The organism is Acetivibrio cellulolyticus CD2 (assembly GCF_000179595.2).
In the GTDB taxonomy this organism is placed as follows: domain Bacteria; phylum Bacillota; class Clostridia; order Acetivibrionales; family Acetivibrionaceae; genus Acetivibrio; species Acetivibrio cellulolyticus.
This window is the reverse complement of the sequence record NZ_JH556658.1, coordinates 795,615-853,285: the sequence shown is the minus strand read 5'-3', so window position 1 is coordinate 853,285 and position 57,671 is coordinate 795,615. Positions and strand designations below refer to the sequence as shown.

The 57,671-nt window shown below is 34.9% G+C and carries 49 protein-coding genes, 2 tRNA genes, 1 pseudogene and 1 other annotated feature (1 of these 53 only partly in view); of the genes and pseudogenes, 10 read left to right on the top strand and 42 right to left on the bottom strand.

Annotation, left to right across the window (positions count from 1 at the left end):
• A protein-coding gene (locus ACECE_RS0219180; protein ID WP_010250180.1) for an LCP family protein crosses the window boundary here: on the top strand, positions 1 to 41 show its 3' end. It extends 901 nt beyond the left edge of the window; only the last 41 of its 942 coding nucleotides appear in the window; the start codon falls outside the window, past its left edge; its stop codon occupies positions 39 to 41.
• A gap of 108 nt (positions 42 to 149) precedes the next feature.
• Here the strand turns inward: ACECE_RS0219180 and ACECE_RS0219175 are convergent, their stop codons facing one another.
• Both ACECE_RS0219175 and ACECE_RS0219170 read right to left on the bottom strand, forming a co-directional pair.
• On the bottom strand, positions 150 to 1,580 hold the full coding sequence (locus ACECE_RS0219175; RefSeq protein WP_010250178.1) for an aminopeptidase: 1,431 nt from the start codon (positions 1,578 to 1,580) through the stop codon (positions 150 to 152).
• A 299-nt stretch (positions 1,581 to 1,879) separates the two neighbouring features.
• On the bottom strand, positions 1,880 to 3,382 hold the full coding sequence (locus ACECE_RS0219170) for an HD domain-containing phosphohydrolase (protein ID WP_010250176.1): 1,503 nt from the start codon (positions 3,380 to 3,382) through the stop codon (positions 1,880 to 1,882).
• A 564-nt stretch (positions 3,383 to 3,946) separates the two neighbouring features.
• Here ACECE_RS0219170 and ACECE_RS0219165 point away from each other — a divergent pair.
• Complete coding sequence (locus tag ACECE_RS0219165) at positions 3,947 to 4,747, top strand: histidinol-phosphatase HisJ family protein (RefSeq protein ID WP_010250174.1); 801 nt, start codon at positions 3,947 to 3,949, stop codon at positions 4,745 to 4,747.
• A 127-nt stretch (positions 4,748 to 4,874) separates the two neighbouring features.
• Here ACECE_RS0219165 and tyrS read toward each other — a convergent pair whose 3' ends face one another.
• From tyrS to ACECE_RS32415, 20 genes and pseudogenes are all read right to left on the bottom strand, one after another.
• Entirely contained in the window at positions 4,875 to 6,104 is a 1,230-nt protein-coding gene (gene tyrS / locus ACECE_RS0219160) for a tyrosine--tRNA ligase (protein WP_010250172.1), read from the bottom strand.
• An 84-nt stretch (positions 6,105 to 6,188) separates the two neighbouring features.
• Positions 6,189 to 6,433, bottom strand: a binding site (T-box leader).
• A gap of 71 nt (positions 6,434 to 6,504) precedes the next feature.
• Positions 6,505 to 7,587: a tRNA 2-thiouridine(34) synthase MnmA gene (mnmA, locus tag ACECE_RS0219155; protein ID WP_010250170.1), complete on the bottom strand. Its 1,083-nt coding sequence runs from the start codon at positions 7,585 to 7,587 to the stop codon at positions 6,505 to 6,507.
• Complete coding sequence (gene nifU, locus ACECE_RS0219150; protein WP_010250168.1) at positions 7,580 to 8,032, bottom strand: Fe-S cluster assembly scaffold protein NifU; 453 nt, start codon at positions 8,030 to 8,032, stop codon at positions 7,580 to 7,582. Before nifU ends, mnmA begins: the two co-directional genes overlap by 8 nt.
• Before the next feature lies 1 nt (position 8,033).
• Positions 8,034 to 9,215 (bottom strand): cysteine desulfurase NifS, encoded by a 1,182-nt coding sequence (gene nifS / locus ACECE_RS0219145; RefSeq protein ID WP_010250166.1) that lies wholly within the window; start codon positions 9,213 to 9,215, stop codon positions 8,034 to 8,036.
• 137 nt (positions 9,216 to 9,352) lie between these two features.
• Complete coding sequence (locus tag ACECE_RS0219140) at positions 9,353 to 9,802, bottom strand: RrF2 family transcriptional regulator (RefSeq protein ID WP_010250165.1); 450 nt, start codon at positions 9,800 to 9,802, stop codon at positions 9,353 to 9,355.
• A 215-nt stretch (positions 9,803 to 10,017) separates the two neighbouring features.
• Entirely contained in the window at positions 10,018 to 10,305 is a 288-nt protein-coding gene (locus ACECE_RS0219135; RefSeq protein WP_010250163.1) for a YkuS family protein, read from the bottom strand.
• A 361-nt stretch (positions 10,306 to 10,666) separates the two neighbouring features.
• The gene (locus tag ACECE_RS0219125) at positions 10,667 to 11,452 is read right to left on the bottom strand and encodes a CheR family methyltransferase (protein ID WP_010250161.1); all 786 of its coding nucleotides are present in this window, start codon (positions 11,450 to 11,452) and stop codon (positions 10,667 to 10,669) included.
• Positions 11,453 to 11,518: 66 nt separating this feature from the next.
• Entirely contained in the window at positions 11,519 to 11,926 is a 408-nt protein-coding gene (gene ndk, locus ACECE_RS0219120; protein ID WP_010250159.1) for a nucleoside-diphosphate kinase, read from the bottom strand.
• A 293-nt stretch (positions 11,927 to 12,219) separates the two neighbouring features.
• Positions 12,220 to 15,102 carry a glycoside hydrolase family 9 protein gene (locus ACECE_RS0219115; RefSeq protein ID WP_010250157.1) on the bottom strand — a complete coding sequence of 961 codons (2,883 nt, stop codon included), beginning with the start codon at positions 15,100 to 15,102 and terminating at the stop codon, positions 12,220 to 12,222.
• 26 nt (positions 15,103 to 15,128) lie between these two features.
• Positions 15,129 to 17,282 carry a glycoside hydrolase family 9 protein gene (locus ACECE_RS0219110; protein WP_010250156.1) on the bottom strand — a complete coding sequence of 718 codons (2,154 nt, stop codon included), beginning with the start codon at positions 17,280 to 17,282 and terminating at the stop codon, positions 15,129 to 15,131.
• A 381-nt stretch (positions 17,283 to 17,663) separates the two neighbouring features.
• A complete protein-coding gene (locus ACECE_RS0219105; RefSeq protein WP_010250154.1) occupies positions 17,664 to 19,721 on the bottom strand; it encodes a bifunctional 4-hydroxy-3-methylbut-2-enyl diphosphate reductase/30S ribosomal protein S1 in 2,058 nt (685 codons plus the stop codon).
• Positions 19,722 to 20,285 (bottom strand): lysophospholipid acyltransferase family protein, encoded by a 564-nt coding sequence (locus tag ACECE_RS0219100; RefSeq protein WP_456049033.1) that lies wholly within the window; start codon positions 20,283 to 20,285, stop codon positions 19,722 to 19,724. It lies immediately after the preceding gene.
• Positions 20,286 to 20,305: 20 nt separating this feature from the next.
• Entirely contained in the window at positions 20,306 to 20,986 is a 681-nt protein-coding gene (gene cmk / locus ACECE_RS0219095) for a (d)CMP kinase (protein WP_010250149.1), read from the bottom strand.
• 78 nt (positions 20,987 to 21,064) lie between these two features.
• The gene (aroH, locus tag ACECE_RS0219090; protein ID WP_010250147.1) at positions 21,065 to 21,427 is read right to left on the bottom strand and encodes a chorismate mutase; all 363 of its coding nucleotides are present in this window, start codon (positions 21,425 to 21,427) and stop codon (positions 21,065 to 21,067) included.
• Positions 21,428 to 21,478: 51 nt separating this feature from the next.
• Positions 21,479 to 21,913: a HutP family protein gene (locus ACECE_RS0219085; RefSeq protein ID WP_010250146.1), complete on the bottom strand. Its 435-nt coding sequence runs from the start codon at positions 21,911 to 21,913 to the stop codon at positions 21,479 to 21,481.
• Positions 21,914 to 21,985: 72 nt separating this feature from the next.
• A complete protein-coding gene (locus ACECE_RS0219080) occupies positions 21,986 to 22,492 on the bottom strand; it encodes a hypothetical protein (protein WP_010250144.1) in 507 nt (168 codons plus the stop codon).
• Between the two features lie 134 nt (positions 22,493 to 22,626).
• A complete protein-coding gene (locus ACECE_RS0219075) occupies positions 22,627 to 23,871 on the bottom strand; it encodes a BaiN/RdsA family NAD(P)/FAD-dependent oxidoreductase (protein WP_328285610.1) in 1,245 nt (414 codons plus the stop codon).
• Positions 23,872 to 23,885: 14 nt separating this feature from the next.
• The gene (locus ACECE_RS0219070; protein WP_010250140.1) at positions 23,886 to 24,518 is read right to left on the bottom strand and encodes a histidine phosphatase family protein; all 633 of its coding nucleotides are present in this window, start codon (positions 24,516 to 24,518) and stop codon (positions 23,886 to 23,888) included.
• A 2-nt stretch (positions 24,519 to 24,520) separates the two neighbouring features.
• On the bottom strand, positions 24,521 to 25,429 hold the full coding sequence (locus ACECE_RS0219065; RefSeq protein WP_010250138.1) for a MurR/RpiR family transcriptional regulator: 909 nt from the start codon (positions 25,427 to 25,429) through the stop codon (positions 24,521 to 24,523).
• A gap of 73 nt (positions 25,430 to 25,502) precedes the next feature.
• A pseudogene (locus ACECE_RS32415) lies at positions 25,503 to 25,669 on the bottom strand (DUF4264 family protein).
• Between the two features lie 460 nt (positions 25,670 to 26,129).
• On the opposite strand from ACECE_RS32415, the gene ACECE_RS0219055 reads away from it, so the two are divergent.
• Positions 26,130 to 27,869: a sialate O-acetylesterase gene (locus tag ACECE_RS0219055; protein WP_010250137.1), complete on the top strand. Its 1,740-nt coding sequence runs from the start codon at positions 26,130 to 26,132 to the stop codon at positions 27,867 to 27,869.
• A 423-nt stretch (positions 27,870 to 28,292) separates the two neighbouring features.
• On the opposite strand, the gene ACECE_RS0219050 is transcribed toward ACECE_RS0219055, so the two are convergent.
• On the bottom strand, positions 28,293 to 29,270 hold the full coding sequence (locus ACECE_RS0219050; RefSeq protein ID WP_026073918.1) for a hypothetical protein: 978 nt from the start codon (positions 29,268 to 29,270) through the stop codon (positions 28,293 to 28,295).
• A gap of 194 nt (positions 29,271 to 29,464) precedes the next feature.
• Here ACECE_RS0219050 and ACECE_RS0219045 point away from each other — a divergent pair, with 194 nt between their 5' ends.
• A complete protein-coding gene (locus tag ACECE_RS0219045) occupies positions 29,465 to 30,958 on the top strand; it encodes a DUF1538 domain-containing protein (protein WP_026073917.1) in 1,494 nt (497 codons plus the stop codon).
• Positions 30,948 to 31,613 (top strand): P-II family nitrogen regulator, encoded by a 666-nt coding sequence (locus ACECE_RS0219040; protein WP_010250131.1) that lies wholly within the window; start codon positions 30,948 to 30,950, stop codon positions 31,611 to 31,613. The genes ACECE_RS0219045 and ACECE_RS0219040 overlap by 11 nt, the downstream gene beginning before the upstream one ends.
• A gap of 13 nt (positions 31,614 to 31,626) precedes the next feature.
• Here ACECE_RS0219040 and ACECE_RS0219035 read toward each other — a convergent pair whose 3' ends face one another.
• From ACECE_RS0219035 to ACECE_RS0219015, 5 genes are all read right to left on the bottom strand, one after another.
• Positions 31,627 to 31,953 carry a hypothetical protein gene (locus tag ACECE_RS0219035; RefSeq protein ID WP_010250130.1) on the bottom strand — a complete coding sequence of 109 codons (327 nt, stop codon included), beginning with the start codon at positions 31,951 to 31,953 and terminating at the stop codon, positions 31,627 to 31,629.
• Between the two features lie 134 nt (positions 31,954 to 32,087).
• Entirely contained in the window at positions 32,088 to 32,942 is an 855-nt protein-coding gene (locus ACECE_RS0219030; protein ID WP_010250128.1) for a hypothetical protein, read from the bottom strand.
• A gap of 84 nt (positions 32,943 to 33,026) precedes the next feature.
• Positions 33,027 to 33,359 carry a hypothetical protein gene (locus ACECE_RS0219025; RefSeq protein WP_010250126.1) on the bottom strand — a complete coding sequence of 111 codons (333 nt, stop codon included), beginning with the start codon at positions 33,357 to 33,359 and terminating at the stop codon, positions 33,027 to 33,029.
• Positions 33,360 to 33,399: 40 nt separating this feature from the next.
• A complete protein-coding gene (locus ACECE_RS0219020) occupies positions 33,400 to 35,940 on the bottom strand; it encodes a J domain-containing protein (protein ID WP_010250125.1) in 2,541 nt (846 codons plus the stop codon).
• Between the two features lies 1 nt (position 35,941).
• On the bottom strand, positions 35,942 to 37,642 hold the full coding sequence (locus ACECE_RS0219015; protein WP_010250123.1) for a molecular chaperone HscC: 1,701 nt from the start codon (positions 37,640 to 37,642) through the stop codon (positions 35,942 to 35,944).
• Between the two features lie 125 nt (positions 37,643 to 37,767).
• Between ACECE_RS0219015 and ACECE_RS0219010 the strand changes: the two genes are divergently transcribed.
• The 3 genes from ACECE_RS0219010 to ACECE_RS29645 all read left to right on the top strand — a co-directional run bounded on the left by ACECE_RS0219010 (position 37,768) and on the right by ACECE_RS29645 (position 41,176).
• Positions 37,768 to 38,496, top strand: a complete 729-nt coding sequence (locus ACECE_RS0219010; protein ID WP_456049032.1) for a DUF7852 domain-containing protein — start codon at positions 37,768 to 37,770, stop codon at positions 38,494 to 38,496.
• A gap of 138 nt (positions 38,497 to 38,634) precedes the next feature.
• Positions 38,635 to 39,393: a CsxC family protein gene (locus ACECE_RS0219005; protein WP_010250119.1), complete on the top strand. Its 759-nt coding sequence runs from the start codon at positions 38,635 to 38,637 to the stop codon at positions 39,391 to 39,393.
• A 295-nt stretch (positions 39,394 to 39,688) separates the two neighbouring features.
• Positions 39,689 to 41,176, top strand: a complete 1,488-nt coding sequence (locus ACECE_RS29645) for a peptidylprolyl isomerase (protein WP_010250117.1) — start codon at positions 39,689 to 39,691, stop codon at positions 41,174 to 41,176.
• A 165-nt stretch (positions 41,177 to 41,341) separates the two neighbouring features.
• Here ACECE_RS29645 and ACECE_RS0218995 read toward each other — a convergent pair whose 3' ends face one another.
• The 3 genes from ACECE_RS0218995 to ACECE_RS0218985 all read right to left on the bottom strand — a co-directional run bounded on the left by ACECE_RS0218995 (position 41,342) and on the right by ACECE_RS0218985 (position 43,097).
• Positions 41,342 to 41,839 (bottom strand): flavodoxin family protein, encoded by a 498-nt coding sequence (locus tag ACECE_RS0218995; RefSeq protein WP_010250115.1) that lies wholly within the window; start codon positions 41,837 to 41,839, stop codon positions 41,342 to 41,344.
• Between the two features lie 196 nt (positions 41,840 to 42,035).
• The gene (locus ACECE_RS0218990) at positions 42,036 to 42,413 is read right to left on the bottom strand and encodes an RDD family protein (protein WP_010250113.1); all 378 of its coding nucleotides are present in this window, start codon (positions 42,411 to 42,413) and stop codon (positions 42,036 to 42,038) included.
• A 99-nt stretch (positions 42,414 to 42,512) separates the two neighbouring features.
• A complete protein-coding gene (locus ACECE_RS0218985) occupies positions 42,513 to 43,097 on the bottom strand; it encodes a dockerin type I repeat-containing protein (RefSeq protein WP_010250110.1) in 585 nt (194 codons plus the stop codon).
• 417 nt (positions 43,098 to 43,514) lie between these two features.
• On the opposite strand from ACECE_RS0218985, the gene ACECE_RS0218980 reads away from it, so the two are divergent.
• Together ACECE_RS0218980 and ACECE_RS0218975 are read left to right on the top strand one after the other, a co-directional pair.
• Positions 43,515 to 45,644 carry a substrate-binding domain-containing protein gene (locus tag ACECE_RS0218980; RefSeq protein ID WP_010250108.1) on the top strand — a complete coding sequence of 710 codons (2,130 nt, stop codon included), beginning with the start codon at positions 43,515 to 43,517 and terminating at the stop codon, positions 45,642 to 45,644.
• 215 nt (positions 45,645 to 45,859) lie between these two features.
• Positions 45,860 to 47,554: a glycosyltransferase family 39 protein gene (locus ACECE_RS0218975; protein WP_010250106.1), complete on the top strand. Its 1,695-nt coding sequence runs from the start codon at positions 45,860 to 45,862 to the stop codon at positions 47,552 to 47,554.
• A 340-nt stretch (positions 47,555 to 47,894) separates the two neighbouring features.
• Here ACECE_RS0218975 and ACECE_RS0218965 read toward each other — a convergent pair whose 3' ends face one another.
• From ACECE_RS0218965 to ACECE_RS31895, 11 genes are all read right to left on the bottom strand, one after another.
• Entirely contained in the window at positions 47,895 to 49,220 is a 1,326-nt protein-coding gene (locus ACECE_RS0218965; protein ID WP_010250102.1) for a lysophospholipid acyltransferase family protein, read from the bottom strand.
• A 27-nt stretch (positions 49,221 to 49,247) separates the two neighbouring features.
• Positions 49,248 to 50,675 carry a cytosine permease gene (locus tag ACECE_RS0218960; protein ID WP_010250101.1) on the bottom strand — a complete coding sequence of 476 codons (1,428 nt, stop codon included), beginning with the start codon at positions 50,673 to 50,675 and terminating at the stop codon, positions 49,248 to 49,250.
• Positions 50,676 to 50,795: 120 nt separating this feature from the next.
• Positions 50,796 to 50,978, bottom strand: coding sequence for a hypothetical protein (locus ACECE_RS0218955; RefSeq protein ID WP_010250100.1), 183 nt, complete (start codon positions 50,976 to 50,978; stop codon positions 50,796 to 50,798).
• A 416-nt stretch (positions 50,979 to 51,394) separates the two neighbouring features.
• Entirely contained in the window at positions 51,395 to 52,543 is a 1,149-nt protein-coding gene (locus ACECE_RS0218950; protein WP_010250099.1) for an AAA family ATPase, read from the bottom strand.
• Between the two features lie 20 nt (positions 52,544 to 52,563).
• Positions 52,564 to 53,352, bottom strand: a complete 789-nt coding sequence (locus ACECE_RS0218945; RefSeq protein ID WP_010250098.1) for an RNA ligase family protein — start codon at positions 53,350 to 53,352, stop codon at positions 52,564 to 52,566.
• Between the two features lie 90 nt (positions 53,353 to 53,442).
• Positions 53,443 to 54,123, bottom strand: coding sequence for an RNA ligase family protein (locus ACECE_RS0218940; protein WP_162862589.1), 681 nt, complete (start codon positions 54,121 to 54,123; stop codon positions 53,443 to 53,445).
• 67 nt (positions 54,124 to 54,190) lie between these two features.
• A complete protein-coding gene (locus ACECE_RS28185; protein ID WP_051033579.1) occupies positions 54,191 to 55,762 on the bottom strand; it encodes a hypothetical protein in 1,572 nt (523 codons plus the stop codon).
• 422 nt (positions 55,763 to 56,184) lie between these two features.
• Positions 56,185 to 56,264: transfer RNA gene (locus tag ACECE_RS31270), tRNA-Asn, on the bottom strand.
• A gap of 35 nt (positions 56,265 to 56,299) precedes the next feature.
• A tRNA-Lys gene (locus ACECE_RS0218930) sits at positions 56,300 to 56,375 on the bottom strand.
• A 125-nt stretch (positions 56,376 to 56,500) separates the two neighbouring features.
• Positions 56,501 to 56,629 (bottom strand): hypothetical protein, encoded by a 129-nt coding sequence (locus ACECE_RS32115; RefSeq protein ID WP_268871024.1) that lies wholly within the window; start codon positions 56,627 to 56,629, stop codon positions 56,501 to 56,503.
• Positions 56,630 to 57,224: 595 nt separating this feature from the next.
• On the bottom strand, positions 57,225 to 57,671 hold a 447-nt coding region (locus tag ACECE_RS31895; RefSeq protein WP_010250095.1), incomplete at its 5' end, for an IS30 family transposase.

Here is a 57,671-nt window from a genome sequence, read left to right as displayed (position 1 = left end):
TTGATCAATATTTTACTGATAATAAAAATGAAGATAAATAAAAAAAATCGGGAGTTTATTTAAGCTCCCGATTTTTTTTTGAAAATTTTGCAAAGTGAAACAATAGAAGAATCACTTAGGACTAGTTTTATTAGTTGTAAAAGGAAAAATTAAGCAATGAAAAAAATCTTGTATGCCTTATATGACATATATATATCTACCTTACTTGTAATCTCAAACGGCGAATGCATTGATAGAATAGCTACACCGCAATCTATTACGTCTACATTCAAATTTGCGATGTATTGGGCTATTGTGCCTCCTCCGCCCTGGTCAACTTTTCCTAATTCTGCAGATTGCCATACTATATTGTTGTCATTGAAAAGCTTTCTTACCTCACCTACAAATTCTGCGTTTGCATCGCTTGCTCCAGCTTTACCTCTTGAACCAGTATACTTTTGAAGTACTATTCCCCTTCCTAAAAAAGAAGAATTTCTTTTATCATATACACCTTCAAAATTTGGATCAATTGCAGCATTAACGTCTGCGGAAAGCATTTTGGAATTTGAAAGACATTTTCTAAGTATAATATCGTTGTAATTTTCCATACTCAAGTTGCATAAATCTGCTAAAAAGTTTACAAAAAAGCTGGATTGTGCTCCTGTATTCCCCATGCTGCCTACTTCTTCTTTATCGGATAAAATACAAACAGCAGTCATTTTTACATTCTCTGTATCAAGTATTGCTTCTAGGGCCGCATATGCGCATACTCTATCGTCCTGTCCATACGAACCCACCATACTTTTATCAAATCCTACATCAACAGCGTTAAACTTTGGAACCATTTCGAGTTCGGCTGAAAGAAAATCTTCTTCGATAATGCCATACTTTTCGTTTAAAAGGTTTAATACGTTTAGCTTAACCTTATCCTTAACTTTATCATCTTTATAGGGAATTGAGCCGGATAGGATGTTTAGTCCCTCACCTGTTATAGCTTCACTCATCTTTTTTTGCATCTGTTCTGCTGCAAGGTGCGGAAGAAGGTCTGTAATAGTAAAGACGGGATCATTGTCGTCCTCACCTATACTCACGTTTACAATACTGCCATCCCTTTTTACTATTACACCGTGAATTGACAAAGGAATAGTCACCCACTGATACTTCTTTATTCCGCCATAATAATGGGTCTTTAAAAAGACCATATCATTTGCCTCGTACATTGGATTAGGCTTTAAGTCAATTCTTGGGGCATCAATATGTGCTCCAATAATGTTCACACCATTCTCCATTGCACTGTCTCCAATCACTGCGAGTGCTACAGTTTTATTTCTACCAACAGTATATACCTTCATTCCAGGCTGCAATTTTTTATTGGATTTTATCACTTCATCGATAGATATATAACCTTTGCTTCTTGCAAGCTTTTCTGTTTCAGTGGTAAAATCCCTCTCTGTCTTTGCTCTATTTAAAAAGCTTTTATATCTATCACATAGATCAAATGTGATTTTAAATTCCTCTTCACTTAGTTTCTCCCATGCACTTTTTTGGTCATAAGACAACTTTTCTGATAAAATTTGTCCTTGAGTTTTGTTTTCAGACATAAGTTTCCTCCTTAAATTGAGTGAGCTTTATTTTTTAACAATATAATTATAGCATTTTTTTCTAATAAGTTTAATTTTATATGTAATAATTATTCTATTATGCCCAAAAAGCCTTCTACTAATAAATCCAAATTTCTTAAATTAAAACATCGGTGGCATTTAGGCCCGGATCATTTTAGGATATTTACTTCACTTTTTCGTATCACGTAAAAAATAAGAAGAGGATAATCTCTTCTTATTCATAAGTTCAATAAAAAACCTGATTTAGATTGAAAATATAAACTTTATAATCATTAATCCTAACACTCTGCAAAGGTTGCAGCAATGTCTTTCTGCATTAGCTCAAAATTTACAAGAAGACCTAGCAACTTTTCTACAATAATAGGATCAAACTGTGTGCCTGAATTCAATTTGAATTGATTTATTGCTTCTTCAAGGTGAAGTCTTGATCTATATTTTCTGTCTGATGTCATTGCATCAAAGGCATCAGCGACGGTAAGAATTCTTGCAAGAAATGGGATATTATCACCTTTCAAACCTTCAGGGTAACCTTTTCCGTCTAGCCTTTCATGATGATATTTAACTAATGGTACAACATCCTTAAACATGGAAATTGCAGACAGTATATACGCACCCTTAAGCGGATGTTTCTTAATCTCCTCATATTCGGAAAAATCAAGTTTGTCAGTTTTAAACAATATGTCATCGGCTGTTCCAATTTTCCCTATATCATGGAATATACCGCCAACTTTCAATAATTCTATCTCTTCCGGGCTTAAATTAAACTCCTCACCTAACTTTCCAGTATAGTATGATACCCTGTCAGAATGGCCGCGAGTATAAATATCCTTGGCATCAACTGTTAGGCGTAAAGCCTCAATCGTATCAATATACCTGTTTCTCAATTCCTGATAAGTTCTATCGAGTTCTTCCTTTTTCATATTTATAAGTGAATGTAAGAAGGCATTGTTGATAGATGATGCAGCTTGAGTTGAGTATATTTCAAGCAATTTTAGCCCTTCATCAAAGTTGTTGCTCTCTATGTAAATTACTCCAATAGAACTCTTATTGTCACCTATTAGAGGAAGAATAATTCCATGATCTAGGTTAACTGTAACTCTATTCGCTCTGGAAAAACCGATATGTTCCATTAGATCAGGGCTAAGCATAGTGACTAATGATTCTACAGGAATTTTGTATTCGCCGACCCCTTTATAAATAATTTCTCCTTGACTGCTATTGCAATCATCGACAAGAATAAAGGCATCTTTACTGTTCACTAAAGGCATAAGACCTTCAAGAATTTCTTCAAGAATTGTATCAATCGGTTGCAACTGATATATTTTAGGTACCGCATAAAGTATTCTGTTTAGACCATCCTTGAATTGTTTGATAGTGCGCATCTGAGATATGGATTTTATACCTGACTCGATTAACAATAAAAGTTGATCAAATCGGTCTCCTTTTTCACAATAGCCTTGAATATCAAGGGCTTTAATTGTTTCCAGAGGCGGCGCAAGATCCTTGTGTCCCGTCAATAGGAGTATGTAAATATCCTTATTAAACTCTCTTATTTTAGCAACAACCTCATCTCCATGGATGGGAGACATTATATAATCTAATATAAGCATATCAAAAGGTTCAGTCTCGAGGTGTTTTATGGCCTCAATAGGGTTAGAAATACCTACACAAAAATACCCGCTTCGTGTAAGCATTACTTTAAGAGAATTAATTATACCTTCTTCATCGTCTACTATAAGAATCTTATAGTCGGTTGATACTTCAGTAATCTTTTTTCGCACACTAAACCCCTCCTAAACCTAATTGCATTATCTAAAGCTGCATTTTAAGCTGATTAAAAGCCTATCCATTGCATGAAAATAAACCAAAGGTACCAAGTAAGTTGCTGTAAGATTTCCCTAAATATTATTTTCAATACACCGGACTTATTAGAATTTCTTTGAAAGCTTGCTATTTTCAGGATGAGCTAAAAGAAAACTTTTGACTATTTTTACAAAATCAAAAACAAGTGCAATTAATGCCTTATTTATATTTTATATAATTTCTATAAATTATGCAAGTCTTTTTATATAGGCTATTAGTAGCATTTTTATAGGACCAAACTAAAACCCTTCTTTTCCATATCCCTTAATAATATACTTTTCTGCAAACTTGTGTTAAGGCTTCGTATATATTTGCTCTTATTTCTTGACTTATTTTTTTTCTTGATTTATAAATAATACTATAGGAATTGGTGAACTGCAACTTCCACTTTTTACTTAACCTATATTAATTAAAAGCCTTTTGTACATAGTGGAAGTTATATTTTAACTATTCGATATTATACAATTTGGAGGAATTGATATATGTTTGATTGCCATGTACACAGTAATTTTTCAGGTGATAGTGATATGAATTGCATAGATGCTTTGAATACAGCCATTAATATTGGTATACAAGGGGTTTCGTTTACTGATCATCTCGATTATGACTATCCTGATTATGATGATGTGTTTATGATCGACTTTGACAAATACTCAGAAACTATGGACCTTATAAAAAGTGATTTTAATGGCCGAATAAAAGTATTTAAAGGTATTGAAGTTGGTATACAGCCCCAGGTAATAGATAGTACTTTAGAGGTATTAAACAGTTACAATTTCGATATTGTTATTGCCTCTGTCCATATTGTTGACAAACTGGACTTACACAATGGGGATTTTTGCAAATCAAAAAGCAAAACTGAATCCTATACAAGATACCTTCAAGAAGTACTTCAAACCTTAAAATCCTTTGACAATTTCGACATCTTTGGGCATCTTGATCTCATAAGGAGGTATGGATGTTATGACAACAGGATATTAGAATATTCTGACTACAGTGATTTGATCGATTCAATTCTAAAGCAAATCATTGCAAAGGGTAAAGGTATTGAAGTAAACACTTCAGGCTTCAGATATAATTTGGCTTCACCTATGCCGGATTTTGAAATAGTTAAACGTTATAGGGAGCTTGGCGGTGAAATTATAAGTACAAGTTCGGATGCACATACGCCTGAACATATTGGCTATAAGTTTGATTATATTAAGGAAATGATATCAAAAGCTGGATTTGCTTATACATCACACTTTGAGCAAAGGAAACCGGTCTTCACAAAAATAGATTAAATACCGTTTATATCAAATCTGTATTTTGGTATAAAAATGTAAATATTGGACTGACTGTTGTGCCTTATAATATCGAGTGCCAGCAAATTGTAACTTTGCTGGCACTCGATATCTTAATGCAATTGTTTTATCTGATTATTTTTACCTTATGGTAAACCTTCTTTCCCTTTTTGATGATTATTTCATCATCCTTAAAGTCTTCTTCCTTTACCATGAAATCAATTTTATCAACTTTTTCTTCGTTGACACTTACTCCACCCTGTTCAATAAGACGTCTTCCCTCACCTTTAGATGGTGCTAACTTTGTCTTTACTAAAAGATCAAGTATATTAATTCCATTGGCTAATTCTTCAGTACCTATTTCTGTAGTTGGCATATTCTCAGAGCTTGCACCTTTAACAAAAAGAGCTTCAGCTGCACTTTGTGCTTTTCCAGCCTCTTCTTCACCATGAATAAGCTTTGTTACTTCATATGCAAGAATCTTCTTTGCCTCATTTATTTGCTGATCCTTGAGCTTTGCAAGTTCGTCAATTTCGCTCAATGGAAGGAAAGTAAGCAGTTTCAAACATTTAATAACATCACTGTCATTTATGTTTCTCCAGTACTGGTAGAAATCGTATGGAGGTGTCTTATTTGGGTCAAGCCACAAAGCTCCCTTTTCGGTTTTGCCCATTTTTTTCCCTTCACTGGTTGTAAGAAGTGTAAAAGTCATACCATAGGCATCCTTTCCTTCTACCCTTCTAATAAGTTCAATACCGTAAAGAATATTTGACCATTGGTCATCTCCTCCAAGTTCGAGCAAACACCCATGATCCTGGTATAATTTCAAGAAATCGTAGCTCTGCATGAGCATGTAATTAAATTCTATAAAGGATAAACCTTTCTCAAGTCTTGATTTAAAGCATTCTGCAGTGAGCATCCTGTTCACTGAAAAATGAACTCCTACCTCCCTTAAGAATTTTACATAATTCAAATCCAGAAGCCAGTCAGCATTATCCACCATTATCGCTTTATTATCACTAAAGTCAATAAAATTGGACAATTGCTTTTTAAAATTGTTAGCATTACTTTGTATTTCTTCGCGTGTCATCATTCTTCTCATATCAGTTTTGCCGCTCGGATCGCCTACCATTGCTGTTCCGCCTCCGATTATGGCTATTGGTTTATGTCCTGCACGCTGCATATGTGCCATAACAACCATCTGCAAAAAATGTCCTACATGAAGACTATCTGCTGTTGGATCAAAACCAATATAGAAAGTAACTTTTTCCTTTTCAAGAAGTTCCCTTACAGTTTCCTCGTGGGTTACCTGTGCTATAAATCCTCTTTGCTTTAATGTTTCAAACACACTAGACATATTGTTTCCTCCTAAACAATCTTATTTATAAAGTCAAATCTGTATAAAGAAAAATACCAACTAAAAAAGCCCTCACATCCTTATGTTAAGGACGAGAAAGCTCCCGTGGTACCACCTTAATTCGTACACCAAAATATAGTGTACCTCATTATACACCGCCAATATAACGGTAGGCTTCCGGCTCTGCTTAGTGGTGTATGTAAAAACACTTTCAGCATGCAACTCCAGAGGGTATTTGGTTAATCTATGTGCTGAAGCCCTCTCACCAACCGGACTACTCTCTTTTGTGTAACCATAGACAACTACTTTCACTCTTTCACAGTCTTTAAATTATTCTAACATATAGACTTTAAGTTTACAAGAATTTTATTAAGCTTCTATGCCTTACATGGAAGAATAGCTATTCTTGTATAATTCCGCCTCCAACTACTATATCGTCCTCATAAAATACGACCGATTGGCCGGGAGTTATAGCTCTCTGAGGAGTATCAAATTCTACCCGTACTTTGCCGTTTTCAATAGGGATGATTGTTGCATCCCCTTCTTTAGCTGAATATCTTATCTTTGCTTTTACTCTCATAGGCTCATACAAGCCATCAATTGAGATAAAATTCAAGTCATCGGCTATTAATTTATCGCTAAATACTTCACTGTTATCACCGAGTATTACATTATTATTCTTAACATCCAGGCCAATAACATACATTGGTTTTCCAAAAGCGATCCCTAAGCCCTTTCTTTGTCCGACTGTATAGTGTATTAAGCCTTTATGCCTTCCTAGAATATTCCCCTTTGTATCTACAAAATTCCCCGGAACTATTTTTTTATCGGTGTTTTCTTGGATAAATCTACCGTAATTGTTGTCATCTACAAAGCATATCTCCTGGCTGTCAGGCTTTGATGCAACACAAAGTCCAAGTTCTGCAGCTTTTTGCCTGACAACATCCTTGCTATAGTTACCAATAGGCATAAGCACTTTTGAAAGCTGATCTTGTGTCAGATTGTACAGAGCATATGTTTGATCCTTCTGCTGTGTTACTGATTTTTTTAAAAGATACCTCTTCCTATTCTCATCGTATTCAATTATTGCGTAATGTCCTGTAGCTACATAGTCAAGGCCCATCGAAACAGCCTTGCTCAACAGCGATTCAAATTTTACATGCCTGTTGCACGCTATACAAGGGTTAGGCGTCTTTCCCTTTAAGTATTCGTCTATAAAATAGTTTATGACCTTCTCTTCAAAAACCTCTTTGAAATTAAGTACATAATATGGTATCCCAAGGCTGTTAGCTACACCTCTGGCATCATCAACTGCCGACAGTGAGCAGCAGCCGCCTTCAGTTAATTTGACCTCTTCTTTAGTTTCCGGCCATATTTGCATTGTGACACCTATAACATCATAACCTTTTTCTAAAAGTACAGCGGCAGCTACTGAACTATCAACGCCGCCGCTCATACCTATCATAACGCTCTTTTTAGTCATCGTCGTCCTCATCAAACTCATGGTGTATATCATCACAACGTCTTCCGCAAGCACCGCAGTCACAACTTTCATCAAGTCTGCCGTTTTTTCTCAGATAATCTTCTATGGCTGCTCTTATAGCTTCTTCAGCAAGGTTGGAGCAGTGCATCTTAACAGGAGGAAGACCATCTAATGCTTCAGCAACAGCCTGATTTGTAATTTTGAGAGCCTCTTCAACCGTCTTGCCAACAACAAGCTCTGTAGCCATACTGCTGGTTGCGACTGCAGCTCCGCAGCCAAATGTTTTGAATTTGGCATCTTTAATGATATCGTTCTCTATTTTCAGATATATTTTCATAATATCGCCACATTTAGCGTTTCCTACTTCACCTACACCGTCAGCGTTATCAATTTCGCCAACATTTCTAGGGTTCATAAAATGGTCCATTACCTTTTCACTATACATATTAATTCCCTCTTTTCACCTTTTCATATAATGGGGACATTTCCCTTAATCTTTCAACTATTAATGGCAACACTTCCATCAGATAATCTACATCTTCATGAGTATTTTCATCACCAAAAGTCACTCTTAATGAACCGTGAGCTATCTCATGAGGTAAGCCAATTGCCAACAATACATGGGACGGATCAAGCGAGCCTGAAGTACATGCAGAGCCACTCGATGCCGCAATTCCTTTCATATCAAGCATTAATAAAAGAGATTCACCTTCTATAAACTCAAAAGAAAAATTAACATTGCCGGGCAGCCTCTTATATCTGTCACCATTTAGCTTCACAAACGGTATTTTTTTTGTAATTTCTTCAATAGTCCTATCTCTTAATTCCATCAATTTTCTATTATACTGCTCAATGTTCTGTGTTGCAAGCTCAATTGCTTTTCCAAGTCCAACAATTCCAGGCACATTCTCCGTACTTGCTCTTCTTCCTCTTTCCTGGGCACCGCCATGAAGGAATGTTGTAATCTTAACGCCTTTTCTGATATATAAGGCACCTACACCTTTCGGACCATAAAATTTGTGGCCTGAAAGGGATAATAAATCTACATTTAATTCATTAACATTTATAGGTATATTACCTACAGCCTGTACAGCGTCTGTATGGAAATACACATTTTTTTCCTTTGCAATTTTGCCAATTTCAGCTATAGGCTGAACTGTTCCAATCTCATTGTTGGCATACATTATTGTTATCAATATTGTATTAGGTTTAATTGCGTTTCTTACCTGTTCTGGTGAAACCAATCCGTTTTCATCTACAGGCAGGTAAGTAACTTCAAATCCATCACTTTCAAGATACTGGCATGTATGAAGCACTGCATGATGTTCTATTGCTGTAGTAATTATATGGTTTCCCTTATCTCGATTTGCATAAGCTACTCCCTTAATAGCCCAATTATCTGCTTCAGAACCGGAACCTGTGAAAAATATCTCTCTTGTTAGTGCACCTAACGATTTTGCGACCCTCTCTCTTGCCACTTCTACAGCTTTTTTACTCTCTCTGCCTATACTGTATATTGAAGAGGCATTACCGAACTTATTTCTGAAATAAGGCATCATTTCTTCAATAACCTCAGGCTTTACAGGAGTTGTTGCTGCATGATCAAAGTATATTATTCTGTTATCCATATTCAGTGCTCCTTACTTATTATTTAAATAAAAATATATTAGAATGTTCTATAAGTCTCGTTATTATTATATTGCTTTTTTATTTATTCCCTATAAAATTAGTTTAAAGCAAAAATATCTTACTAAATTTGTAGGGATTATATATTGAATATATATCCTTTGCTTTCATTATTCTTTGTATATTCTTCTATAAGGTCGTAGAGTGTTATGGAATCAACTACTTCATTAACCTTGTCCCTGATTTTTTCCCATATTATTCTGGTGACACATTGATCCGACTTTGTACATTTAATAGGATCATCCTCAACTACACACTCAACGGGAGCAAGTGAACCTTCAAGTGCTCTCAAAATGGCTCCAATTGTGATGTTTTCAGGACTGTTGGCAAGTATATAACCACCTTGTGACCCTCTAACACTTTTAACATGACCTGCCTTTCTAAGGGTCGCAAAAAGTTGTTCCAAGTAGTTTTCAGAAATATCCTGTCTTTCTGCTATACTTTTCAACGCAACAGGACCTTCCCCGTTATGAAGTGCAAGGTCAAGCATGGACTTCACACCGTAACGTCCCTTAGTAGATAGTTTCATTAATAGTCCTCCAATTCCAAGTACTTTACTTGGTATTTCTATCATAAGATTAGCATTGAGAACTTTATTTGTCAATAGAATTTAAACTTTATTTTAAGGCATGAACGAAAAATTACTTACGCTTTTTTGCGGGACACCCATGCGAAGCATGCGTGTTGTAGCAAAATTATAGCGGAAGTTTTTTTCATTATGCCTAAGGCATAAAAAATACAACATTAAAAAAGCGGACTATAATATCTTGTATTTAGCATATCTGCTATCTCTCCTACCGTCTTGCCAAGAGAATTCACCATAAATACTCCATAATTTGATCTTTTGCCCATGGTCATTTCCGGCATGTTGTTCCTTGAGACATATGAGATTTGAAATGAATTTCCCTCGTATACAATTGCATCAATAGGATAATTATAGCTCTCTATATCCACTACTTCAAAACCTTTCTCTCTAAGTCCGGATTTAATACTATCCAATCCCTTTTGAACAGCTACTATAATAAAAACCACCTCCTGCTATAAGTATTAGCAAAAGGTGGTATTATTATACAGTTCTGAATTTCATACAAAACCTATTGTTTTTTATTCATAAAGATAAGATAGTATGCAATGATGATTATATATAAAGTAAAGCTAGCTGTAAGGAATTTTTGGAAAGTTACCAAATTGATAATCAAAAGTAAAAAACCGGCCAGCAAAATCCAGGCCATTATCCTTCTTTTCATGATTCTCTCCCTTCGTTTTATGATAAATATTCTTAAAATTGTCTAGTACAGCTCGATTTTAAGACATTCGAGTTGCAATTTTCTTAAATCAAAACTAAAAATTAATTTTATTCTATACGATTTTAATACATCTGCAAAATGATATCTCAAATCAAATCTTTCTCCTTTTGATAGAAAAAAGTTTGCAAAGACTTAAAACAGTATTTACTACAAAGGATTATCTGTTCTGTGCTGCCTACAAAGAGCACTCCACCAGTTTTTAGTGAGTTGCTGAACTTTACATATATATCAGTTTTTGCTTCTTCTGTAAAGTAAATTAAAACATTTCTACATACGATAAGGTCACAATTTGTGGGATAAGGATCAGCAAGCAAGTTGTGATGTTTAAATTCGACGCACTTTTTTACCTCATCCTTTATCTTATATAAATTTCCTTCAACATCAAAATACTTTCTTTTATAGTCATCAGGTAGATTTGCTACACTTTTGTCTAGATAAACACCAGCTTTTGCCTTTTCAAGTATATCCTTATCAATATCTGTCGCAATTATCTTAATTTTACTAAGAGGCAGCATTTCATTTAATACCATAACCAATGTGTAAGGTTCATCACCGCTAGAACATGCAGCACTCCAAACCTTTAGTTCTTTGTTCTTTTCAAGCAGCATCGGTAGTATTATTGACTTGAGTTTTGTCCACTGTTCAGGGTTTCTATAAAATTCCGAAACATTAATCGTCATAAAGTTGATAAACTCATTATACAAACGTACATTGACTTTTAATGCCTCTACATAAGAAGAATAACCATCAAAACTATTCTTACTGATAAGAGAGTCCAGTCTTCTCTTCATTTGTTTTTCTTTGTATGCACTAAGATCAATTCCCGAGAGTTTATATATCTCCTTTTTAAAGCCTTCATAATCCATTATCATGGGATCATTCTCCATTCTCTTTTAGCATACTTTTATAAAATGTTATTTTAAATAGCTTACATATTATTATACTAACGATGGAAAAAACCTTTTAATTTCCAACTCAGCACTATTAACTGAGTCTGAGGCATGTACCAAGTTTTCAAAACTGTGATAACCAAAATCTCCTCTAATCGTACCAGGTAATGATTCAAAAGAACTTGTTTTGCCAAGCATATTTCTAACAATACCAATAGCATTTTCGCCAGTTATGATCATAACAACAACAGGGCCTGAAGTCATATACTTTATCATATCTTCAAAAATCGGAAGAGCTTTTACATGAGCATAATGTTCAATAGCAACCTCTGTTTCAATATTCATAACCTTCATATGAGTAATTGTAAGATTCTTTTTTTCAAACCTGAAAATGATTTCTCCGATAAGCTTGCGCCTAACCGTATCAGGCTTTAAGATAACTAAAGTCCTTTCCATATATTCTCCTTATGAATTGATATATTTAGATAGACTAATATTCTAATTTTAACATATTTCATCAAAAAAATAAAGATATTCCTAAATAAAAATCACGGTGGATATTGAGTACAACCACGTTTTCAGAAATTCACTTTCTAAAATTTTAAATACGGGAACTATTTCATAACATAACCTAATCTCATCATCAGTATAGATATAAAATTTCTATACCAGATGATGAGATTAAGATTCATAATGCTCCAGCCCGTTATTCTTAATTGTAACAGTTTTTAAGCTGCCAACTAAATAAACTAAAAAGAAGTTATCTTTCCAAGAAGGTACATTCTAAGAAATGCAAAATCGATTGCATTAACAGTTTTATCTCTATTTACATCTGCTCTATAAGTATAAGTCTCTTCATCAAATTTAACAAGCCCAAGCAAATACATTCTCATGATGGCAAAGTCAATTGAATCAACTCTTCCACTAGAGTTTAGATCACCAATAATGATATTAGTTAAAACAGGTTCAATACCATATTTAAGATCATCTTTTACATAAGCAGTAATTTTGCTATTATCCCCAAATGTGTCGGCCATTTCGGAATCGTATGAATAGTCATTTGTCTGGTTATAAACCGAGGTACTTTCGATTCTAAAAGGTATAGCTCCGGTACTTCCACCAGGTGCAAGTTTACCTGCTTCTTTAGTAAAGGATATTTCGCAATATGTATCTGCGCTATCTACCGGATTATCTATATTGTAGAAACTCCCGGTTACATTTTCCGTTTCACAAGCGGCATATTCACATGTAAAAGAATTCTGCTCGCTGCCGTCATTTGTAAACCAATAGCGAACCTTTATGTCCGATAAATTTATCGGATTAGTTCCGGTATTCTGGATATTTATTGTTGATCTTATAGTGTTTTTAGCCAAATTCTCCGTTCCGCACTTATAGGATACCTTAATAGAAGAATTGCCATCTGGAGTTGCACTAGGGTCAATTGTTGGAGTCGGTGTAGGGCTCATCTTGGGAGGTTCCTCTCCGTATACCTTTACACCATTCAAATATACAGGTACATTTTTATTTATTGAATAAGTGTTTGTAGCATTTTGCTTGCTATAGTCATTGGATGAATCCCAGTGAGTTATGTAATTTGGGTCCTGTTTCGCTCTAAACGAAATTTGCAGCTCTCTGTCTCCGTATATTTTCTTGCCGCTCCAATCCAATTCATAATAATATGTTCCTGCATCATCCCATTTGAAAGGACCCCTGTATGTAATAGGTTCCTGTTGCATTGATATCTGTTCGTCGTATTCAATAGCAAATATAACATCGTCTATACTTTGGCCGAATTCTAAAAGTTCACTTATATTAAAGAAATATCTTACCATCATCCCTGTTTCATAATGAGGGGGCTGACAGGATTCATTATGCACTCTTAAAACGACTTGAGTACTATCTTCCGTTTCACGTGCTAATTTTACCTCACAATAGTAATCGTCAGCTCTTGGTTCTTTAGGTGGGAAATTCGCTATTGGCTCCTGCCCCTCACCATAGTATTTATACAATCCTGCACAGGCACCTACAAAGGCAGCATTATAGTCAACGGCAACTTCGTTGTAAGCGTACTCAGTGGTTGAATCCATATGATAATCATTTAAATCAGGTCCGCCTGCCAGAGCTCCCCATAAAATATGCCTGTGTTCCTCAGGATCATTCATACTATTTGTTTTTGATCCGTGAGCTGCTCTGTGGTGTGGATGATGAGCAAAAGGCAAGCCCTGCTCATAACCGTAACCAACTATATAGGAATATCCCATAGGGTTTCTTCCCATAAGATACTCCATTTGGCCCTTTGCCCATTCACCGAAATCCGTCCTTTCGGGATGGTATTTCATGTAAACTAGTGCTGATAATTGAGCAGCTGCATTGTAACGGGCCGATCCCCAACCGTTTATCATTGAATATCCAGCAGGTGATGTTTTATAATAATTTGTATCTTTCGGGTCTTCATGTTTTGCAGCACCACCTGACAGATACTCTACATTCCAGCGTGCAATAAAGTTATACAATTCATTGTCAGGGAATAACTGATTAAGCTTCAAGAATGTTCCTCCCCATACTGCATCCCAACAGTGTACCCATGAATTATACCAGATATTTTGTTTAAAAGTTTCGGGTATTATCCTTTTCATATACCCGATATAGTTTCCTGTTTCATCAACCGCTGTTATATCCTTTATGTAATCCATGTTTTCAGTACACTGATAAAGCCATACTGCTGCCCACGCCAGTTCATCCTCATCATAATCCGAGGTGTAGTAGCCGTCACCATTATGTTTTCCTCTGTACTTCTTTGCAAAATCATACATTGCTTTGGCAACAGTCAGGCATTGTTCAGCATATTTCGGGTCGGTATCCTTAAAATTCATATATGATGTACAAAGTGCTGCAGCGGTGCTGGCACACACATCACTCCCTGGAGTTTCAGCAGTAGCAAAATCAGCAGGTCTCGGAATGTTTTCAGGATATAGTTCCGGAGGTCCCCAGTAGGTATGGTCAGCATCTCCTTCTCCTACCATGTAACAAAAAGCAATCAAATTTCCATCACCATCAAGAAAAGAGCAACGTAAAAAAGTATCAGTAAAATACTTTAAAATCTCAATCATATGCTCCTCTTCTCCAATTGCCTTGTAGGACTCCCGGAATTCATTAAAGCCCCATCCAAGGGTACTGGCTGCATAGCTCTGAGGAAGGCCGAACCGGACATGGTCTCCGGCATCGTGAAACCCACCATGTAAATCTACTGTCCCATCTCCATCAGGATCAATAATGTTTCTATATTTTTCTAAAAAAGCCTTTGAAAGCGATGTGTCAGCAAGAGGTATTTTTTCATCACCTTCATGGCAGGAACCTCTCCACTCAAGCCTTCCACCTTTATCATAACCAGCATCAGTTCCGCACTTTTCTGCGTCATAAAAATAAAGTGATTTTTGCAAGGCTTCTGCAAAGTTGAAGTAATCATAATTTTCCCAGCCTTCAGCGGGCGTAAAAGTCTCTGGTGGTGCCTCTGCAAATACTGCACCGGATGAGAAAAGCTGTCCAGTAATAAGGACAAGAGACAAAAAGATTGACAGTCTGCCACGGCTTTTGATACGAATTTTTATTCTTTCTTTTTGTACATTATACATTTCATACCCCTCCCAGTTTTTTTCTTTTACTTTTCAACTGGTAACTTAGTGATAATACCCAACATATATTGTCTCATAATACCAAAATCTATTGAGTTAAAATCACCATTATTGTTTAGATCCCCAGCCTTTATGCCATTTTCATAAGGGAACGCATCTATCATACCAAGCAAATACATCCTCATAACTCCAAAGTCTATTGAGTTTGCAGAACCGTCCCCATTTACATCTCCATATATATAATCTGAAGATGTTGCGGTTGGAGTTGGAGTGACTTTTGAAGTAAACGTTGGAGTTACTTCAGGCCCTTCGCCTGACGGATTCTTCCCTGAAACCTGAACTCCATTTTTGTATATAGGGATATTTTCCATTCTTGTATAAGTGCTGGTTAACCCTACAGTGGAAAAGTCGTTTGAAGAATCCCAAAGTTTACTTTCATAATTGTAAATAGCAAATTGCACATAGGTTCTTGCATACAACTTATCATTAGGGAAAGTGATTTCTACATAATAAATACTTTTGTCCTCATCCCATGGCTTAATTGAAGATATTACAGCTCCAGCAGGCGAGTAATACACTTTAGTAGTGAATTTGGCAGGATTAATTCCTGAAGAAGCGTATTCCGAGAAGTCTAGGAAATACCTGCAAGATAAGCCACTCTCATATTGCGGAGGTGATGTGACAACATTATACATATTAAGGTCAATCGTAACACCTTCTGTATTTGCTTTGTATATTTTAGCTTCAGTATAATACTGGGTAGGTTCACCTTCGATACCGGGAGTATCTTCAGGCATCTGATCTTTTCCGAAATATTTCGACATACCTGCAAGTGCACCAACAAGCCCAGCATTATAATCTAATCCTGTTTCTGAATATACATATAGGTTAACATCGTCATTATATTCATCACTCATATCTGCTCCACCAACAAGAGCACCATATAAAATATGTCTTTCCGGAGTTTCCTTCTTTTCATCGGCAGGCGGTCCTTCAAGCATTCCACTTGCGGCTCTGTGATGAGGATACTTGGGATAATTATCTCCAAAACCAACTACATAAGACATATTATTTGGGTTATTACCTAGAATATAGTCTATCTGGCTCTTTGCAAAGTTAAGACAATCCTGATCACCGGTTTGCTTGTAATAAACCAACTGAGCCATGCTCTCTGCAGCAGGATACTTACAAACTCCCCAGCTATCTAAGTATTTCAACCCTCCTGGAGTAGTTGTCAATCCATTCTGCCAGTAATCCAAATGTTCTTCAGCAATTATTTTATATTTTGGATCGGATGAAAGTGTTGCGAGCTTTATAAATACTCCTGTCAAAACATAATCCCAGCACTGTGTCCAATGGTCATTAAACATATTGTCTCCACTGATTTTTTTCTCAACCATAAGCTTTTCGACATTATCCATGTAGGTCTTATCATTTGTAGCTACATAAAGCCAGATTGAACCCCACATAAGTTCGTCGAGATAATCTCTGGGAAGATAATAGCTTTGCCCTTTACTGTTTCCTCTATAAGTCATACCAAAGGTATAAAGGTCTTTGGCATAAGTCAAACATTGATTTGCATATTCCAAATCCTTGTCTTTGTAATTCAAATACATAAGTGCCAATGCTGCTGCTGCATCACCCGCCACATCTGAACCGGGTTTTGAAGGAGTTGCGACATAATATGCAGGTCTTTCATAGGTCTGAAGTTCAGGAGGACCCCAGTATTGATGATCTACATCTCCGTCACCTACTTGGTAGTAAAATGTGGTCTTATCAGGGAAACATTTCATAAAGTAATCGCAAAAATGCTTTAAAATATTCAGCATATACTCGTCCTGTCCCTTGTCTACAAATACATCTTTGAATTCATAGTAAGCCCATCCAAGAGTAGAAGCCGAAGCACATTGCGGTAAGCCGAACTTTACATGATCACCACAGTCATGGAATCCACCTGTCAAGTCAATTCCAACATCTTTCCCGTCCTCAACATGGCAGGGTCCACGCCATTTTATCCTGTTGTTACCCGCATCGGGTCCACACCAGTTTGCCTCATAGAAAAGAATTGATTTGGAAAATGCATCAACATAGTTAAAATTTGTTTCCTCAGCCATAACTAATTGAGGAATAATACTTACCAAGATAATGGCAAGCGAAACCAAAATACTTACTCTTTTCATTTTTTTCACCCCTTGAAAAATAATTATTTATTATACCAGCTTTAATTTTAGGCTGGCTATTAATCATTATTGCTTTTTTAGCTGGGTTTATTTCAGAGTGTAATAATAATTTAAAACGACGATAGAGGCAATAGAATAGATAATTATTATTTCGACGATTACAATACAATTATAATATATATTACCTTACTTTTCTATTGTTATTTGGGTTTGTCTGGAATTTTCATAAATTAAGTAGACTTTTTTGATGCCAGAAAAAATGCACTTTCTTAGGCATTAAAAAGAGAATAGTCCAGACTAAAATGAATGGACTATTCCCCGTTAGAAAGATTCCTATTAATTGCTCTACCTGTTCGGTGAGCTAAATAACTAGAAATTTAATTACTCTTTGCCTTTTTCAAACATATCTCCAAGTGTTACATTCATTTCTTCTTTATGTTCTGATTGATCTTCAACACTAGCAGAGCTAGCATCTGCAACACTAGAGTTTTCCTTTTCTTCAACAACAGGATCTATCGGTTTAACTTCTTTAATGCTAAGGCTAATCTTTTTGTTTTCCAAATCAAACTCAAGAATTTTTGCATCTACCTTCATACCAGCAGTTAGAACATCTTCAGGCTTTGCAAGTCTCTTTGAAGAAATTTGTGAAATATGAACCAGACCGTCAATACCTTCTTCAAGTTCTACAAAAGTACCAAATGGAGCAAAACGGAGAACTTTAACATTTACAACGTCTCCAACCTTATACTTCTCGCTAGCCTTAACCCAAGGATTGTCCTCAGTTTTTCTGTATCCTAATGATATCTTGCCTTTTTCCTTCTTAAATTCTAAAATACTTACCTGAACCTTATCACCAACTTTTACAACTTCTGAAGGATGCTTTATTCTTGACCATGAAAGTTCAGATATATGAATTAAGCCGTCTACACCACCGATATCAACAAATACCCCGAAATCAGTAAGGCTCTTAACTACACCACTATATATTTTTCCAACCTCAACTTCATCCCAGAAGGCTTTAGATTTCTTTGCCTTTTCTTCTTCAAGAAGAACTCTCGCTGAACCAACAAGCTTGCGCTTCTTATCATTATATTCGATAATTCTTACATTGATTGGTTTCTTTAAGAACTCATTAAGTTCCTTAACAAATTTATCGCTGATCTGTGATGCAGGAACAAAGATTCTAACACCTTTTGCACTTGCAATAACTCCGCCGTTTACAACGTCTACAACGATAGCTCTTATTGGTGTCTTATCCTCATACGCTTTTATAATTTCATCCCAGGACTTCAATGAATCCAGGTGTTTTTTCGATAATAAAACGTTTCCTTCTCCATCATTTACTCTTTTGACGTATACTTCGATCTTATCACCAACTTTGATTTCACTTTCAATTTTGAAATCAGGTTCGTCGGTATATTCTTCAATCGGAATTATTCCATCGGATTTATAGCCAAGATCAACAAATATTTCGTTACTATTAAAACCGATTACCTTACCAGTTACGACGTCACCATCTCTCAAAGTAACCATCGACTTTTCGAAGGCATCCGCAAAATTCATTTCACTTTCTTTCTCATTCATTTCGACCTTTTGATTGTTTAAATCACTCATTTTTTTTATAACCTCCTCGATTACCCAGTCCGGCGTAGAAGCTCCGGCAGAAATACCTATTTTTTTAATTTTTTTTATGTCTACCGGTGGTAATTCACCGGAAGTTTCAACTTTATAAGTTTTGGGGCAGTTCTTTAAACAAATTTCATAAAGCTTTTGAGTATTTGAACTATGACTACCCCCAATTATTATCATCATATCCACTTGCCTGGATATGTCGCAAGCCTCATCCTGGCGCTTGCTTGTTGCACTGCAGATAGTATCGAACTTTATAATGTTGCCAAATTTATTTTCAATATATTCAATTATTTTCTCCCATTTTTGCTTTGATAATGTGGTCTGAGCTACGACACATATTTTGCCGCTTTTCATATCCAGTTTGTCCACATCTTCAATACTGTTTACTACGCTTGCCTTATTGCCACACCATCCGTTTATGCCTATTATTTCAGGATGATCTTTATCACCTACTATAATTACCTCATAACCTTCGTTTCTTTTTTCACTTACAAGATTATGGATCTTTTTTACATATGGACATGTAGCATCATTAAGTATTAAACCCTTACTTTTAATAATATCATAGATATCGGGTGCAACTCCATGGGCCCTTATGACTATATGTCTGCCAGCTATTACATCATCCAGGTTTTCAACCTTTTCTACCCCTTTAGCACTAAGTTGTTCAACAACCTGATCATTATGAATTATGGGGCCGTATGTATAAAGTCCTGACTTTTCAGTTTCCAGCAATTCATTGACAAGTTTTACAGCATTATTAACTCCAAAACAAAAACCTGCCGAATTTGCAACAATTATTTCCAACTACTTTTCCTCCATAAGGGCATAAACTTTTGACATAATATTTTCTGATATTTCTACCAGTTCACTATTAGTATATTTGTTATCTTTATTTAAATCAATACTAAATGGTTTTCCAAATACAATTTTTATTTTGCTGAACGGTTTATAACTACCCATAACAGCAACTGGAATAATTGGAGCACCTGATTTCTGTGCTATTAGTGCAACCCCTGGTTTTACTCTGATAGAGTTTGCTGCTTTCTTTTTCATGCGGGTGCCTTCTGGGAAAATACCTAATATTTCATTATTTTCAAGGAGCTTCAAAGAAGTCTTTATTGCTTCTACATCAGCTTTGCCTCTTTTTACAGGAAAAGCTCCGAGCCACCTAATAAACCCACCAAGCAATGGATTTTTAAAAAGCTCCTCCTTTGCCATATAATGCACCAGTCTCTTTAATCTATATCCAATAAAGAACATATCCATCTCGCCGTTATGATTTGCACACAATATTAGAGCACCATCTTTTGGTACATTTTCCATGCCAACAATTTTAACTCTATAAAGCAGTGAAAAAACTATTTTCACAAAAAATCTAAATATCTCAATTAACATATGCCCTCAATCTGCTCCAATATTTTTTTTGCTACTTCATCTATACTCATTATTGTAGTATCCAGTTCTATAGCATCATCTGCTTTTGCTAATGGAGCAAAGGCACGGCTGCTGTCATTTTTGTCCCTATATTCAATATCCTTTTTGACATCATCAAATGAAACATCTGTAATACCTTTTAACAGTTGTTCATTATATCTTCTTTTTGCTCTTTCTTCAATAGATGCAGTAAGAAATATTTTTAGGGTGGCATTCGGAAGTACATATGTTCCAATATCACGACCATCCATCACAACACTACATTTTTGTGCAATCTCCCGCTGGAGTTCAACCATCTTTATCCTTACTTCCGGGATAACTGCAACATTAGATGCCCCTATTGATACTTCAGGCGTTCTGATAAGATCACTTACATCTTCATCATCCAAGTATATTCTTTGATCTTCACCTATGTATTCAACTTTAATGTTTATACGTTCAATCAGCTTTGACAGCTTTTCCCTGTCAAGTGTATCTACATTCTCTCTAATAGCTTTTAGTGCTACCGTTCTATACATGGCTCCTGTATCTAAGTATACAATTTTTAGTTTTTTAGAAACCAGTTTCGCAATAGTACTTTTGCCTGCACCAGCAGGGCCATCAATTGCAATAGCTATTTTTTTGTTACAGTCCATTTTATGTCTCCTAAAGTAATATTTCGGCTATTCCTTAGCCTCTTGTAATAAAAGCAAAGGGTTCAATTCCCAAAGATTTTATTCGTTTTTTAAATCAGGTCTTAATACTTTAGCATTATTTAAATATATGTGTTTAATTTCATCATTTTTCTTATCCGTATTTACATGCAGCAGAACCCTTATACACTTTTTAAGGCTTCCAGGTACATCAATCTCATTTGTACACATTAACGCAATACTTGTCCATCCGAGATTTCTAGCTGCGACAGCAGGAAACGCTGCATTCAAATCATTAGTCACAGTAAAAATTATACTGATAATGTCGTCTTCTTTCAATCTGTTTTTTTCAATAATTTCAACAAGCAGTTTTTCGGTTTCTTTTAGCATCTCAACTGCTTCGTTACATTCAACAGTTGTTGCCCCTCTAATACCCCTGACCATTTAATTTATCCTCCCATTATACCATGCTACAGTGAACAATATTGGCATTAATTATACTACTCTATGTCCAAGACCTATTGATACTTCATTCAAATGGAGCAGACCAATCCCAAAAAATATTGCCACACTTATATGATTCTTATACCTCGCAATACCAATTTTACCGCCCACATTAAGGCCTATAGCCTTGGGCATTATTTGAGAAAGTGCTTCTCTTGTTGCTCCTGCAACTGCACCTTCTTCAGTATGGCAGTCTGTAATTACACCTTCTCTTTTAGAAGATACAACAGCTCTCTCTACTATTTTCATAACAGAAGTAATAAACTCGCCACCATAGTCAACAGCACATGTATGAATTCCAACTTTAAGGAAATCAGTCTGATATGTCTTTTCTTCCTGTCTATCAGAGGTCAAAGCAATTTTAACCGCAGCTGAAGCTATATCCTTACTACCAAAGTTTTTTGAATCTTGAGGTTCCTTAACCATATTTTATCCGCCCTGTATTTTAATGATAATACCTTTATATTATATAGTAATTGTCGCTTTAAAACAATATAATTATTCAATTGAAATTTGAGTTACCTTTTCTATATTGGAATTAACCTTAATTTTCTTTCCCACATTATTACCTGCAATATTTTCGCTCGCTGATATAATTTCAACTTCTGTTTCATGATCAAGAAGACTTCCATCTACTTCTATAACATCCCCGTCTTTTACTGAAAGTTTTATATGATTTTCGTTAAATGCTGCCACTTCATCGCCATTAACCAACAATTTGAGATTTTCATTGGTTTCACTTTCTAAAAGTGCAATAGAGATTTCTCCTTCCTTGTACAGATATTCCTCCTGCGCTAAAGGTCTGCCGTCTATACCTTTATCACTCACAAGAAATGTCCGAAGTGATGGATTTATCAAAGCACCTTGAACAAATAGAAGTGCTACAAATATAAAAACAAAAGCAAAAAATAAAAACTTTTCAAGACCAAAATTTATAAAACGCATTGCAGTCTTATCATGCACTTTTTTCTTTTCCTTGCCGGCTTTAAAGATTACTATTTTCATTAAAATCATCTCCGCATATTATTTTGGTAAATGTGTCTCTCTGTTCACTTAATATAATTATCACCATAGAAATAATATGCTAAAATGAATAAAAAAATACTAATGGCACGAGTGCATTTATTACAATTTTGGTACTAACAATTCATCCCGGCAAGATATCCTGTTGAAAATGCAATTGTAAGATTAAACCCTCCGGTATAAGCATCAACATCAATTACTTCACCTGCAAGAAAAAGGCCCTTGATTAACTTTGATTCCATAGTTGATGGGTTTATTTCATTTGTTGATATGCCACCGGCTGTTACAATTGCCTCGTCAATAGGTCTTGAACCGCAAATAGTCAGTTTTAAATTTTTTAAAACCCTAACCAGATTTCTTCTCTCTTCTTTTGTAATTTGGTTTACAAACTTATCCGGGGAAATCTCAGAAAGATTCAACACTACAGGGATTAATTTTTGTGGAAGAAGCTCATCCAATGAGTTCTTAAATTGTTTTCTTGAGTACTTTTCAAAATCCCTCTGTATTCTTTCATCCAGCTTTTCCTCTGTCAGAGCCGGTTTTAAGTCAATTACAAGGCTTACTCCCTTGAAGTCATAATCAAGAATATGTCTGCTGGAACTTAATATTATAGGACCAGAAACCCCATAGTGGGTGAAGAGCATCTCTCCAAAATCCGAATAGATCTTTTTCCCTTTTTCATTTAAAAGGGTTGCTGATACATTCTTTAAGGAAAGTCCTTGAAGTTCTCCAATCCATTTTTCCATGACTACTAAGGGCACAAGCGATGGGCGAAGCTTTATTATTTCATGTCCTACCTTTTTTGCAATTTTATAACCATCGCCTGTTGAGCCTGTGCCGGGATATGATGATCCTCCCGTTGCAAGCACAACAGAATCACAATCAATTTTTCTGCCGTTTTTAAGCAGCACTCCTTTTACCGCACCATCGTTTGTAATAATCTCAGTTACCTGAGAATTTAAAAGTATATTAACGCTGGTATCCTTCAGATATTTTGAAAGAGTGTCAACAACATCTTTAGCCCTGTCTGAAACAGGAAAGACTCTCCCTCCCCTTTCAACTTTTGTTTCAAGACCATAATTATGTAAAAATTCTATAAGATCAGTATTGGAAAATGTATAAAAAGCGGAATACAAAAAATTCCCGTTTCCAGGAATATTCTCAATCAGGCCTTCAATATCGGTATTATTTGTGATATTACATCTGCCTTTACCTGAAATTAAAATCTTCTTACCCAATCTGTCGTTCTTTTCAACCAGTGTAACGTCATTTCCAAGTTCTGCGGCCTTTCCGGCAGCAAGTATTCCTGCCGGACCGCCTCCTATAACAACAACTTTTTTACTCATGCTTTTTCTCCGTATCTTTTAAATATTGCCTAGAAAAAATTACGTTTCGGGGCGCCTGTAATTACATGGCATGTATCATTGAGTGTTCTCAAATAGTTCCTGTCTTTTTCCACATTTATAATACTAACAGAAGTATTGGAAATATAAAACTTGGTGTAAGCTTCAAGTCCTATGCCTAAAAGCCCTAAAACTATAAGCTTTATTACACCTCCGTGAGAAACTATAAGAATATTTTTACCCGTATTTTGTGAAATTATTTCATCAACATACTTCATTACACGCTTTTGTACATTATTTAGGCTGCCTTCACCCGGAAATTCAACAGTATGGGGTGAAAGTCTCCAATCATTGTAATTATAATCAGGCCTGTTTCTCATCTCACCAAAGGTAAGACCTTCCCAATCTCCGAAGTGTATTTCATTTAGACCTTCATTTTTTGTTATACTCAAGCCTGTCTTTTGGCCAATAATTTCGGCTGTTCTGTATGCTCTCTTTAGATTACTGCAATAAATCAAATGAATATCTTCAGTAGATAGCCTTTGAGCTACGACCTCAGCCTGTTTGATTCCATCACTGTTTAGATCGATATCCAGACACCCCTGGCATCGGTCTTCCCTGTTCCAATCAGTTTCACCATGACGCACCAGATAAATTTTAGACACTTCTAGCAGTCTTCCTTTCCATTTATAGCATCATTATCTTCTCCATCATGTTTCTCATAAATCTGATACTCTTCCCAAATCTTTTCCAGATTCTCAAATGTATCATATACATGCTGCTTTCTCCTAACCCCAATAGCAGCTATCAAAGCATTTATTACACTGAGTGGTGCAACAAGAGAATCAACAAATGATGCCATATCACTTCTTGCAATAAGTGAATGGTCGGAACATTGTGCAAGTGGGGATTCCACACTGTCGGTTATGGATATAACAGTAGCACCGCGACTCTTGCCAAATTTCAGAGCATTTATTGTCCTTTTGGAGTATCTTGGAAAACTGATACCTATTACTACATCTCCTTCAGATGCATATATTATCTGCTCAAACATTTCACTTACACTAGTAGTATGCACCAGTCTTACATTGTCAAATATCAAATTAAAGTAGAAACCAAGGAAACTTGCAAGCGGTGCGGAACTTCTTACCCCTAGAATATATATTTTCTTGGCATTTAAAATACTTTCAACAATATTATTAAAACTGTTTTGATCTATCTCATCAAGGGTCATTTTAATTTTCTCCATATCTGATTGGAGAACACTTTTTAAAATATTATCTTCATTAATCCTGTTGGAGGATACTTCTATTCTCTGAACAGAAGTCAGTTTACTTTTTATAAGTTCCTTCAAAACCTTCTGAAGCTTTGGATATCCATCAAAACCTATTTCATTTGCAAACCTTACAACAGTAGATTCACTGACACCAACTTCATCACCCAACTTTGCAGCAGTCATAAACGCAGCCTTATCATAATGATTGATAATAAAGTTTGCTATGAGCTTCTGACCTTTGCTAAAATCCGGAATACTTGACTGAATTTTTTTTATTAAGTCATTGTTTTTGCTTTCCATTAATATTCCCCTTTTGTGTTTTTGTTTAAGAATGCTGAAAATATAACTTCGACAATTCCTTAACTATTACTACTTAAGTTTCATAAATTGAAATTTTTATTTCTTCAGCTTTCTTACTTAGTCCGAAAATTTAATTTTTACTTTCAGTTTTTTATTAAGGAAATCCACTATTTTATATAATTCCAAACTATTATCCACTACAACCGTAGCTTTTAATTCAAGCTTGCCATCACGATACATAAAAAACTCCGCGTTGAGCTTATTATTCTAATATTACATTTTTGAAGGATAAAAATCAAGATTATGCATTTTTAATCTAAAAAAAACTTTCTAAGAAATAGCTAAACAACGAAAAAACAGGAGAAAGGGGGAAGCGTTTCTCCTGTTTTTTCATCCGAGCGCATTAAATTTAATGCAAATATTATTGTTAAACATGAATATGTAAAATTAATTCTGTAAAACACAATAATGAATGTATATTTATGATACCAATGTTTTGTCTGGAAAACAATTACAAGAATGTTTCAGTTTTTTTACAGAATTATTTCAAAAGTATAAAAAAGAATTATGGTTATAACTATAACATAAAAATATAACCTTTTTCGAATTATTATGATAGAATAATATTATAAAGAAATAATGTAACATTACACTCGTTTTATAATGTATATTACAAATATAAATAGGGGGAGATTTTAAAGTGATTTTTAGAATTATTTCAAAACGTGCTATAATTTCTGTAATGATGGCAACTGTATTATTGTTCTGTCTGGTATCTCCGCAACAGTACATACAGGCAGAGACGAAACCATTTTTACATCCGGTGTTTGCAAATAATATGGTTTTGCAAAGAGATGTAGAAAATACTATCTGGGGATGGACAAGCTCAGGTGAAAAAATAACAGTTAAAATTGGAGATAAAATTGCTTCCTGTGTTGCTGATTCAACCGGCAAATGGACTGCAACGCTTGAACCGTTCTCAGCCGGCGGACCATATCAGATGACGGTAACAGGTTCTCAGACCGTGACTGTCAGTGATATATACTTCGGTGAATTATGGCTTTGTTCAGGTCAATCAAACATGGTTATGCAACTCCCTTTCGTAGAAAATGGTGATACAGAAGTACAAAACTGTAACAACCCTAATATCAGATATTTTACAACTCCCTATGCAAGCAGCTCATCACCACAGGATAATTTCGGATATGTAAGCGGCTGGTATAAATGCACTCCAACATCGGTTGGAAATCTATCCGGTGCAGCATACTTTTTTGCAAAGGAATTAAATGAAGAGCTTGATGTGCCAATAGGAATAATATGTTCTGCTGTTGGTGGAAGTTTTATCGAAAGCTGGATCAGCAATGAAGCCATGGAAACTTTTCTTGATACAACCACGGGTCTCAGCTATACACCATCTTCACCTGATATTTACTATAATGGAATGATAGCACCTCTCACCCCGCTTAAATTCAAGGGTGTATTCTGGTATCAGGGTGAGTCAAATACGAATTTTCCAACACTGTATGAAAGTCAACTTACGTCTATGATAAACGATTGGAGGACAAATTTTAAGAAAGCAGATATGCCCTTTGTAGTGGTTCAGTTGCCATATTATACGGAGCTTCAAACTACTCCAGTTGAGAATGTCCCCTGGCCTGTTATAAGAGAAAGCCAATTGAATGTTTCACGAAAATTAAATAATGTTGGTCTTGTGACTACAATGGATTTAGGTGCTGTTGATATACATCCAAAAAATAAACAGGATCTTGGTTATAGATCAGCTCTATGTGCCCTGAGTAAATTTTATAACAAAGACATTGTTCCTACAGGTCCTTTGTATTCAGGAATGTCCATTAGCGGCAATAAAGTCAAGATAACTTTTGAAAATGCGCAAAATGGTCTTATGGTAGCCAGCAAGACTGGTCTAGAACCTGTTCAGGAAGTACCCGGCGGCACACTTAAAGGTTTTGCAATAGCTGGTCAGGATGGTAATTACGTCTTTGCAGATGCTGTTATTGATGGTAATTCTGTTGTAGTAAGTTCATCTGCCATATCAAACCCTGTTTCGGTTAAGTATTCATGGGGCAATAATCCGCTTGGAAACTTATATAACAAGGACGGTCTTCCTGCTTCACCTTTCAGTACAACAGGAACTGTGATCCCATCAACTACTTCTACTCCAAAACCAACTCTTACCACATCAACCCCTACGCCTACTCAAGCTAATGTAATTGTTGGTGACTTAAATGGTGACGGAAGTGTGAATTCAATTGACTTTGGTTACTTTAGGATGTTCCTTTTGGGGACGATAATTGATTTCCCTGTATTAGATGATTTAAAGGCTGCTGATTTAAATGGTGATGGAAGCATAAATTCGATTGATTTTGGTTATTTAAGATTGTATTTGCTAGGTTCCATAAAGGTATTTCCTGCTTATTAAAGACTCTAAACAATGGAGTTCTTTTTTAATACTCACAACACTACCCCAAAAAGTGTCTTATAATGAATTCAATCGTTATAAGACACTTTTTCATTTGTCTTTAGCAGCAGGTTTGATCACGTATATTTCAGCTGCCATTGCTGAGAGACTTATGTATTTTGAAAATATATAACAAACTTAATTTATTGTCCTCTCATCATAAAGATTAACTGTTCTTTCTCCACACATTTTAGGTCTCTCCCTTCATTATCAGTATATTACACATAATGTTATTAGTGTTTGTCCTAAGTAATTTTAAAAGATAAATGAAATATTACTTATATTTTTCACTTGGCCCAAATGTAACAACAAGCCATATGTGGAAAAATTGCAGAAGTAATTATTTCATTATTCTAAACATTATTATGAACCGCTTTTATTTTTTTAAACATTCTTTTTTTCACTTTTATTTATTGATATTACAACACCATCTCCAGGCAGTATCCAATCTTTAAAACCTATTTCCAGTCCATTGTCCATTGGTTCTTCAATCAGCATGTCCTTATGATTTCCCATAAATCCAAAACTATGCCATGATAATTGATAAGAAGGGTCATTAAGAATAAAAATCAGGTTATATTCCTTGCACGGCTTGGTAATTTTATTTGAAAAACAAACATCACTTAGAGGCACTATAGTTTCGATAATCATATCAATAACTTGTATTTTTTTTACCTTCACATCCCATGATGTATGGACATCAATGCAGTACGCGTCACTGCATTCATCACAGTTTTCTTTTATTACCAGGCTGTCATTGATTTCCTTTGTAAAATCATCAGAATCAACCATAAATTTTTTAATTATATAAAGCCTGTCAATGTCAACATTATCTACCCTTTGCATTTCTGCACCAAACGGAATTTTTACAACTGCCTCCTTTTTTGAAGGATTCACAATTTCAAACTTTTTTCTTATTGTCTTGGATATGTAATTTTCACAAACTTTGCACTCTATCTTCGTTTTATATACTTTGTAATAGCAATCGTTTAATAGTGAGGATAACTCTTGTTCGAAAAAATTATAGAAATTGTCTTTATTATGGTTATTATCTCTAAAGTATAATTCTGATTCAATTTTCGATTTTAGATCCTTCATTTCGCACTTAGTCAAACGATTAATAAAACCATTGTTTACAAGTGTTTCAGTTGATTCCATCCAATTTTTCAATATATTTATGAGAGTCGAAGTAATAACTGCCAGTCCGAGACTCTTTATTCCAGCCAACAAGGTGTCACCCAAAATGCCTAAATAGAAAGCGTTTTTAGAAGGAAAGAACAACTCAAAATAAGATGCAGCAAAAATAAGAGCTGTCCCAATAAAGAATGAAACAATAGATACTATACGAATTCGTCTATTCATTGCACCTATCTCCATTAAACATAATCCTATTATATTTATATTATGTAATTTAAGTAGTTATGACAATTATTTAGTCCAACCGTAAAAATATATATCAATGTTTCCTATAAGGTAAATAAAATCAGTATAAATTACGATATATAAAATAAGACTATAATTATCCTGAAGAAATTTTGTTGAGAGGAAGTGAAATGTTGAGCACAATTACGGATAAATTTAGAGAAGTCACACTTGCTTTACTTCCCATATCATTAATTGTGTTGATATTGAATTTTACAATTGCCCCACTTGGTATTCCACTCTTAATAAGATTTTTCGTTGGAGTATTTATTACGATTATTGGATTATCAATATTTTTATTAGGAGTTGATATAGGTATTACTCCAATTGGCAATCTGCTAGGGTCATTTCTTACAAAATCAAATAAGATTTGGATAGTCGGAATTGCAGGAATAATCCTTGGTTTTTTTGTATCAGTTGCCGAGCCTGACCTTTACATACTAGCAGGACAAGTGGAATTTGTCACTTCAGGCTTAATATCCAAACTCAGTATTGTTGTAGTTGTGTCAATTGGAATTGCAGTAATGCTTGCAGTTGGTTTAATAAGAATAGTTTATAATATTCCATTGTTTAAAATTCTAACAGTACTATATTTTATTATTTTTATTTTAACATTTTTTACTTCTTCTGAATTTCTTGCAATATCTTTTGATGCTTCCGGAGCAACCACGGGAGCTTTGACTGTACCATTTATTTTAGCTCTTGCGTTAGGTGTTTCAAGGTTGAAGAAAGATAGTAATGCTTCTGAAAATGACAGCTTTGGTCTAGTTGCAATAGCTTCAACCGGTGCTATAATTTCTGTTTTGATTATGAGCATAATTACAAAACCAGGCAAAATATCTTCCAACCTGGAAATAAGTTCAACTACATCATCCTCGATTGTAGCCCCGTTTATTAATAATTTACCATCTGTATTGATTGAAGTTTTCTTTGCAATGCTTCCACTGCTAATCATATTCCTGATTTTTCAAAAAACATTCTTTAAGCTTGATAAACGATCTTTTTACAAAATCTTAAAAGGTAACCTTTACACATATATTGGGTTAGTGTATTTTTTAACAGGTGTAAACGCCAGTTTTATAGATGTTGGCAGCGTCGTTGGGTATTCACTTGCATCACTTAATACAAAATTTTCTCTTGTAGCTGTAGGTTTTGTTCTCGGATTGGTAACAATACTGGCTGAGCCTGCTGTATATGTGCTAACGCATCAAATTGAGGAGGTTACCAGCGGATATGTAAAAAGAGAGGTAATTTTATTTGCCCTTTCTCTCGGAGTGGGTATTTCAGTTGCGCTATCAATGATAAGGATATTAGTTCCGGAAATCAAACTTTGGCACTATCTTTTACCCGGTTATGTTATAGCAATTATTTTGACTTTTTTCGTTCCGAAACTATTTGTTGGTATTGCCTTCGATTCAGGAGGTGTAGCCTCAGGCCCAATGACTGCAACTTTTATTATGGCTTTTGCGCAGGGAGCTGCCCAACGGATAGAATACGCAAATGTTTTGATAGACGGATTTGGGTTGATTGCTATGGTAGCTCTCACTCCATTAATAACTTTGCAAGTCTTAGGTATTATATACAAAATTAAATCGAGAAAAGGAGGTTTGGAACCACATGTCAAATGATTCAGATCAAATGGAATATGAACTTTTATGTGTAATTGTAAATTTCGGACAAGGAAGCAAAGTAATTAAATATGCCCGGCAAAATGGCATATTGGGCGGAACAATATTTTTAGGTACGGGCATTGTTTCAAACCGGTTACTGGAGTTTCTTGATTTGAGCGATCTTAGAAGAGAAATTGTTTTAATGTTGGGCGAAAAAATAGGCGTTTATAAAACTCTTGATGATCTAAATGCTAAATATAATTTAAACAAATCAAACCATGGTATAGCTTTCAGTAGTCATGTTTTGAGTATTTTAGGAACTAAATCATATAAAGGCAGCAATATAAAGGAACATGGAGGTGTAGAAAATACAATGCATAATGCTATTTATGTAGTTGTTGATAAGGGCAAAGCTGAAGATGTTGTAGAGGCTGCAAAAAAGGCAGGTGCTCGAGGTGGTACAATAATCAATGCCAGAGGTTCAGGCATTCATGAACACAGTAAACTCTTTTTAATGGATATAGAACCGGAGAAGGAAGTTGTCTTAATATTAGCAGAGAATAATTTGACAGATGCAATTACATCCTCAATTAGGAATGACCTCAAAATGGACGAACCGGGAAATGGAATTATTTTTGTTCAGGCTGTTAGCAAGGCTTATGGTTTATGTTGATAAACACTAGCCCTTAGTTGTTAACCTCCTGTTCAAGTGCGCAAATTTGCTTTTTCAAAAATTGAATTTGTCTGTTGATGTTGTCGTTTTTGTTGTCATCGCTTTGTAATAACGCTCCTTGAGCTGCAATCGTCGAAATTGACTGACCTATATTTGAAAAAAAGTTACCAAGCACATTTTGTTGGTCTAAGTCAAGGTTTTCTGTTATAAGAATGCCTATTATCACAGCAAATAATGCAAGTTGTTTGGGATCTAAGGAAAACAGGCATCCAAATATTGAATTTTGTGTGTTGTTGCAATTACTATTGCTATTATTGTTGCCATTGTTATTATTACCCAACTTACACCACCCCTTAACTCTGTATCACTATACATCAGTATATGTTTTTTAGTCAGTTAGCGTGCCTTCATATACTATTGTTAAAGGGTGGTTATATAAACTTTGCTCTAAACTTATTTAGTTGAGCATAAGCATTATTCTTTTTTTATATAATTTTTCGTTATGCAAGGTCTAAATAAACTTTTTTTAACAATCCAGTTAGTTGTAATTATATAATTTCCCTCTATGTACGAATTCCCATAATCCATAACTTCTTTCATAATACTTTCCACAATTTCATCATTTGGGCCATAGATTTCTATTTTCTTATATAATGGATGCTTCCTTGGATTTATAAACCTTATTGTTATTTTACAATAATTAACTATTATAAATGCAAATAGTAAAATTGCTATAGCTAATTGATAATACAAATCTTTTTTAAAGTTACCTGTAGCATCAAGCATAAATGGTAACAATGTTTCATCAAATTCTGCAAGTTCTGTATCCTGTACACTCAGCCTAGCTTCATGTTTTAGTCTTGAAGATAAAGGTAGAATGAGTCCTGAAAATTCTGTATTAGAGGAGTTTACAGGTACTCGGACGATAAGAGTCTTTTCATTTACATTAAGTAATAAATATTCAGACCTAGCCATTGATTGGGTTTCAGATTTAACGCCACCAAAAGTTACATATCCTTCTTGGACATCTTGCACACCAGATTGAATAGACTTATTTCCCTTAACTTTATAGAAAAACTTATTGCCATTAATATAATAATTTGCATATAGAGGGTGCTCAATATAATCCTCATAATCGAAAGTGTCTTTTAATTCTCTAATTGAATTCAAATTTTCAAATTCTATATCAAAAGGTCCGCAAAAAAAGTTATAAATATTGATGTAATATGGCTTTGTAATGTTGACAACAATTAGAGTTATTATTATGTTTATAATTAAAAATACAATATTATTTTTTAATACCATATTATCAATAAAATTATTTTTCATATAAACACCTTCCTTATGCTATTGTTAGTGTAACCAATAATAAAGGCAAGTCATATAATTTCTCGTTATGCTTGCCTAAATAAACTATCCTTGATTTTTTCCTAAAACAAATCCCAATACCATCATACAAATTGCTACAACAAGCATTATTTTGCCAGTCTTTCTTGACTTTTCATCATAAATGTAATTACCTGTATTCTTATCTTTGCCAAATCCGATTAAAAACCCAATTACTACACCTATAGGTCCACCTATAATAGATGTTATCCATCCCAAAGCAAGTATTGTGCCATTTGGCTTTTTCAAAATTTCATTACCTGTTTTGTCATCACCCATTGTTTTTGTTAAAAAGTTATATCCACAACTGCACTTTACCGTCCTGTCTGTATTTCTTAAATTACATTTAGGGCACCTCATTTTTTTCCTCCTTAAATATTTTATCTACCCACTTGGTAAGCTATTTCCCAAAAAGTGTACCTAAAAATCCCTTCTTGGCTTTGCTTCCTTGGAGTAGTTCCTTACGTATACCTATAATTTCCTGATCCTCAGGATCGATTTCATGGATTCTGTCACATACAATCAGGGCATCTTGATTCAATCCTTTTTGCCTCAAAATATTTACTTTCAAATATAGTAAATTCACATTGCTTCCATCAATTTTCAGAGCATTCTGACAGAATTTTTCCGCTTCATCAACGTTGCCAAGCTTATAAAATGCCCAGGCCTTATTTCTAAATGCCGGCATATAGTCAGGTTCAACTTCAAGTGCCTTATCACATTCCTCAATACAAGCTTTATACTTTCCAAGAGTATACAACGAATGACTCTTGCAAATAAAATAGTTTGCAACAGTAGGATCTAATTCAATTGCCTTATTTAAATACTGCAATGCATCTTCAAACTTTGAGAGATTATTCAGGTTATATCCCATGGAATAATAGTAGGAAGAACATGCAGGATCAATTTCAATAGCTTTTTTGTATTCTTCAAGTGCCTCGTTATATTGATTCTGGAATGATAAAACATCCCCTTTCAACTCATAAAACCTGTCCACGTTTTCAAGTTTCAAACTTATTGCATTAGCTAATTCTCTTAACGCTTCCTTATGGTTTGAACTGTTCAATAAGCTTAGAATCTTGTAATAATAGGAACTGCCCATGTTTTCGCTTTTTTGTATTGAACTCTCAAAACACTCAATAGCCTCTTTATATTTTTCTTTATTAAAATAGCAAAGTCCCTTGCAATAATGCACATCTTTACTGTTCTCATCCAACTCAATAGCCTGATCACATAAGCTGATAGCCTCATCATATTTTTGAGTCAAACGCAATACATTGGCTTTTTGAATAAAAAGACTGCTTTCTTTTAACCCATTGTCAATGGCTTTGTTAAAAACATTCAAAGCTTCATCAAATTGTCCCACCCTTGAGTAAAGTTTCATTTTGATCACATATACATCAGTCAAATATACAAAAATATTTAACGCTTCCTCACAGGCGGCAAGACATTCTTGATATAACTCCAGCCCTAACAGTGCTTCAGCCTTGTTTTTATAAGCATGTGCCATATACTCATCAATCTTTATTGCATAATTTGCACTTTCTAAAGCTTCGCTATATCTTTTCAGCTTGTTAAGTGCATATGCTTTATTACTGAAAGAAACAGCATCATCTGGTTTAAGGGCCAGGGCTTTATCATAATAAGAGATAGCCTCTTCATATTTTCCATACTCGTCAAGCATACATGCCTTATAGAAAGTAATGCTAAAGTCTTGCGGATATAACTCATAAGCCTTAAATGCAGTCGAATAGGAAAGCTCCTTTTTCTCTGAATCGTATAAAACCTTGCATAGCAAAACGTACATTTCACAGTTCATGTGTCCGCTTTGTTCAATTTCGCTCAAAATATTATAGCTTTCTTCTGTTTTGTGACAGGCATAATAAGCCTTAGCTAGCTTGAATTTTAAGTCAATATTGTCAGGGTTTTGTTCTGCCAGACTTGTAAGGTCATCTAGCTGAAAACTGTAAGCTGAATTCAATAAAACCCTTACGTCCCTGTTGTACTGAGCCAAATCTGTAAGCTTTTCAAAATATTCAGAGGCTTCTTCATACTTACCAAGGCTAATACTGCACTTTCCAATGGAATACAAAATATCAATAAAATCCGGTTTTATTTCAAGACCTTTTTTATAATCATTATAGGCATCATTGAATTTACCTAATCTAAAAAATAAGTTACCTCTATAATAATAGGCAAACAAATCCTTTTCATTATTCTCAATAACTGAACTAAGTATTGATTTTGCCTCTTCCAATTGACCATTTGTCATAAGGTACCTTGAGGTCAAAATTAACAAATCCGGATGATCCCCACATACCTCTTTTGCTTTTTCTAATGATTTCTTCGCATTGTATAAGTCATACTCCTCCAAAGCATTATTTGCTTTAGAGTATTCTGTAAGGAAATTCTCCTCCTGACCTTTTTGGCAGTTCTTAACATAATCATATCTGAAGTACGTTTTGTTGGTTATCTTATAAATTATAAAATCGATGAAATTTTTGGGGAATTGCTGATATAGTTTTTCTTTTTTGGAAGTCCATGAAAAATAGTTGTTAAATAGCGACCATATCTCATAAGGATAGTTATAGCTGCTCATCATAAAAGTAAGGATTTTATCACTTATTTCCTTACCGGTCTCTATATTACAGCAAATATCACTATCCAATAGTTCCTTCCATGAATTTTCATCAATTCTTTTGTCAAAGTTGTCATAGCAATCTTTGAACTTTGCCATAAACTCTTCTACAGGAGTTATCGTTTTGTCGCTTAAGTCTTCCTGGCCCGCCTTTGCAATTGCTTCCTCATATGCCTCTCTAATTTTTTGGAAACCTTCAGGATCAGTTTCAGGACTATGAATCTGGAGCATTTTTGAGTATGCCCTTTTGATCTCTTTGGTATCCTTTGTGGGATTAATACCTAAAGCTTCAAAACAATCCATCTTAGAACTCCCCTTTCAAATCAATCGAATTGAATATTTCGAAAAGTCTCTTTCTGGTTTCGGCAATAAGCTTTGTATCCTGGTTATCCAGTACTTCTTCAAACTCTCTTAACAGCTGTCCTATTTCCTGCCTTGCATTTCCGATGTTTTCTTCAAATAGTCTTTCACCACGGGCAATCAGCAATTTATTCTCATGGTTATCTCTAGGATGAACCTTAAGGTGTGACAAACTTTCAATACGATCTGCTATTTCTTCTTTAGTCATGTAACCCGGATCTTTTTCAATTACAATGCTTTTCTTTAATCCGGTTGACACTGCAGTTATCTCTACTTCCAGTATTCCGTTGATATCATATGTAAACCTTACATCAATTGCCTCTTCTCCCGCTGGTTTTGGCGGAACAGGTATATTTATTTCACCAAGAAAGATATTATCCTTGGTTAAACGGGACTCTCCCTGCAGAATATCCACGTTAATATATTTCTGGTTGTCATATATCGTATAGAGCCTTTCAACTCTGCTAACAGGCACTGTAGTATTTCGCTCTATAATAGGCAGAAAATGCCCCGGCTCATGATATCCCTGGGATCTTCTTATTGAAACGCCTGTCCCAAGTGTATAGGGGCAAACATCTGTTAGTATAACTTCCTTTATTGAACTCGATTTTCCCTTTAGAGCAGCCTGTATACCAGCTCCTATTGCAACTACTTCATCAGGATTTATGTTTATATATGCAAGTTTTCCAAAAAGTTTGCTGACAAACGAACGTACCAACGGAAGCTTAGTTGCTCCGCCCACTAAAATGATTGATTCTATATCACTAAGCTTTAGCGAAGCATCGCTTAAAGCACGTTCAACTGGCTCTCTCAAGCGCTGGAATAAATGCTTGGTAGCTGCTTCGTATTCATCAAGGCTTATATCAAATTCCAGGGTTTCTTCGTTCATATTACAACTGATAGAAGCTGTTTTCTTTTCGCTGAAAGAACGTTTTGCCACTTCTGCCTGCTTTTTGAGCATTGCACTGGTCTTATCATCCAAATCCTTTGTTGAAAGAGAGTGATGTTTTAGAAATAAAGATACAAGTATCTCCGTAAAATCTTCTCCTCCAAGGTAGTTGTCACCAGCAACAGCACGCACTTCCATTACATTTTCGAATAATTCAAGGATAGATACATCGAAGGTTCCTCCACCCAAGTCAAACACAAGAAACTTTGTATCAGCATTTCTCTGGTGTAAACCATACGCAATTGATGCAGCAGTAGGTTCGGTAATTAATCTGTCAACGCGAAGTCCAGCCAACTCCCCTGCCCTTTTTGTAGCTTTTCTTTGTGCATCACTAAAGTAAGCCGGAACGCTGATAACAGCTTCACTTATTGGCATTCCCAGATGATGTTCTGCATCTTCCTTTAAGGATTTTATAACAATTGCCGAAAGTTCTTCGGGCAAAAATTCTTTTGTTCCAAGCATATACTTCTTTTTAGTTCCCATATTTCGTTTGAACACAGAAGCGCTTAATTCCGGATGTGTTATCTGTCTTTCCTTTGCAATCTGGCCAACCAGTATTTCCCCGTTATCATCTATACTAATCACAGATGGAGTAAGATTCTGTCCCAATGAATTTGGTATAACGATAGATCCATCTTCAGTCCAATACGAAACCAAACTATTTGTTGTTCCTAAATCAATTCCAATAATAGCCATATTCCCCTCCAAAATATTACTCACATTTTTTTATTATACTAAAAATTTCGAATTACTGCTATACATCTTTTTATTTTAAATACAAGCTAAAATGTACGGTATAGGAACAGTTTTTTACTCATATTATGAAAAAGAACCCTATTAAAAGGAGTACTGTAATGAATAACGAAAGTAAAAATAAAGAGGTCAGAGTTGAGTCAAAAACTATAACAGAAATCGAAAGTGAGCCAATAAGTCCGACTAGCCGATACGGACCTTTAGTTGCCAGAATTCCTGTAATTATCTCTCAATCTAAAGTACATATTAATATTGAATCGGAAATATATCTTGGACATTCTGTTGTAGACATACGTAGTTGTTCAAGAAATATATGCCTCACTCAGTGCAAGCTGTTGGATACAGGCAATAAAAAAAGCGGAAAAATCTTTCTAAATGGTTACATAATCGAAAACTTAGAGTATGCAGCTAAAGATTGCTCAGAAAGCGAGATATTTAGTTCAGCAGAAATATTTTATAAAGAAATAAAAATTCCCTTTGAATTCTCGGCAAAAATTGAATACAGTGCCCGCCCTGTATTTAAAACGTCAAATAGGTTTATATCAGTCAGTTTGCCGGAAATGTCAAATGAGCATGGAAATTTTAATTTATCAAAGGAAAGACTGTTCTGCGAGCTAGAGGAGACAGACATCCGAGAGGCGGATATTGCTCGTAAAAATATATTTCCCAAGGATTCTTCCAACGATGATAATACATTTGATACCTTAATAGAGTTCATAACTGTATCAATAATATTTACACTTTTACAATGGCAACAGGTAAGTATTCCGATGTATATACCCTATAACGCAAAATAGACAGAAGCATTAAGCCATGCAAAAAATGCAAACAATCAATTATGTTAACACATTTTGTTAACCTTCTCATATATTATTATTAGATAGTGTTTGAATCGTCTTATACCTATCCAAAATAATATTTTAGGAGGTTACAATATGGATAAAGAATTTACTTGCAAAGCTGGAATTATTGAATCTGAGACACTTACCGAATGTTCAAATGAACTTTTAACACCAAAAGGATTTAACGGTCCTTTTGTAGGAAAAATACCTGTAGTTCTTGCTGAACCTGTTATCCAAATCGATGTAGAATCAGTTATTCAGCTTGAAGAACCTGCTTTTGAAATTAAAAGAATTAAAAAGAACTTGTTTATCACGCAATGCAAAGTAATTGAAACTGGATTCGAACATGAATGCAAAACTAGGAAAACCGGAAAATTATTTATTAGCGGATTTGTAAGAAAAAACATTGAATTTGCAACTATTGAATGTGTTAACGAATGCAAGAACGGGATAAGCGGGAAAATTAAGCATACAACTGTAAATGTACCTTTTAGGTGCGTAACAAAAGTTATATTTGATGTTCCCCCAGTAATGCATGCAACTGGAGAAACAAAAGAAGTAGCTTTATTTAATGACAATATAAAAGGTTGTGACTTTTGCGGCCAAGAAATTATTGGAAGTGACACATGCGAAATGAACTTTATTCATAATGAATTATTCAATGAAAAAATATTCTGCGAACTTGAGGAAGTAAAAATCTTCGAAGATGACATTTTAAAAGATCCTACAAACCTTGGATGCAACAATAAAGGTGAATTTACCTTTGATAAGATTATCGAAAAAATGGTAATCTTCGTAAGGTTAAAACTTTTACAAAAACAACAGGTTAATATTGGTAAAGACTTTTGTTGATGATAATAAACAAAGAATATAATTGTAATACACAGGCAGATTATTAAACTTTACAGATGGGGTCTTCTGGCCTCGTCTGTAAGTATTTTAGAGCTTTAAAAAGCAAAGGCCACTTATATCCTTTATTAACAATTCTATAGTGTGATTCTTTATTACGTTATGTAATACAGGTAAATACTATTAAATGCTATATTTTTATAGTGCCCCCCGCAATTATATGATATAATTAAAGTTAAATTGGTCAAAAACAAATAGGCTTTTGATCAATTATAATAATTATATGGGGGAGTCAACAATGAAAAACTTAGCAAGAATATTTACTGTTCTTGTATTTACCCTTTCTTTTAGCATCGCGGTAAATGCTGAAACGGTCCCAAATTCTCAAACTTCTGTAACAAGTTCAGATTCAAAAACAACTGAAACAGCAACACCTATTTCTACTGAAACAGCTCCTGCTGTTCAAGTACCTGAAACCGGGCTATTCAAAACTGATACAATTGAATTTGATGGTAAACCAGTAGAATTTAGCACAATTTCATATAAAGACAGAATTTATGTAAAACTCAGAGATCTCTGCTACACTCTTAAATGCAATATAGAAGTCGATAATAATAATAAAATAATAAACATTTTGAAAAAACCTTCCAGTGTTCAGGAAAACGTTTATGCCGAAAAGGTAAAAACAATTCAACCAATAAAAATCAATTTGGACTTAAGCGGTTTCAATATAAAAACCGATGGTATTAATACATATATGGAATCTATCATTTATCAAGGTAGAACCTATGTCCCAGTGAGGTTTTTCTCTGAGGTATTTGATAAAAAAGTAGACTGGATTAAAGAAAAAAGAAAAGTAACAGTAAGTACTGTACCTGATGTAATTGTCGGTTCTGTAAACGGACAAGCACTCCATAAAAAGGACTTCGATTATATATTCAATCCGCAATATAATAACTTTAAGAATAATAATACCACAGAACCTACTGAAACTGACCTCAAAACGCTAAAAGATACCTGCTTTGACAACTTAGTCTTATATACAGTACTGATGCAGAAAGCAGCAAAAGGAAATTACACACTTTCCGAAAGCGATTATGGAGAGATCAATGATACAATTAACAGTTATATTCAAGCTTATGGCGGAGTTGAAAATTTTAGATCCATTATGGAAGAAAGTGGAGTAACATTATATCAGTTTTCAAATAACCTAAGAGACTCTAAACTCATTAATAAAATGGCCCTTGATTTGGTAACTAATGTAAATGCAAGTGAAGAAACAATAAAAAAATACTATGAAGATAACAAAAGTATGTATATTCAACCTGAGCAGGTAAGAGCTAAACATATTCTTTTCTCGACAAAAGAGATTACAGGAGAAGATTATGACGCTCAAAAGAAAGCTGAAATTAAAAAGAAGGCTGAAGAAGTTCTTGCTCAAATTAAAGCAGGTGCAGATTTTGATGAGTTGATGAATAAGTATACTGAAGACCCTGGTACTGCAAACTATCCTAATGGATATACATTTTCAAAAGGTGAAATGGTACAGGAGTTTGAAGAGAAATCCTTCTCGATGAAAGTTGGCGAAATCAGCGACCTCGTTGAAACTCAATTCGGCTATCATATCATAAAACTTGAAGAAAAAATTCCTGAAACTCAGTTGAAACTGGATGATGTAAAAGATAGCATAAAAGCTGAATTGGATCCACAAGAAAAGCAAAATTATTTCGATAAACTTCTTGTACAATTCAAGGCTGAAAGTGCCATAGTTAATACTTTGGAATAACAGCTATAACATTGATATTTTAATTTCTATTTTATAGGTATAAAAACTAGGAAATCTCCTCTCTTGTAAATTGTGAAGTACAAACCAGAGAGGAGATTTTTGTATTTTATTAAAGTTATGCAGAGGTAGTCTGAACTGAACACAGACTTATATTGGTAGTTTATACTATGGTAAAATCGTTTTTATCCACTCTATTGTTTTCTTAATACTTTCTTCCTTAGAATTTAAAGGGGATTTCAATTCTAGCTCGCCTATAAATTGATTGTCTTTTAGAACATTCTTCATATTCTCAAAGGTTTTTCCCTTAGAGTCGCCACAACAGCAGTACAATGCAATCTTTTTTCCTTTGATTTCAACTTGAGAAAAGAACGTATTGAAGGGTGAAGCGTAAGAACCTGCCCAGACAGGTGTACCTAATATAACAGTATCATAATCCATTGGATTTTTATCAAATGGAAGTAGTTCAGGCTTGGACTTAAATATAACCTGCATTCCACCTGTAAAAAGCTTAAAGAAGGTAGCTTTCGGCAAACTCTTTTTGGGCTTAATTTCTAAAGTGTCGGCTTTTATCTCATGGGCAATAGTTTCTGCTATAAATTTGCTATTACCTAATTGAGAAAAATATACGATTAGTACTCTGTTACTATTGGTGCTATTTGACACTAAAATCCCTCCTTATAATTATTTGATCACAAAATGTATTTATTAACAATACTGTAAAAGTTATTATATCAAAAACGCAGTAAATATAATAGTATAAAAAAGCAAGAGCTACAGGACAAATATCCGGAACTCTTGCTTTTATTATATACAGATTTTGACTTTTAACAGAGTGTTAATTAACTCTGCCATCGGAATATTAGCGTTCTACTACAAGCGTAGAAGCTATCATATCATGTAAAGCTTGTTTGTTTGCAGTAAATGCAGCCATAATATAACCTATAAAAAGGATTATACCGGATATTATTTTACCAATATACCTTACTATAGCTTTACCAGTTGAAATTCTGTTTCCATCCAAATCAGTTACCTTTATACCAATAGCCATTTTTCCAACAGTTCCCTGCATTGATGAGCTTTCCATCAATATGAAATAAACTGCACCTGCTAGTGCGCCAAAAGAACTTCCAAGTCTTTGTCCAAGAACACCATTAAGTATCCAATCCACAATGCCTAGTATGACAGCATCAATGATAATAGCTACAAGACGTTTCCAAAAACCTGCATAAGTTGGCATATTACTCCCCCTGATATTAAAATAAATTTATTACACAAAAGTATTATATATTGAATTTCTAATATTTAGAATATCATTATTTAAATTTAATAACTAAATTTACATTTTATTCAAGCCAAGCAGCTGTTGTCTGAGTAAAGCAAAATCTATTGATGTTACTTCACCATCTTTATCTAGATCTAAAAGCATGGGAAAAAATTTTTGGGTATTAGTACCTAATAACACTTTCCTGAAATTTGCAAAATCAATACTATTAACGCTGCCATCCGCATTTATGTCTCCCTTATGTACATCATGATAATTGAAAGTTACACTTTTATCAGAGTCCATGACTAGGGATAAAGTATCTTCATTATCTTGCAAACAATGAAAATCTGTTCCACACCTGATTACAGGAGTTATATTTGTAATTTTAACTTCTGTACCAACTTCATACTGAAAAGGTTTTGGTGCTTCAAACATAGGATTAAAATTATAAGTACTATTTCCATTGATATCTGGTGGGTCAACTGTTACTTTAAGTACACATGATCCAGAAAAGCCAATAGCCAAAGTTTTTATTTGAGGATCATCACCTGCCGGGATCTCACGGACCTCTGCTGCACTTATACCTATTGTATTAAAGATAAGAGCACCAGTAAGGACTAAAAGTGATAAAAATCTCTTTTTTGATACAATTTTCATATTAATTCCTCCCCATAATTAAATTTATGTACATTCACATTATATCACATGGTTGGAATAGATTCTCAAGGTTCGTAAAATATTTGTACTTTTTTTCACTTAACATTTCCATAATATATTCACTGGTCACGTTTTGACCACTTTCCCACATAATCATCATAATTTCAAGCTCTGCTTCAGGCAGTTTTGTAAATTCCTTTATAACTAATCACCTTATTCTAAATTTGTCAGCATCTATGTAAAACATAATAAATAGACTTAGATTGCGGCATCTATAATGATGTGATATAATTAATAATGTAAAAATACAAACTATTTTTGAACAAATAGTGATTAATCTAAGTATGTTTACTTTAACGGTTCATATTCTATAATTTCTCTTATTTAATTTAAAAACTATTGTTTTGAGGTGACATAATGAAAAAACGTAAGACATTAGGCCTTCTTATTAATGATATAGACGGAAGTTACCAAACTTATTTGTGGCTTATGTTAAAACAAGCAGCAGAGGAAATGGACTGCAATCTTCTGGTTTTTGTCGGACGTTCTTTGAAGTATGATTCCTATGCTGATAAACAACACCATATAGTTTATAACTTTATAGATAAAGAAATAATAGATGGATTAATAATTGCAAGCACTTCAATAGCAAACTTCATAACATATGATGAATTTTTGCGTTTCTGTAAAAAATATAGTGATATCCCTATAGTATCCTTCGGTATTGAAATACCGGGTGCAGTAAATTTGTTTTTTGACAATAAGCAAGGTATGAAAGATCTTGTCACACATTTGATTAATGACCATTGCTATAAAAGAATTATATTTGTAAAAGGAACTGAAAATAACTATGATGCAATTGAGAGGTTTGAAGCTTATAAGGAAGTTTTGACTGAAAATAATATTGATTTTGATGAAAGTCTTGTATTCTCCGGTGACTTTTCACCGCGTACAGGTTACAAAATAATGGAAGAAGTTATTCTTTCAAATACACAGTATGATGCTATAGTTTTTTCGAACGATGATATGGCTTTAGGAGCTTTACGATGTTTAAAACATTTTGAAAGCGAAAGTAAAATTGACTTCAACAAAAAATGCATTATTTGTGGATTTGATGATACAATGACTGCAAAAAAGGCAACCCCACCTCTGACAACTGTAAGGCAGCCAATAAAAGAAATGTGTTATACAGCAATTGAATTATTAGTTAATGGGATAGCGGATGAAGATAAAGGGAAAAAAATTGTACTTCCGGCTGTTATGGTAAAAAGAGCTTCTTGTGGCTGCAGTTATAGTACAAACGAAGAGGAATCAATCGATAACAATACAGTAAAGTTGGTAGCAGAATTTAGAGTACATGAAAACTTGCAGACTTATATGATTGACGAACTTTTAGATAAACTTACATCTGCCCTAGAAAAGTGTTTTGTATATAGCTGCTTTGTTTACAAATATCTTGAAGGCCCTATTTTCTATGATGTGGAAATGGCTTTTGATGAATCTTTTAATGTGCCATTACAATCCGAAATGATCTATGCGTATTATGACGGTGCTCGTAAGGAACTTTCGGATAATTATAGAATAATAAAAACTACACGTATTGTTCCGGAGTGTTTTATACCTGAAGACAGAAGATTTTCATATCTTGCCATGCCCTTATTCTTTGGAAATGAGCATTTTGGTTTCGTAAGTTTTGATATAACCGATGGGGACATGGTTACTTTTGAATTGCTGCGGGGGCAGATTAGCAATACACTTAAGGGTGCACTTATGTTGGTGGAAAGAGAAAATATGGCAGAGAGTTTGATGGAAAAGGAAAGGCTGGCATCGTTAGGTCAGCTTATAGGTGGCATATCCCATAACCTTATGACGCCTATTATGTCAATTGGGGGTGTATGCACTGCTTTGCAGGATTTGATAGATGAAAACATGGAATCTGTCGGAGATACATCAGTAACCAAAGAGGACTTCTATGAAATTGGCTCCGAGATGACGGATTGGGTAAAAAAGCTTAAAGATTACAATGCTTATATGTCTAATGTTATTTCAAATGTTAAGTCTCAAGCGGTCCAATTAAACTCCCAATCCACAAAAGAATTTACAATAGAGGAATTTGTAAACCGGATTATGTTCTTGATAAGAAGTGATATTTCGATTATGAAAAATGTAGATTTACATGTTGATACAGATAAAGAAATCTTAGTGTCTGGTGATATATCCAATATAATGCAAGTACTAAACAATTTAATAAAAAATGCAATTCAGTCATACGAAGGTTCAGAAATACATAGCTGTAAAGTGGATTTATATATAAGAAAAAAAGATAATATGATAATAATTATTGTTAAAGATTATGGAAAAGGCATATCGGAAGAAATTAAACCACGTATATTTAAAAACATGGTTACAACTAAGGGCAAGGATGGAACAGGGTTAAGTCTTTTACTATCTTACTCTACAATTAAAGGGAAATTTGGAGGAGATATATGGTTTGAATCTAAACAGGATCAAGGTACGGAATTTTACATTGCAATACCTATCTTGTGAAGCTATATACAACCAAAGATTATTACTTAGAAGCCATTTAGAATATTTAACCGTTTTGTAACTTTTTAAGTATTTCTCTATATTATAATAATAATGTAACTATCTCTACTTCATATATATTTATCTTTGTACTCTATTCGAAATATTTTAAAAGTAAATTAAGCATTCTCGGATTAGGAATGTTTAAAATATTGTTGTTAATAGGGGATGTTTATATGGAAAATGAAGTGAAAAAAACATTAAGCACAACCTTGTATACTCAAAAAATAAGGGCATTTTTCACAAGGTACAGCACACCAATTATTATTTTTATGTTTGCGGCGATACTCATATGCGGAATGATATCAACACAGAAGTATGGTATATCATGGGATGAACGGCTTGAACGTATGGGTATGTATACAAATGCAAAGGAATATGCAAAATTCCTTGGAATTGACAAAATTTCAAACACGATTGACAGTTATAATTATGAAATCGGTTTTGTTCATCAAAGTGCTGATAGGGATCATGGACAGGCAGTTTATTACCCATCGATGGTACTTGATTTTTTGACCGGTTCATTTTTTAAGAGTATTATGTATCAGCGTTTCTTTACATTCGGGATTTTCTGGTTTGGACTTATATGTCTTTATAGTGTAGTCAAAAGGCTTACCGGAAGCAAGGCATACGGTGTAGCTGCAACTCTTCTTACGTATCTCGCACCAAGGTTTTTTGCTGAAAGTACATATAATTCAAAGGACACTGTATTTCTCGCACTAGTTGTTATAACGTTTAATTTTGCAGTTCTGTTTACCGAGAAGCGCAATATATTTTACGGTATCATTACCGGAACAGCTGCAGCGTTTGCTGCAAATATGAGGTTTATCGGATTCTGGCTTATCTTTCTTATAGGAGTACTGTATATTATCAATCTCATTTATACACACAAGAAAACAAACGAAAAAGTGAAGATACCTATTCTATCCGGAGTTTTTTGTGTAGTTTTCTTCTTCGGAGTATATTGGCTAATAACTCCTGCATGCTGGTATGGATTCTTTGAACAACTAAAATACACACTGCTTTATTCAATGAATTTTTCAAGATGGGATGGCACTGTTCTTTATATGGGCAAGATATGGCAAAATTCTGTAAACCCTCTTCCTTGGCATTATCTGCCTGTTATGTTTGCAATTACAACACCAGTACTTGTAGTGGCAGCCTGTGCTGCTGGAATACCGGTAATCATATTTGACAGCATCAGAAACGGCTTCAGGAAATTCTTTGACAAAAGTAGCAAGTATTATGTAATGTTGCTTATATTTGTGCTTGTTCCTGCTTTGATTGCAATTATAAAGCATTCAACTTTATACAATAGTTGGAGACATTTCTATTTCTGTTATGCTCCCCTAATTATCGTTGCTATGGGTGCTCTGAAGATACTAACTGATGGACGTAAAATCGCAGGCGTTGTTACTGCTGCTTTAATCAGTATTCAGTTGGTTATCAGTACAATATGGATTATTACAAATCCCGGCACTCAGTTTTGCTATTATAATTTTATGGCAAATAATAAGGCTCAAAACTTTGAATTTGATTATTGGAATGTATCAATTACCAAATGCCTAACAGATTATGCCAAGACGCTTGATAACGATGAGAAAGTCACAATTACCGGTGATTCGTGGCCATCATGGTATGGCCTTGTAGAGGCATATGATATTTCGCTTGATGAGCATACAAAGTTTCATTATGTAGTTGATAGAAACTTTTCAAACAATGTAAGCGGTTGTGATCTATTTATATCTAACCCACTTTATACAGTTCTGAATTCATACTCATTGAAAAATAATACAGACGATATGTATAAAAAGATGGGTGAAGTTAAGGTTGACGATGTAACAATTATGGCAATTTATAAAGCAAAATAATAGAGGGTTTAAAATATGTTGATGTTAAAAAACAATATAAAAGATGCTTGGAGATATTATTTTATTCAAAACTCTTTTAATTCCAAGGAGTGCATAAATATTACTCAAAAAAACTTTATTTATATTGTTAACTGGTCAATGGTTATTTCAAAAAAATAGATTTTGCATTGTCGAGAATGATTCTGTTGGGTATGAGTGTGGTTTAATAGCATTTATAGTAAAGTTTATATATTTGCGCTGAGCATAAGAGCAAGGCCTGAAATAAAAATATAGTTTCGCCTATATTTTCACTTCAGGCCTTGTTTGTTCCAAAGAGGCTCAGTACTCCAAAATGAGTAATTTAACTGTTAATACTGCTTATTTTTTTTCCTCCCAATTTAGCCAATTCATATAAATACTCTGTTGCAAATTGAATTTTTGTAGCATTAAAGCCTTCACATCTTGGAAACAAGAAATAAGTATTATCAACCGTAGACAATGTTACACATTGCCCCTTCCCTCGGTAATTATATTCTGTATGAATCGAAGTCATCGAAATGGATGAAAAGTGAAGCGTTTTTTCTTCATCCTCATCATATTCTTTAAATGTTAGATAAAATCCTTTCATATCATGCCTCAATGTACCTTCTCCAAGGTCAATAAAATTTACCGCATTAGGCAATACCTCAATATGCACCTTTATGTTCAGAAAATATGCGCCTTTTTCAATCTCTTTTATGACCTGACTTCGTTCCCATTCGTACCAATTTGGTATATGAGTGAAATCTACAGTACTATCTGAGATTCCATTATAAGACTCCCTGAGCAAACGATTTTTTTGACTCAAATGCTCCATACTTCCATACTCTGTCATATGCCATCGTTCACCACAATGTTTGCAGAATATGTCTGCGCCCTCTGAGGCCATCTGAAATTCGCACTTACAAACAGGACATTGATATAATGCCAGTTCAATTCCTTCTGCACGTTTTTCGTAGGTAATAGCTTGTTTTGTTTCATATTGCCATGCATATTCATCATATATTAAAAATTCCTGTAACTTTGCATTTATTTCTGCTACCGTTGCTTTAGCTGCCTCTTCCTTGGTAAATACCTGCGTAATAGTGGCATCCAATATTGCTTCCTTTCTTGTAGTTAAATTCCATATTGGAGACCTAAGATAGTTTCCCCTCATATTAATAACTACAATAGGAACCTTTAACATCTTCGCCAATTTGCCAACAGATTCGGGCAACTTAGAGTTTGTACCAACATTGGCATACCGTGCTTCAGGATATAATACTAAAATTCCTTTCCAGTCAATTACTCTTTTAATATTTTTAATTAAAGCCAAATCATTTACAAATTTTCTGGTTCCAAGACACCCAATCTGTCTATATAGCCATTCGCCATAGGCCTCAAAACCTTCCAACTCCGACACATAATTTGCCCTATGTGGAAATAATGCTAATGGTGTCACGCAAAAATCCATAAAAGCATGATGACTTCCAAGCACCAAATATGGTGGCTTTAATCCACTCATCCGAACCTTGTTTATTCTCAGTTTTCCTTTTCTGGTAACCCACCAGCAATAAAGCCATATAAGCGGCATAAAGAAAATGTTTTGCTTTGGAGGTTTCATATTGCGATCAAAAGGTTTTGTTACTATCTTTTTATTCTTTTTCATATTGACCTCACTTCTTTAACTCTACCACTAAACAGTAAGTTCTTCTCTATCGCGAAGCAGATATTTGCGTGTAGACGGTATCCTGCTAAAAATATAATACAATATCCCCGTTCCCATGAAAGAAAAACCTGTAGGTGTTAAATGAAATAGAAACATATTGTGCACTTCTCCAGTAATCGGATTATAAATAAGAAGTGACATGGCAATACCTGCACCTACACAGAAAAAACCAATCCAATTAATTCCCTTTGTATAATCATATGCGTGATATCCCGGCATGCCAAAAGCCGACCTGAGTGCCAGCTTTTGTTTACGAACAAAAAAGAAATCTACAAACAAAAGTGCAGCAAGTGGTGCATAAATACATGCACTGAGGGTAAGAAAAGAGCCAAAGAATTCAATAATCTTACCCCAGACACAAAGGATGCTCACATACAAAGCCAAAATCATGATAAGCACACGATAATCCGCTTTTTTAAAGGAGGATTTCAACATAACTGCATACAGATAGGAACCAACTGCCTGTGTACCGATATTTGCAAATGCAACCAGCAATAATGAAGCAAGTGCAAGTGCCGGAACCGATAACGTAGCCAGCATAATTGTAGCATCATCTATCATCTTACCTGTTACATGTTGCATGGCAATTGACATAACTGCGCCAACAACTACAAAAAAAGAACCTGACAGTCCCTGTCCAAGCACTCCTGCCCAAAATCCCGAATTCTCATTTTTGGTTAACCTAGGCACTCCCGACATACCACCAACCAGAGTAATAACAAATGCGAAATTTGCTTCTATGGAAATGATATAAGGAATAATCTTATTTGAATACCCATTATCCACGGGCTTGTAATTCCATATTACATCAAAGGGCACTGAAGTAAATCCTATGATAACCACCATCACTCCTACTCCCAAAAGTAATGGCACCAAAATACGTGTGGTCCAGGTGATTGTACCAATTCCTTTATACGCAATAAAAGTTCCAATCAACACACACAGAATTCCTAAAATCGCATGCAATGAATCGGGTAATTTAAGGCCAAAAAGTGCTGCAAGATTTGTCATAGATGACGAAAACAGTTCCGCACAAACTGCATACCATGGAAAATTTATGACAATAATAATGACTGTCATGATTTTGACTCCGGAATGTCCGAATACAGATCTCAGCCATATCCAGACATCAATGCCATATCTGACAGACAAAATAACAGGAAGCTGGTAAATAACCAGCATAAGAATGGCCCCTAAAAAAGCCCCGATTAATAGCTGTTTAAAATTTACCAGCGTCGCCAGATAAGACCCTTGCGTGTAGCTCCAGGTAGCAATACAGTACCCTGACAGTACCAAAAAAGCATCCATAAACCCATAAATTTTTTCACTTTGAAGTATAGGTGTAATCCCGAAGACCGCCTCTTTTTCTATTTCCTGATTTATATCATTCTTCACTTCAGCGCCTCACTTTCCAGTGCTTTTTACATTACTATTTTCTAATCTCTCATATTCTAAAAATGTGCTTCCTCTGTATGCGCCTCGTACAGTATTCTGCTACGGGCCACTAGTCTCAACCTATAGATATGCGCCATAAATCAAAGCAGCCAGACAGAAAACCCCAACTATAAACGTAATCAAATAGTCTTTTTTGCCAAATCGTTTTGCAAATAAATAGTCAGGGTTTTCAATACTACTTAAACGCTCTTCAATTTTTATATTTAATTGCTTTTCATAATCAGATTCTTTATTTTTTTTCATTTCTAAACTCCTTTGAAACATGATTGGATAGCAAAATTTATGTAACCTTTTCTGTTCTCCAATATAATAACACACAAACTGCTGATTTTCTATTATTTATGTAGAAGCAATGAAATTTGGTGGTACTGCGATTTTGGAACCTGTAGGAAGGGGAGTGCCTATTGTTTTAGTGTCAAACGACTCCATTACGTGACCTTCGCATAGAAGCTGTAGCCTCAGCTTGATAATTTTTGCACGCGTCTATGGGACATCCTGTCCCGAGACGCTAAAAATGCCATCCGTGGCATTTTTGCTTCAAATTATCAAGCTTTCGGCAACAGCTTCTAATGCTCAGGTCAAGTAATTGCGTCATTTGACACTAAAACAGGCTTATACCTTAATTAAATAAGAACAAAATCTTCTGATGAAACAAATATCTAGCAGGTTATCCACTTCACTTCGTGAGCTTCAGTAATATCAGGTACCTCTAACTTTTTAACCATTCTTTCAATAACTTTCTCTGGTACATTTCTTGAGCGTTCCCTATTTCGCCTTAAGATTTCCAGATAAGGTGCCTCAAGATATATTAGCTTTACCTTGGCTCCATAGGATGTAAATAAACTTATTAGCTGTCTTCGGGTGTTCTTTGTTAGGTTTGTTGCATTCCATATAAAAGGTTTGTGTTTCCTTAACATCTTTCTGGCCATTTCCTTTGCTGTTTGCACTACATACCCCTGATCCTCTTCAGGAGATACATCTAGTTCATCACGTATTCTATCAAGAGATATTACCTCTAAACCGCGATAGTTTTTTTCGATAAAAGTATCTTTTCCTGACGCAGGCAAACCAGACATAAGAATAACCGTAAAGTCCGTATCATCAAATGCTGCATAATCCGGGTTGCCATCTTCCTTTTGAAAGTATTTAAAACGGCTAAAAGCATCTGCAAATTTTCTCGCTCCTCTGTAGCAACCTTGTTCTTCGCAAAATTCAGAGAAAAGTACAATACGTTCTAAGAGCTCATTTTGATCAGGACATATCCTTCCTAAAGCATCCGATTTTGCTAGTAAAGCTAGCCAATCCATAGGAATTGATTGGCTGGCCTCTATTACTGACCGAACAGGATTATCCTTCTCCAGGAAAAACAAAGGTAAGCCGTGATAACGCACAAGTTTTACTATCATTTCACGCACTTCAAAAGGTATTTTATAATTAAACCCTTGATTCTTATATATTATCTCCCTAGCTATTAACTCACCTTTTAAAGCATGCCCCTTTGAAGAAAAATGGTCATCACTATCAACTCTTGTACAAATTGGTTTTGCAATATCATGCAAGAGTGCAGCTGCAAAGAGAACAAAGCGACTAGGTTCTTCTAAACGCCTCCACTCCTCCAAATGTGTAAGCGACTCGCACACCTTTTTTGTATGCGTTAGCACATCTCCTTCGGCATGGAATACTGGGTCCTGTAAAGTTCCTTCCATTGACTTAAGCCAACTGAATTGCCCATATAACTGTTCCCAATTAATGCTCCAGTCAGGTTCTGTGGGACAATATCCAATTTTTTGATTATATTCTTTTATCATATTGCACCTCACCTCTGTTACTAAAATAAATCTACTCCATCCTTAAGTAAATTAGGAATTATCGGTCGGTCTAACCAATGGGTTTCAGAATTAGTTACAGTGGTAAGAAAACTTGCACGTACATATTTGTACCTTTCTTTCACTTCCCCATCCTCTTCAACCTTAATGTACAACCCTTCCATCAAATTACTCGGATCTGTCTCCCTTAGAACCTGCTCAGCATTTAAACCCTTATCTAAACACATTTCTATTAACTTCTCTTTTGCATCATCAGATTTAAAATGCGATTTTCCAATCGTACCAACAAGTTCTTTTTGCGACTTCAGTCTACCTTCAAACAATACCAATACAGATGTTATAAACCTATGATCTTTAAGCATCATTTTTCGTCTTTCAGTACTTAAGAATATATTTTCCTCTTTATCGAATATATCGAACTCCATAAAATATTGAGGAAGCAAATCGTAAAAAACTGTGTGCTTTGCATAAAGCCATTCCCCATACATTATGTACCGATCTTTTAAAACATCCCAAAGTTCGGCAGTATGACTACTTGCCCATGTTTTAAACAGGTTGAAATGTTTTTCTCTTCCCCCGCCTGTTAAGTAATGTCCCCTGCTTTGCAGCAGCAGTTCACCTTCAGGGCTAAAGCTTATTCCACTATTTGCTCCATCAACTTTTTCCTCAACAACTATGAACCTATTAGCAATTTTGCTAAAAGGTATACTGTCTAAATCCTCATCTCCAGGTTGGCATCGCGAACCTTCAATATGTTGTGTTCTCGGATATTTTAATATTTTATTTAACATAAAAATCTCACCTGGTTTCCTTTAATTTTACACTAAACAGCTCAATCCGGGAAACCGCAGCAAACACCTTACGACTTCCCGGATCAACTATTAAGCTTTAAAATCCTTTTTTCTTATCTTAGCCATATACCTTCTTACAGGTAATGTATCTTTTCTGTGTCTTATTACTATTCCTTCTGCACCGAACTTATCATTATAAACAGACTTCTGATTGAGGATAAATTCTTTGACATTTTCAACCTTAAGGTCATCTTTATCATAATTAATTTCCGCAACTGTCTCAATACCTAATTCATTAGCGAAATGCTTTACTGCATCCCATGTAAAGAATTTTTCTTCCACAGTATCAAATATGTCAAAAATGATAAACCTTCTGCCTTGAAAGTAGTTGCCTCCCTTTTGTATCTTCTCACCGCATAATTCTCCGTAGATTATTACATTATTAAGCTGTACAATTTTCTTATCTTCTATAGTCTTAGTGATCAAGTCCCCTACTTCAAAATAGAAATTATCTCCCTTATCATTCCTGTCACATATATGTTCTCTCTTCTGTACATGTGTAACAATACCATCTGTTACCCTTATGCCCATGTTGGTACCATCAATTTTCTCTGTAAATACCAATTCATCTAAAGGTGTAAAATGCAGGGCTGCAGTTTCCGGAAGTATTTCACCGCTCGTTGCATCCCACTTCCTGCCACTTTCAGTAGATGGAACCAGTTTAAATAATGTTTTCATTTCAGGGTATTTTATAAATATTTCTTTATTCAAGGTATTACCTCCTCTTATATCTTTCAATAAACTAACTTTTGCATGTAAGGCCACAAACTTTGCAACCTTACAATTTAATTCCCTCAATTTGCTCAAACTGTCCTGCTTTATCCTCTATGATATTTTTCAGGACAGAAAGCAGTCTGTCACTGAAACCTTTGAGGTAAACAACATCAGCCCGGTTTGAAACTTTGTTGTTGTAACCTACAACATGCCAGATAATAAGTTTCGAGCCTTTGGGCCTGTTGTGAAGTTTTGCCCACTTAGCCTCAATATTGTCTGACTGCTGACCGTCAGTGATTAATACAACATATTTCTCACCCATGTACTCATCTAACAAGGGTTCAAAGCAAGTACCATAGCCAACATCTGTCTTTACAATACGCTTTGCATTTTCAAACAAGTTTTCATACCTGTTTACATCAACCTTTTTTGTAAAAGTTGCAGTCGCATAGACGTTTGAGTTTTTAATGCTCATGTAAACCATTGAGCCAAACAGTGAAGCTACATCAACAGCCGATAGGCTTGATGTTACTTTTGTACCCATCGAACCTGATGTATCAACACCAATTCTTACTCCAATATTAGCAGGTACGCTGAATACATCCCTTCCGCTTTTTATAAGAACGCTGTCAATTGCCTTTTTCCATTCTGGTGTAATCGTCATGGCATTTGCAGTAATTAATCCAAAAGGAAGCATCCTTGATTTCCTGTAAGCCTCATAATCTGAAAGCTTTTTAGCAACAATATCAACTAATTCCTTAGGTATATTACTTTTTACAACCTCTACCTGATCAAATACGCCATGTTCGGAAGCCTTTTTGACTTTCCTTGTCTCTGTTGCAAATACCCTCTCGATTGTTACAAGGTTTGAAGTGAGGGCATTATATTTTAGTCCAGGCACCATGAACTCAAAAATTACCTTTTTGTGCTCATTTGAAAGATTACCAAAAGTATGCTTCAACTCTTCAAGCTGCAGCTTATGTTTGCTTACAAGCTCTACAGTGCTGCTGTCCAATTTACCTTCATTTAGTGTATTAATCACTTCTTTCAAAGCACTTGCCCTTTCAAAAGCTTCTTCATTATCATTGATTATGTAATCAACAAATGGCTGGATACGTTCAACCGCTATGGGCCTTGCAACCTTTATCACTTCTCCAAGCTTCACTTTATACCTTGTAGCATAGTAATCATTCAATTTGTTATTTAGCCAGTGATTTATGGCACGTTTAACACTTCTGCCCATACCCTCACGGATTCCACCTTTTCTTACAAGCGTCATAAAGTCATGCAGCATTTTCGGATTGGTTATAATCCTCTCAAACGCTTTATTAAACAATTCCTTATCATCTAGAGTTGATAGATATACCAACCATATTGTAGGAACGAGCTTCAAGCTATTAAACTCCTGACCATATACCGCACATTTTGTTGCCCATTCAGGGCATTGCTGAAGGGCTTTCTTCATGATGTCCTTTGTATTCTCAATAACCTCTAAGTCAGACTGATAAAAGTTGCCTTTTACAAGTCCTAGAGAAAACATTTCTGCCACAAATTCTTCAAAGCTTAATTCATATGCTTTGCCACCTTCATACGTAAGTTTTTCATTTGATTTCAAAAATCCTTTTAGTCCTTTCAACACTGTTTTCACCTGCCAATCGCAATTGTTTTAGCGTGATGACCAAATAACTTCCTCTATAATTTTGCTACAACTCGCATGCAAAATAGCGTAAGTAATTTTTCATTCATGCCTTTATATTTACATGAGGAATATAAAGAAGACCTTTTTGGGCTTTGAACCCATCTTGAGTGAAAGTCAAGTATGTAGTCTTCAAAGGCACCTCATATATTCAAATTTAAATCCGAGGAAGGTAGCAAAAGACATACTCAAGTGCCTTTAACCACTCGGCCACTGTTATTAACAGGCAGGATTCGAACCCGCGGGCGCTATCGCCGCTTGATTGGAATGTAGTCTTTTATGCACCTCGGATTAATTAAATTTTCTATTCGAGGAAAGTAGCTGAAGACACTTAGTGCTCTATCCTTTTGAGCTACCGGCCCAAGGCCGAATGGGACTCGAACCCACAACCACTTGGTTAACAGCCAATGTAGTCTTCAAAGCACCTCGAATATATCAGCATGGAGCTTTACCATTAAGCTACTTACCGAAATTTTATGGTGTGCCTGGTGGGACTCGAACCCACGGCCACCCGGTTAAAAGCCGGGAGCTCTTCCAACTGAGCCACAGGCACATAATTAATATGTTTATAAGCTCTTGATTATCAAATAAAAAGAGAGTGTCAAATCCTTTATCTCAGACTTAACACTCTCTTCGTAAATGCTTTTATTGTAATACCCTTTACAAAAACTTTCCCGGTTACAATACCTTCTCGCATTTATGCAATAGAGGATTAAGCCAATATATGCGTAAATCAATACTTGGTTTATATGATGATTCAATCGCTTTATTAATTTTTTCATTACAAGCACTTCTAAGTAGATACATTGATAATCCTCCTTTCAAAAATTTGCTTTTCAAATTAAACTCGGTTAAAAATATAAAGCGGTTAAGTCACAATTCCTATAACTTAACCGCCCTTATAAACTATGTAATAAACTTTCATTTATCAACACTTTACAAATAGAGGATTAAGCCAATGTATGCCAATATCAATACTTGGTTTTCCTGATAATTTCATCGCAATATTAATCTGTTCAAAATCGTAGCTTCTATATTGATACATTGTAATCCTCCTTTCTCATTTTCAACATTAAATATTTCATGTCTAGCTCAACAACATTTTTGTGAGCAGAATGATCTAATATTAACACAGGTAAGATTGTCATGTCAAGGAATATTTATCATTATTTTTAATAATATAAATTGCAAGTTAAAGTGACGGTAAAATTTTGGTAAACTTGTATAATGCAAACTATTGGCACTATTGTTCGGGATGTCAAGGGCGAGCATAGCTCGTTCATCGTAGGCAAAGCCGGAGACCCTTTACATCCATTGCACTATCATCCTTTTGTTCCCGGTCTGTTATGACAGACCGGCTGCCTTCTGGCGAGGACAGGGCTTGGGACAGAGTCCCAAGGTTTTAACTTGCAGCCATATCAATTGCAGACTTATATGCTAATATTCGTCTTGGATAGTTATTTATCCATGTTTCTATCCATTTTATCGTCTTTTTACTTATTCTCCCTATATCTGTTCCTTTTGGTATAAATCGGCGTATTAGCTTGTTTGTATTTTCGTTTGTGCCTCTTTCCCAGGAGCTATATGGATGTGCATAATATAGTTTCACCCTTTTATCTTTTCCAGCCCTCACAGACCGTTCTATGCCTTCATAATCAAGAAATTCACTACCATTATCCACTGTTATTGTTTTGAATTTATCCTTAAATGATTTACCATATTTCTTCTCCAAACAATCTAGTGCTGCTACTACTGATTCTTGTGTCTTTGATGGCATTTTGATTATTATTTCCTCGCGTATACTTCTCTCACTTAAAACCAGTAATACTGCACCTTTCCCTTCACGTTT

Coding starts and splice junctions, on each gene's coding strand:
- ACECE_RS0218945 (WP_010250098.1), bottom strand. CDS start 53,352: ATGTTAAATAAAATATTAAAATATCCGAGAACACAACATATTGAAGGT.
- ACECE_RS0218985 (WP_010250110.1), bottom strand. CDS start 43,097: ATGAAAATTGTATCAAAAAAGAGATTTTTATCACTTTTAGTCCTTACT.
- ACECE_RS0219015 (WP_010250123.1), bottom strand. CDS start 37,642: ATGGCTATTATTGGAATTGATTTAGGAACAACAAATAGTTTGGTTTCG.
- ACECE_RS0219005 (WP_010250119.1), top strand. CDS start 38,635: ATGGATAAAGAATTTACTTGCAAAGCTGGAATTATTGAATCTGAGACA.
- ndk (WP_010250159.1), bottom strand. CDS start 11,926: ATGGAAAGGACTTTAGTTATCTTAAAGCCTGATACGGTTAGGCGCAAG.
- ACECE_RS0219125 (WP_010250161.1), bottom strand. CDS start 11,452: ATGATAATGGATTATGAAGGCTTTAAAAAGGAGATATATAAACTCTCG.
- ACECE_RS0219080 (WP_010250144.1), bottom strand. CDS start 22,492: ATGAAAATAGTAATCTTTAAAGCCGGCAAGGAAAAGAAAAAAGTGCAT.
- nifS (WP_010250166.1), bottom strand. CDS start 9,215: ATGGATAACAGAATAATATACTTTGATCATGCAGCAACAACTCCTGTA.
- ACECE_RS0219115 (WP_010250157.1), bottom strand. CDS start 15,102: ATGTATAATGTACAAAAAGAAAGAATAAAAATTCGTATCAAAAGCCGT.
- ACECE_RS0219175 (WP_010250178.1), bottom strand. CDS start 1,580: ATGTCTGAAAACAAAACTCAAGGACAAATTTTATCAGAAAAGTTGTCT.
- ACECE_RS0219165 (WP_010250174.1), top strand. CDS start 3,947: ATGTTTGATTGCCATGTACACAGTAATTTTTCAGGTGATAGTGATATG.
- ACECE_RS0218965 (WP_010250102.1), bottom strand. CDS start 49,220: ATGAAAAAGAATAAAAAGATAGTAACAAAACCTTTTGATCGCAATATG.
- ACECE_RS32115 (WP_268871024.1), bottom strand. CDS start 56,629: ATGTATCTACTTAGAAGTGCTTGTAATGAAAAAATTAATAAAGCGATT.
- ACECE_RS0218980 (WP_010250108.1), top strand. CDS start 43,515: ATGAAAAAACGTAAGACATTAGGCCTTCTTATTAATGATATAGACGGA.
- ACECE_RS0219040 (WP_010250131.1), top strand. CDS start 30,948: ATGTCAAATGATTCAGATCAAATGGAATATGAACTTTTATGTGTAATT.
- aroH (WP_010250147.1), bottom strand. CDS start 21,427: ATGGTCAGGGGTATTAGAGGGGCAACAACTGTTGAATGTAACGAAGCA.
- ACECE_RS0219020 (WP_010250125.1), bottom strand. CDS start 35,940: ATGGATTGTTTTGAAGCTTTAGGTATTAATCCCACAAAGGATACCAAA.
- ACECE_RS0219065 (WP_010250138.1), bottom strand. CDS start 25,429: ATGGAAAGCAAAAACAATGACTTAATAAAAAAAATTCAGTCAAGTATT.
- ACECE_RS0219085 (WP_010250146.1), bottom strand. CDS start 21,913: ATGGTTAAGGAACCTCAAGATTCAAAAAACTTTGGTAGTAAGGATATA.
- cmk (WP_010250149.1), bottom strand. CDS start 20,986: ATGGACTGTAACAAAAAAATAGCTATTGCAATTGATGGCCCTGCTGGT.
- ACECE_RS0219010 (WP_456049032.1), top strand. CDS start 37,768: ATGAAAAAGAACCCTATTAAAAGGAGTACTGTAATGAATAACGAAAGT.
- mnmA (WP_010250170.1), bottom strand. CDS start 7,587: ATGACTAAAAAGAGCGTTATGATAGGTATGAGCGGCGGCGTTGATAGT.
- ACECE_RS0218950 (WP_010250099.1), bottom strand. CDS start 52,543: ATGATAAAAGAATATAATCAAAAAATTGGATATTGTCCCACAGAACCT.
- ACECE_RS0219110 (WP_010250156.1), bottom strand. CDS start 17,282: ATGAAAAGAGTAAGTATTTTGGTTTCGCTTGCCATTATCTTGGTAAGT.
- ACECE_RS0219050 (WP_026073918.1), bottom strand. CDS start 29,270: ATGAATAGACGAATTCGTATAGTATCTATTGTTTCATTCTTTATTGGG.
- nifU (WP_010250168.1), bottom strand. CDS start 8,032: ATGTATAGTGAAAAGGTAATGGACCATTTTATGAACCCTAGAAATGTT.
- ACECE_RS0219030 (WP_010250128.1), bottom strand. CDS start 32,942: ATGAAAAATAATTTTATTGATAATATGGTATTAAAAAATAATATTGTA.
- ACECE_RS0219025 (WP_010250126.1), bottom strand. CDS start 33,359: ATGAGGTGCCCTAAATGTAATTTAAGAAATACAGACAGGACGGTAAAG.
- ACECE_RS0219140 (WP_010250165.1), bottom strand. CDS start 9,802: ATGAAACTATCTACTAAGGGACGTTACGGTGTGAAGTCCATGCTTGAC.
- ACECE_RS0218975 (WP_010250106.1), top strand. CDS start 45,860: ATGGAAAATGAAGTGAAAAAAACATTAAGCACAACCTTGTATACTCAA.
- ACECE_RS0218990 (WP_010250113.1), bottom strand. CDS start 42,413: ATGCCAACTTATGCAGGTTTTTGGAAACGTCTTGTAGCTATTATCATT.
- ACECE_RS29645 (WP_010250117.1), top strand. CDS start 39,689: ATGAAAAACTTAGCAAGAATATTTACTGTTCTTGTATTTACCCTTTCT.
- ACECE_RS0218955 (WP_010250100.1), bottom strand. CDS start 50,978: ATGAAAAAAAATAAAGAATCTGATTATGAAAAGCAATTAAATATAAAA.
- tyrS (WP_010250172.1), bottom strand. CDS start 6,104: ATGTCTAGTGTGTTTGAAACATTAAAGCAAAGAGGATTTATAGCACAG.